General features: G+C 48.6%; 56 protein-coding genes, 1 pseudogene and 3 riboswitches (2 of these 60 cut by a window edge). Of the genes and pseudogenes, 23 read left to right on the top strand and 34 right to left on the bottom strand.

Annotated elements, in window-relative coordinates; genetic code table 11:
* The 3 genes from mtnK to EL268_RS04645 all read right to left on the bottom strand — a co-directional run.
* On the bottom strand, window positions 1-1,018 hold the 5' portion of the coding sequence (gene mtnK, locus EL268_RS04655; protein WP_106656261.1) for an S-methyl-5-thioribose kinase. 212 nt of this gene lie to the left of the window's left edge; the window shows 1,018 of its 1,230 coding nt (coding positions 1-1,018); it begins with the start codon at window positions 1,016-1,018; the stop codon falls past the left edge of the window.
* Between the two features lie 136 nt (window positions 1,019-1,154).
* Window positions 1,155-1,300: riboswitch (SAM riboswitch) on the bottom strand.
* Window positions 1,301-1,396: 96 nt separating this feature from the next.
* The gene (locus EL268_RS04650) at window positions 1,397-2,578 is read right to left on the bottom strand and encodes an anti-sigma factor (RefSeq protein WP_106656260.1); all 1,182 of its coding nucleotides are present in this window, start codon (window positions 2,576-2,578) and stop codon (window positions 1,397-1,399) included.
* Window positions 2,575-3,051 (bottom strand): sigma-70 family RNA polymerase sigma factor, encoded by a 477-nt coding sequence (locus EL268_RS04645; protein ID WP_106656259.1) that lies wholly within the window; start codon window positions 3,049-3,051, stop codon window positions 2,575-2,577. The genes EL268_RS04650 and EL268_RS04645 overlap by 4 nt, the downstream gene beginning before the upstream one ends.
* A gap of 172 nt (window positions 3,052-3,223) precedes the next feature.
* A riboswitch (SAM riboswitch) is annotated at window positions 3,224-3,400 on the top strand.
* A gap of 86 nt (window positions 3,401-3,486) precedes the next feature.
* Here EL268_RS04645 and EL268_RS04640 point away from each other — a divergent pair.
* Genes EL268_RS04640 through EL268_RS04625 form a run of 4 tightly spaced genes read left to right on the top strand, consistent with a single transcriptional unit; the run spans window position 3,487 to window position 6,552 of the window.
* Window positions 3,487-4,701, top strand: a complete 1,215-nt coding sequence (locus EL268_RS04640) for a 2,3-diketo-5-methylthiopentyl-1-phosphate enolase (RefSeq protein ID WP_106656258.1) — start codon at window positions 3,487-3,489, stop codon at window positions 4,699-4,701.
* A complete protein-coding gene (locus EL268_RS04635; protein WP_106656257.1) occupies window positions 4,698-5,366 on the top strand; it encodes a 2-hydroxy-3-keto-5-methylthiopentenyl-1-phosphate phosphatase in 669 nt (222 codons plus the stop codon). Before EL268_RS04640 ends, EL268_RS04635 begins: the two co-directional genes overlap by 4 nt.
* Window positions 5,367-5,369: 3 nt before the next feature.
* Window positions 5,370-6,026 carry a methylthioribulose 1-phosphate dehydratase gene (locus EL268_RS04630; RefSeq protein ID WP_106656256.1) on the top strand — a complete coding sequence of 219 codons (657 nt, stop codon included), beginning with the start codon at window positions 5,370-5,372 and terminating at the stop codon, window positions 6,024-6,026.
* Window positions 6,027-6,039: 13 nt separating this feature from the next.
* On the top strand, window positions 6,040-6,552 hold the full coding sequence (locus tag EL268_RS04625; protein WP_047073142.1) for a 1,2-dihydroxy-3-keto-5-methylthiopentene dioxygenase: 513 nt from the start codon (window positions 6,040-6,042) through the stop codon (window positions 6,550-6,552).
* Window positions 6,553-6,594: 42 nt separating this feature from the next.
* On the opposite strand, the gene EL268_RS04620 is transcribed toward EL268_RS04625, so the two are convergent.
* The 8 genes from EL268_RS04620 to EL268_RS04570 form a co-directional block, all read right to left on the bottom strand.
* The gene (locus EL268_RS04620) at window positions 6,595-7,713 is read right to left on the bottom strand and encodes a Ger(x)C family spore germination protein (protein ID WP_106656255.1); all 1,119 of its coding nucleotides are present in this window, start codon (window positions 7,711-7,713) and stop codon (window positions 6,595-6,597) included.
* On the bottom strand, window positions 7,710-8,810 hold the full coding sequence (locus EL268_RS04615) for a GerAB/ArcD/ProY family transporter (protein WP_106656254.1): 1,101 nt from the start codon (window positions 8,808-8,810) through the stop codon (window positions 7,710-7,712). The genes EL268_RS04620 and EL268_RS04615 overlap by 4 nt, the downstream gene beginning before the upstream one ends.
* On the bottom strand, window positions 8,807-10,354 hold the full coding sequence (locus EL268_RS04610; RefSeq protein WP_106656253.1) for a spore germination protein: 1,548 nt from the start codon (window positions 10,352-10,354) through the stop codon (window positions 8,807-8,809). The genes EL268_RS04615 and EL268_RS04610 overlap by 4 nt, the downstream gene beginning before the upstream one ends.
* A 744-nt stretch (window positions 10,355-11,098) precedes the next feature.
* Window positions 11,099-12,877 (bottom strand): acyl-CoA dehydrogenase family protein, encoded by a 1,779-nt coding sequence (locus EL268_RS04595; protein ID WP_106656252.1) that lies wholly within the window; start codon window positions 12,875-12,877, stop codon window positions 11,099-11,101.
* Between the two features lie 25 nt (window positions 12,878-12,902).
* Window positions 12,903-14,081 carry an acetyl-CoA C-acetyltransferase gene (locus EL268_RS04590; RefSeq protein WP_106656251.1) on the bottom strand — a complete coding sequence of 393 codons (1,179 nt, stop codon included), beginning with the start codon at window positions 14,079-14,081 and terminating at the stop codon, window positions 12,903-12,905.
* Between the two features lie 18 nt (window positions 14,082-14,099).
* Window positions 14,100-16,508 (bottom strand): 3-hydroxyacyl-CoA dehydrogenase/enoyl-CoA hydratase family protein, encoded by a 2,409-nt coding sequence (locus tag EL268_RS04585; protein WP_106656250.1) that lies wholly within the window; start codon window positions 16,506-16,508, stop codon window positions 14,100-14,102.
* A gap of 359 nt (window positions 16,509-16,867) precedes the next feature.
* Complete coding sequence (locus EL268_RS04580) at window positions 16,868-17,989, bottom strand: S-layer homology domain-containing protein (RefSeq protein ID WP_106656249.1); 1,122 nt, start codon at window positions 17,987-17,989, stop codon at window positions 16,868-16,870.
* Window positions 17,990-18,437: 448 nt separating this feature from the next.
* The gene (locus EL268_RS04570; protein WP_106656248.1) at window positions 18,438-18,854 is read right to left on the bottom strand and encodes a hypothetical protein; all 417 of its coding nucleotides are present in this window, start codon (window positions 18,852-18,854) and stop codon (window positions 18,438-18,440) included.
* A gap of 152 nt (window positions 18,855-19,006) precedes the next feature.
* On the opposite strand from EL268_RS04570, the gene EL268_RS04565 reads away from it, so the two are divergent.
* The 7 genes from EL268_RS04565 to EL268_RS04535 all read left to right on the top strand — a co-directional run bounded on the left by EL268_RS04565 (window position 19,007) and on the right by EL268_RS04535 (window position 24,905).
* A complete protein-coding gene (locus EL268_RS04565) occupies window positions 19,007-19,624 on the top strand; it encodes a hypothetical protein (protein WP_106656247.1) in 618 nt (205 codons plus the stop codon).
* A 350-nt stretch (window positions 19,625-19,974) separates the two neighbouring features.
* Complete coding sequence (gene proB, locus EL268_RS04560) at window positions 19,975-21,075, top strand: glutamate 5-kinase (protein WP_106656246.1); 1,101 nt, start codon at window positions 19,975-19,977, stop codon at window positions 21,073-21,075.
* A 37-nt stretch (window positions 21,076-21,112) separates the two neighbouring features.
* A complete protein-coding gene (locus EL268_RS04555) occupies window positions 21,113-22,381 on the top strand; it encodes a glutamate-5-semialdehyde dehydrogenase (protein ID WP_106656245.1) in 1,269 nt (422 codons plus the stop codon).
* A gap of 20 nt (window positions 22,382-22,401) precedes the next feature.
* On the top strand, window positions 22,402-23,244 hold the full coding sequence (gene proC, locus EL268_RS04550) for a pyrroline-5-carboxylate reductase (protein ID WP_106656244.1): 843 nt from the start codon (window positions 22,402-22,404) through the stop codon (window positions 23,242-23,244).
* Between the two features lie 78 nt (window positions 23,245-23,322).
* Window positions 23,323-24,129 carry a hypothetical protein gene (locus EL268_RS04545; protein ID WP_106656243.1) on the top strand — a complete coding sequence of 269 codons (807 nt, stop codon included), beginning with the start codon at window positions 23,323-23,325 and terminating at the stop codon, window positions 24,127-24,129.
* A 103-nt stretch (window positions 24,130-24,232) separates the two neighbouring features.
* Window positions 24,233-24,559, top strand: a complete 327-nt coding sequence (locus EL268_RS04540; protein WP_106656242.1) for a ferritin-like domain-containing protein — start codon at window positions 24,233-24,235, stop codon at window positions 24,557-24,559.
* A 13-nt stretch (window positions 24,560-24,572) separates the two neighbouring features.
* A complete protein-coding gene (locus EL268_RS04535; protein WP_106656241.1) occupies window positions 24,573-24,905 on the top strand; it encodes a spore coat protein in 333 nt (110 codons plus the stop codon).
* A gap of 43 nt (window positions 24,906-24,948) precedes the next feature.
* Here EL268_RS04535 and EL268_RS04530 read toward each other — a convergent pair whose 3' ends face one another.
* On the bottom strand, window positions 24,949-26,397 hold the full coding sequence (locus EL268_RS04530; RefSeq protein ID WP_106656240.1) for an aminotransferase-like domain-containing protein: 1,449 nt from the start codon (window positions 26,395-26,397) through the stop codon (window positions 24,949-24,951).
* A gap of 147 nt (window positions 26,398-26,544) precedes the next feature.
* Between EL268_RS04530 and EL268_RS04525 the strand changes: the two genes are divergently transcribed.
* The 3 genes from EL268_RS04525 to EL268_RS04515 all read left to right on the top strand — a co-directional run bounded on the left by EL268_RS04525 (window position 26,545) and on the right by EL268_RS04515 (window position 28,885).
* Complete coding sequence (locus EL268_RS04525; RefSeq protein ID WP_106656239.1) at window positions 26,545-27,159, top strand: LysE/ArgO family amino acid transporter; 615 nt, start codon at window positions 26,545-26,547, stop codon at window positions 27,157-27,159.
* A gap of 81 nt (window positions 27,160-27,240) precedes the next feature.
* Window positions 27,241-27,858: a DUF47 domain-containing protein gene (locus EL268_RS04520; RefSeq protein ID WP_106656238.1), complete on the top strand. Its 618-nt coding sequence runs from the start codon at window positions 27,241-27,243 to the stop codon at window positions 27,856-27,858.
* Between the two features lie 19 nt (window positions 27,859-27,877).
* The gene (locus tag EL268_RS04515; RefSeq protein ID WP_106656237.1) at window positions 27,878-28,885 is read left to right on the top strand and encodes an inorganic phosphate transporter; all 1,008 of its coding nucleotides are present in this window, start codon (window positions 27,878-27,880) and stop codon (window positions 28,883-28,885) included.
* A 117-nt stretch (window positions 28,886-29,002) separates the two neighbouring features.
* Here EL268_RS04515 and EL268_RS04510 read toward each other — a convergent pair whose 3' ends face one another.
* From EL268_RS04510 to EL268_RS04490, 5 genes and pseudogenes are all read right to left on the bottom strand, one after another.
* Window positions 29,003-29,560: a DUF4825 domain-containing protein gene (locus EL268_RS04510; RefSeq protein WP_106656236.1), complete on the bottom strand. Its 558-nt coding sequence runs from the start codon at window positions 29,558-29,560 to the stop codon at window positions 29,003-29,005.
* Window positions 29,561-29,665: 105 nt separating this feature from the next.
* Window positions 29,666-29,854 (bottom strand): annotated as a pseudogene (locus EL268_RS04505) (PadR family transcriptional regulator); the annotation flags it as partial.
* A gap of 87 nt (window positions 29,855-29,941) precedes the next feature.
* On the bottom strand, window positions 29,942-31,381 hold the full coding sequence (locus tag EL268_RS04500; RefSeq protein WP_106656235.1) for a hypothetical protein: 1,440 nt from the start codon (window positions 31,379-31,381) through the stop codon (window positions 29,942-29,944).
* Window positions 31,362-31,904, bottom strand: coding sequence for an RNA polymerase sigma factor (locus tag EL268_RS04495; protein ID WP_015893149.1), 543 nt, complete (start codon window positions 31,902-31,904; stop codon window positions 31,362-31,364). The genes EL268_RS04500 and EL268_RS04495 overlap by 20 nt, the downstream gene beginning before the upstream one ends.
* A gap of 16 nt (window positions 31,905-31,920) precedes the next feature.
* Window positions 31,921-33,540: a hypothetical protein gene (locus tag EL268_RS04490; protein WP_106656234.1), complete on the bottom strand. Its 1,620-nt coding sequence runs from the start codon at window positions 33,538-33,540 to the stop codon at window positions 31,921-31,923.
* 265 nt (window positions 33,541-33,805) lie between these two features.
* On the opposite strand from EL268_RS04490, the gene EL268_RS04485 reads away from it, so the two are divergent.
* Window positions 33,806-34,195, top strand: a complete 390-nt coding sequence (locus EL268_RS04485; RefSeq protein ID WP_106656233.1) for a cupredoxin domain-containing protein — start codon at window positions 33,806-33,808, stop codon at window positions 34,193-34,195.
* Here EL268_RS04485 and EL268_RS04480 read toward each other — a convergent pair.
* The 3 genes from EL268_RS04480 to EL268_RS04470 form a co-directional block, all read right to left on the bottom strand.
* The gene (locus EL268_RS04480) at window positions 34,192-35,406 is read right to left on the bottom strand and encodes an MFS transporter (RefSeq protein ID WP_106656232.1); all 1,215 of its coding nucleotides are present in this window, start codon (window positions 35,404-35,406) and stop codon (window positions 34,192-34,194) included. The two genes, EL268_RS04485 and EL268_RS04480, sit on opposite strands and share 4 nt — an antisense overlap.
* A 67-nt stretch (window positions 35,407-35,473) precedes the next feature.
* The gene (locus EL268_RS04475) at window positions 35,474-36,409 is read right to left on the bottom strand and encodes a 4-hydroxy-3-methylbut-2-enyl diphosphate reductase (RefSeq protein ID WP_106656231.1); all 936 of its coding nucleotides are present in this window, start codon (window positions 36,407-36,409) and stop codon (window positions 35,474-35,476) included.
* Window positions 36,410-36,469: 60 nt separating this feature from the next.
* Window positions 36,470-37,399: a ketopantoate reductase family protein gene (locus EL268_RS04470; RefSeq protein ID WP_106656230.1), complete on the bottom strand. Its 930-nt coding sequence runs from the start codon at window positions 37,397-37,399 to the stop codon at window positions 36,470-36,472.
* Between the two features lie 225 nt (window positions 37,400-37,624).
* Between EL268_RS04470 and glnA the strand changes: the two genes are divergently transcribed.
* Together glnA and EL268_RS04460 are read left to right on the top strand one after the other, a co-directional pair.
* Entirely contained in the window at window positions 37,625-39,043 is a 1,419-nt protein-coding gene (gene glnA / locus EL268_RS04465) for a type I glutamate--ammonia ligase (protein WP_106656229.1), read from the top strand.
* A gap of 121 nt (window positions 39,044-39,164) precedes the next feature.
* Window positions 39,165-39,872 carry a L,D-transpeptidase family protein gene (locus EL268_RS04460; RefSeq protein WP_106656228.1) on the top strand — a complete coding sequence of 236 codons (708 nt, stop codon included), beginning with the start codon at window positions 39,165-39,167 and terminating at the stop codon, window positions 39,870-39,872.
* Between the two features lie 391 nt (window positions 39,873-40,263).
* On the opposite strand, the gene EL268_RS04450 is transcribed toward EL268_RS04460, so the two are convergent.
* From EL268_RS04450 to EL268_RS04410, 9 genes are all read right to left on the bottom strand, one after another.
* A complete protein-coding gene (locus tag EL268_RS04450) occupies window positions 40,264-40,350 on the bottom strand; it encodes a YjcZ family sporulation protein (protein WP_106656226.1) in 87 nt (28 codons plus the stop codon).
* Between the two features lie 319 nt (window positions 40,351-40,669).
* Window positions 40,670-41,224 carry a delta-aminolevulinic acid dehydratase gene (locus EL268_RS04440; protein ID WP_106656224.1) on the bottom strand — a complete coding sequence of 185 codons (555 nt, stop codon included), beginning with the start codon at window positions 41,222-41,224 and terminating at the stop codon, window positions 40,670-40,672.
* A gap of 217 nt (window positions 41,225-41,441) precedes the next feature.
* A complete protein-coding gene (locus EL268_RS04435) occupies window positions 41,442-41,936 on the bottom strand; it encodes a hypothetical protein (protein ID WP_106656223.1) in 495 nt (164 codons plus the stop codon).
* A 171-nt stretch (window positions 41,937-42,107) separates the two neighbouring features.
* Entirely contained in the window at window positions 42,108-42,272 is a 165-nt protein-coding gene (locus EL268_RS32645; protein WP_164724431.1) for a hypothetical protein, read from the bottom strand.
* 54 nt (window positions 42,273-42,326) lie between these two features.
* Window positions 42,327-43,175, bottom strand: a complete 849-nt coding sequence (locus EL268_RS04430) for an energy-coupling factor ABC transporter ATP-binding protein (RefSeq protein WP_106656222.1) — start codon at window positions 43,173-43,175, stop codon at window positions 42,327-42,329.
* On the bottom strand, window positions 43,172-43,969 hold the full coding sequence (gene cbiQ, locus EL268_RS04425) for a cobalt ECF transporter T component CbiQ (RefSeq protein ID WP_106656221.1): 798 nt from the start codon (window positions 43,967-43,969) through the stop codon (window positions 43,172-43,174). Before cbiQ ends, EL268_RS04430 begins: the two co-directional genes overlap by 4 nt.
* A complete protein-coding gene (locus EL268_RS04420) occupies window positions 43,966-44,250 on the bottom strand; it encodes an energy-coupling factor ABC transporter substrate-binding protein (RefSeq protein WP_106656220.1) in 285 nt (94 codons plus the stop codon). The genes cbiQ and EL268_RS04420 overlap by 4 nt, the downstream gene beginning before the upstream one ends.
* Window positions 44,247-45,011, bottom strand: coding sequence for an energy-coupling factor ABC transporter permease (locus EL268_RS04415; protein ID WP_106656219.1), 765 nt, complete (start codon window positions 45,009-45,011; stop codon window positions 44,247-44,249). Before EL268_RS04415 ends, EL268_RS04420 begins: the two co-directional genes overlap by 4 nt.
* Before the next feature lie 149 nt (window positions 45,012-45,160).
* Window positions 45,161-45,354: riboswitch (cobalamin riboswitch) on the bottom strand.
* A 133-nt stretch (window positions 45,355-45,487) separates the two neighbouring features.
* Window positions 45,488-46,579: a quinone-dependent dihydroorotate dehydrogenase gene (locus EL268_RS04410; RefSeq protein WP_106656218.1), complete on the bottom strand. Its 1,092-nt coding sequence runs from the start codon at window positions 46,577-46,579 to the stop codon at window positions 45,488-45,490.
* 151 nt (window positions 46,580-46,730) lie between these two features.
* Here EL268_RS04410 and EL268_RS04405 point away from each other — a divergent pair, with 151 nt between their 5' ends.
* The 3 genes from EL268_RS04405 to EL268_RS04395 are packed head-to-tail and all read left to right on the top strand — an operon-like array spanning window position 46,731 to window position 50,375.
* Window positions 46,731-47,831: a GerAB/ArcD/ProY family transporter gene (locus EL268_RS04405; protein ID WP_106656217.1), complete on the top strand. Its 1,101-nt coding sequence runs from the start codon at window positions 46,731-46,733 to the stop codon at window positions 47,829-47,831.
* A complete protein-coding gene (locus EL268_RS04400) occupies window positions 47,821-49,203 on the top strand; it encodes a spore germination protein (protein ID WP_106656216.1) in 1,383 nt (460 codons plus the stop codon). Before EL268_RS04405 ends, EL268_RS04400 begins: the two co-directional genes overlap by 11 nt.
* On the top strand, window positions 49,200-50,375 hold the full coding sequence (locus tag EL268_RS04395) for a Ger(x)C family spore germination protein (protein ID WP_106656215.1): 1,176 nt from the start codon (window positions 49,200-49,202) through the stop codon (window positions 50,373-50,375). The genes EL268_RS04400 and EL268_RS04395 overlap by 4 nt, the downstream gene beginning before the upstream one ends.
* A 64-nt stretch (window positions 50,376-50,439) precedes the next feature.
* On the opposite strand, the gene ald is transcribed toward EL268_RS04395, so the two are convergent.
* The 3 genes from ald to EL268_RS04380 all read right to left on the bottom strand — a co-directional run bounded on the left by ald (window position 50,440) and on the right by EL268_RS04380 (window position 53,587).
* Window positions 50,440-51,564 carry an alanine dehydrogenase gene (gene ald / locus EL268_RS04390; protein WP_106656214.1) on the bottom strand — a complete coding sequence of 375 codons (1,125 nt, stop codon included), beginning with the start codon at window positions 51,562-51,564 and terminating at the stop codon, window positions 50,440-50,442.
* Between the two features lie 131 nt (window positions 51,565-51,695).
* Complete coding sequence (locus tag EL268_RS04385; protein WP_106656213.1) at window positions 51,696-52,934, bottom strand: PucR family transcriptional regulator; 1,239 nt, start codon at window positions 52,932-52,934, stop codon at window positions 51,696-51,698.
* A gap of 83 nt (window positions 52,935-53,017) precedes the next feature.
* Window positions 53,018-53,587 (bottom strand): helix-turn-helix domain-containing protein, encoded by a 570-nt coding sequence (locus EL268_RS04380; protein ID WP_106656212.1) that lies wholly within the window; start codon window positions 53,585-53,587, stop codon window positions 53,018-53,020.
* 225 nt (window positions 53,588-53,812) lie between these two features.
* On the opposite strand from EL268_RS04380, the gene EL268_RS04375 reads away from it, so the two are divergent.
* Together EL268_RS04375 and EL268_RS04370 are read left to right on the top strand one after the other, a co-directional pair.
* The gene (locus tag EL268_RS04375; RefSeq protein WP_106656211.1) at window positions 53,813-55,114 is read left to right on the top strand and encodes an MFS transporter; all 1,302 of its coding nucleotides are present in this window, start codon (window positions 53,813-53,815) and stop codon (window positions 55,112-55,114) included.
* A 17-nt stretch (window positions 55,115-55,131) separates the two neighbouring features.
* Window positions 55,132-56,118: an ornithine cyclodeaminase family protein gene (locus tag EL268_RS04370; protein WP_106656210.1), complete on the top strand. Its 987-nt coding sequence runs from the start codon at window positions 55,132-55,134 to the stop codon at window positions 56,116-56,118.
* Between the two features lie 67 nt (window positions 56,119-56,185).
* Here the strand turns inward: EL268_RS04370 and EL268_RS04365 are convergent, their stop codons facing one another.
* Window positions 56,186-56,539, bottom strand: a complete 354-nt coding sequence (locus tag EL268_RS04365; RefSeq protein WP_106656209.1) for a response regulator — start codon at window positions 56,537-56,539, stop codon at window positions 56,186-56,188.
* 119 nt (window positions 56,540-56,658) lie between these two features.
* A complete protein-coding gene (locus EL268_RS04360) occupies window positions 56,659-56,850 on the bottom strand; it encodes a hypothetical protein (RefSeq protein ID WP_106656302.1) in 192 nt (63 codons plus the stop codon).
* Window positions 56,851-57,024: 174 nt separating this feature from the next.
* On the opposite strand from EL268_RS04360, the gene EL268_RS04355 reads away from it, so the two are divergent.
* On the top strand, window positions 57,025-57,671 hold the 5' portion of the coding sequence (locus EL268_RS04355) for a BMP family ABC transporter substrate-binding protein (protein ID WP_106656208.1). It continues 364 nt past the right edge of the window; only the first 647 of its 1,011 coding nucleotides appear in the window; its start codon is at window positions 57,025-57,027; its stop codon lies off the right edge, out of view.

Genomic DNA, 57,671 nt, shown 5'->3' with positions numbered 1-57,671 from the left:
ATCCGGCATAGCCTGCTGTATCCTGAATCAAGCGTTTCACGTAGCTTTGCCACAGTCCTTCGACATGGGCGCTGCGCTCTTTGGCGTGCTTGTGCCAGAGCTGAACGAATTGCGAAACGAATTCATTCCAGACATCCTCGACCGTTTCCAGTAAGTATTCGCGGTACGCTTCCCGTTCTCCTTGATCTTTTTGCAAACCGTGCTGTCCTGCGTAGTTGAGCAGCAGATTGGCAATGACCGCCCCGATGTCAAAACCGATTGGGCCGTAGTAAGCGAACTCTGGGTCGATTGCTTTCAAGCTGTTTTCCGTGATGAAAATACTTCCGGTATGCAAGTCGCCATGCAATAGCGCTTCCGAGCGGGTAAGGAAATCGTATTTCAGCTTGGCGATTTCCAGCTTCAGCGGCCTGTTGTTCCAGATCGCCTCGACTTCCCGGCGAATCAACGGGTTGAAGTCGTTGGTAGGCGCATTTTCATACGGATCGGTAAAAACGAGATCTTCTGTGATTTTGCATAATTCTGGATTTATGAATGTTCGGACTAACGCTTTTTTATCGTACGGATGTGCACCCAGATCGGATGTGAAGAACAAGGTTTGCGCGAGAAAACGACCAATTTGCTTCGCGAATAGCGGGTACCGCTTTCCTTCGATCAGACCTTTGCGCATGATGATGTGGTCCCCGACGTTTTCCATGACAGTCAACGCAAGTTCCCCGTCGAAATGATACACCTGTGGCACCAAGTCTGGAACGTATTTGTACTGAATGCGGAGTGCCTCGCTCTCGATGCGAGCCCGATCAATCGTAAGCGGCCAAGATTCTCCCACGACGCGGGCAAAAGGCAGTGCTTGCTTGACAATGACGCTCTTACCGGTTGCCGGCTCCTGAATATCAAAGACCAGATTGAGGTTGCCATCCCCGATTTCGCGGCTGGTCAGCTCTGCTCCTTCGCTAAAAAGACCCGGTATTCCTTTTACGTACTCCACTGCTTCCTGTTCAGTCAATGCGCGATATGCCATGATTCCAAAACTCCCCTCTACGTATTTTTCCTCTATCTCTACTTGTTTGGTTTGTGTCCCGAGAGTGAAAAAAAAGACCTCTTTTCCCGAAGAAAAGAGGTCGCTGTCGTCACGTGTAAGAACCGTGTTGATGTCCCCCTTATCTTCCAGACCACTTTTGTTTCTGCAGGAATTAGCACCGTGCATGTCGCCTGTCAATCAGTCGCTTCCTCGCGTCTGAATGGCGTCATGTCGGTTGCCGGGTATCATCGGGCCAGTCCCTCCACCTTCTCTGGATAAGGTATCCAAAACGTATTCGGTTTTTGATTTAGTTTGAATCATACAACCAACGCTTCCACGATGTCAACACCCTTTTGTGCAAAAATTCGCACCTTGCAATTAGTAGGTGTAATGAGTTCCCGATACCGTAGGGTTATCCCAATTCCACCAGTCTACTTTGCCTAAAAGCGCTGCTGTTATCGACCTTTCAGCCTTGAGCTTAAGCAGTTCTTTCGTAGGTCCTGTCAGGACAGCGCCGTAGATTCGCACTCCGTTTTGTTGCATGTAGTTGTATCGTTCTGTGATTTGTGGGTCGCTACGAAATAACAAGGATCTGCCGATATCGCTAGTCAAACCTTCTTGCTCGGACAAGTACTTCATTTCGTTCAGATAAGTCGCCATCCGCCTATCTCCTTCCCCGTTTACAAGAATAGGTTCACCATAATTCAGCTCCCTTTCTGCAAAACCCCATACTTTTCCCGGTCCTAACATCAATTGTCCCTCTTGACTCTCTTTGGTCTCGATCCCTGTGTCTACGGCAAACCAAACCGTATCTTGTCCCGAAGAGGTAACATGGCGGGAAACCAATTCATAGTACTCCTCGTACGTCAGGAAGCGATCGAAGGAAATCGCAAGCTGAGAAACCGTTCCCTCTGGCAGCTTCTCCATCGTCGTCCAGGCAGGTGAAGTTCGAGATTCCGTATCCCCCATTTCCCCGTCTGTCGGATAACGGAAATACAGCTTCTGTTCTCTAACCCCATTTGGCCATTTCGGCCCAGCGTTTACGTTCCACAGCACATTTGTGCTTTCAAAGCGGCCAGCGTTCTTTTCTTCCGCTCCAACCCTCTCACGCAGTTCCATGCTGATATTGCCGTACAGCAATCCGACCTGCGAACCACTACCGCCTACACTGACACCTGGCTGCGTAAAATTGACCATCGACTTCGCAACGCGGTACAGATCTTCATGCATCAGTGATCCAACCCAGCCATTCAAAAAAAACAACACAACTCCGGCCAAAAAGGGAAGCCCTATAGTGAATCCAGCGTTGGACAACCGATTTTTCCACTTCCCCCGGCGAACAATGGCGCGCTGTTTTTCAGCTGACAGCGTTTCAGGCTGTTTGGTTTTCGCGTTGACCTCTCCCATTTCTTCCCCCAGCAAAAGCCTCTCCAACCGCTGTGCATATTCCTCGTCAGCAGCTATTTCCTCCTCGAATTGTTTTGAATCTTCTTCCGCCATTTCCCCACGCAAATAAGCAAGCAGTCTTTGCTCGCGATTATTCTCATCCTTGTTCATCATCGGCTTTCCTCCCACCACAACTGCCGCATCTTTTGCCGTCCCCGAAACAAGGAACGTTTGACGTCTGCCAGCTCGATCCCGAGTACCACGGCCATTTCCGCGTAGGAAAACTGCATGGTAGATAACAAAACGACCTGTCTCTGCTTTTCCGGAAGCTTCTCCAAATAATCATGGGCCACTTCCCACAGCTCCTTGTTCACGACATGCTCTGCCGGATCGACCGCAGAATGATCACGCCGCTCTGGCAGGGCTTCCACAAACGCAAATCGTTGTTTCGTCTTCTTGCGATAACCGTCCACGAAAGCGTGATAGGCCACCTTGAACAGCCAGGGCCGTACTTTTTCTCCACGGTAGTCGTCCAAGGAAGAGAAGGCACGACAAAAGGTTTCCTGTGTCAAATCCTCTGCCAGCCTCTCATCTCGTGTCAGCCGGAAAAGATAGCGGTAAATATCGTTTACATGCAGCTGGTACACATCCTCCAGACCTACTTTCCCAAGCCGTTCACACCCCTTCCTCCCTTACCACGAAGAAATTGCCAAAAAGTTTCACCTTCGTCTTATTTTTCTAATAACCTGCTGCACATTCTCTGCAAAAACAAAGATTGACTCCTGACAATGAACGTCATATCATGGGGGAAACGAATAACTCTTATCGCGAGCTGGCTGAGGGACTGGCCCTATGATGCCCGGCAACCGGCGCTATACCATGAAACGTACGATGATAATGCGTACCTTGGATAGCGAAACGGTGCTAATTCCAACGGATAAGAGTCGAGATGGAGCGTCTTTGGCTCGTCTCGGCTACTGACCCGAGAGATGAGAGGAGACGAGACGCTTTCATAGTCGACAACCGCCTCCCTGCTCAAAGGGGAGGCTTTTTTAATTCATACAAGGAGGATTAGACGTACCATGAGTGAACAACGTATCCTCGTTACCTATCTCACACAAGCAAAAGACTTGAACAAGAAAGCGCAAGCCATTGCTGTCGGTATGACAGTCGGCTCCTGGACGGACCTGCCGCTTGCCAAGCAAGCTGAGCTAGCACCGTATCTCGGTGAAGCCGTGAGCGCGACACCACTTGCGACACTGGAAAACGGAGAAACACGCGGTCTGATTACCGTCAGCTATCCGACTCGTAATTTTACAGCGGACATTCCATCCCTGTTGACCGGAATATTCGGCAAACTATCGATGGATGGCAAAATCAAGCTCGTCGACATCGTTTTCCCTGACTCATTCCTCCAGGCTTTTCCGGGACCCAAGTTCGGCATTGATGGTCTGCGCGAACGTTTAGGGGCACATAACCGTCCGCTCTTGATGAGCATTTTCAAATCGTGCCTGGGTCTTCCTTTCGACGATCTGAAGACGCAATTCCGGGCGCAAGCCTTGGGTGGAGTCGATCTCGTGAAAGATGACGAAATCTTCTTTGCAGATGACCGTGCTCCTTTTATCGAACGGATCAAAGCGTTCAAGCAAATCGCACAAGAGACGGAAGCCGAAACAGGCAAGCCCGTCCTCTATGCAGCCAACTTGACTGGACCTGTGCATGAGCTGAACGAAAAAGCGAAACGTGCAGTAGATGCGGGTGCTGACTGCCTCTTGTTCAACGTGCTGGCCTTTGGTTTCGATGCCCTGCATCGTTTGGCAGCCGATCCTGATGTACACGTACCGATCATGGCACATCCAGCATTGGCAGGCGCTTACTATCCATCGCCTGACTACGGTATCGCCACCCCGCTTCTGCTCGGAACGTTGATGCGTGTAGCTGGGGCAGATTTAGTGCTCTTCCCATCTCCATATGGCAATGTCGCCTTGGACAAAACAGAAGCGTTGCAGCTCGCCAAGCATTTGACCGACCCGCTGAACGGTGTCCGCCGTTCCTTCCCGGTTCCGTCTGCCGGCATTCATCCAGGGCTGGTTCCACAGCTGTATCAAGACTTTGGTTTAGATCAAATCGTCAATGCAGGAGGCGGAATCCACGGTCATCCCGGTGGAGCAACCGCAGGAGCGAAAGCGTTCGTTGCTGCGATTGAGGCTGTCACCGCTGGCCGAACATTGGAAGAAGCCGCAGCGGAATCACAAGAGCTGGCGATCGCCCTGGAAAAGTGGGGTGGCGCACGATGAGCAAAAAGCTCGTCCTGTTCTGCGATTTCGACGGAACGATTACCGAAAAAGACAACATTGTAGCGATTGTCCGCAAGTTTGCTCCCCCTGAGTGGGAAGCCTTGACGGAGCAAATCCTTTCACAAAAAATAAGCGTTCAGGAAGGGGTCGGCAAGCTGTTTCAGCTCCTGCCCTCCTCCTTGCGCCAGGACATTATCGATTTTATTGTCCAAGAAGCGACCATCCGCCCAGGATTTGCCGAATTCGTGAGCTATTGCCGCGAAGAAGGCATCGAGCTGTTGATCACGAGTGGCGGCATCGACTTTTTCCTGGAGCCTATCCTGGCACCATTCGATCTCTCCGGTGTGCCGATTTACTGCAATGGCAGTGATTTCAGCGGAGAGCGCATCATCATTACGTGGCCCAACGCTTGCGATGAACATTGCTCGAACGGCTGCGGCATGTGCAAGACAACCATCATCCGCCGTTACGATCCAGCAAGTCATTTTCGTATCGTCATCGGCGACTCCATTACGGATTTGGCTGGAGCCAAAATCGCTGACTATGTGATTGCCCGTTCCTTCCTCGCTGACAAGGCGGAAGAGCTGCAATTGCCGCATAGCAAGTTTGCCACATTCCACGACGTAATTCGCATTTTACAGCAAGTCCAACAGGAGGTTGTCTAAATCATGACCGCAACACTCGAACAACGTCTGGATGCCTTTCGCCGTCTGGATGACGCCAAGCTGACATTTGCCCGCCGGGACTGGTTTCCCGGCACCAGTGGCAATCTCTCCATAAAGATACAAAATGATCCCTTGCAATTTGCCGTAACGGCAAGTGGCAAAGACAAAACCAAGCTGTCCCCTGAAGATTATTTGGTCGTGGATCAAGACTCGCGTCCGGTGGATGAAACTGCACTCAAGCCTTCCGCGGAAACACTCATCCACGCTGTCGTCTACAAAACGTTCCCGAAGGCAGGTGCTTGCTTCCACGTCCATACCGTGTGGAACAACCTCATTTCCGAGCTGTACTTTGGACAACGCGCTTTCTCCATTCAAGGACAAGAGCTAATCAAGGGACTTGGAATCTGGGAAGAAAACGCGCGCATTACTGTTCCGATTGTTGAGAACTTTGCCGATATTCCGACCTTGGCTGCCGAAATTGAAAAAGTGATCACACCAGAAGTTCCTGGCGTACTCATCCGTAACCACGGTATCTACACCTGGGGCGGAAATGACTTCGAAGCCAAGCGCCACCTGGAAGCTTTTGAATTCCTATTCGAGTATCACGCCCGCTGGCTGCAATTGCGCCAAGCAGTCGTGTCCACTACAACCACCAATTAAGGAGGAATAAACGATGGCACAAATTCGTTTTCACGACAACAATGAGTACATCTCAGCACCCGAGGAAGTTGTCTCCTTCCTGGACACTCAAGAGATCATTTACGAAAAATGGGGCGTGGATCGCCTTGATCCAAAGCACCGTGATAACTACAGCCCGACAGACGAAGAAAAACAAGAGATTCTCGACACCTTCAAGCCGGAAATCGATGCGATCAGTAAACGTCGCGGTTACTTGACAGCAGACATTATCGTCCTCTCTGACAAAACGCCTAACCTCGACGAGTTGCTGGTGAAATTCAAGGGCGAGCATCACCACACCGACGATGAGTGCCGCTTCTGCGTCGATGGTCACGGTATTTTCGCTATCAAAGGCAAAGACGGTCGCTACTTCGACGTCGAGCTGGAGCCAGGCGATCTGATCTCCGTACCGCCGAACTACCGCCACTACTTCACCCTGATGGACGACCGCAAAATCAAAGCGATTCGCCTGTTCGTCACTCCTGCAGGCTGGGAAGCGATCTATTAAATAGGCAACACCCTGGTCCCGTTCGGATACCAGGGTGTTTTCTTATTTTATGACTCCATTTCCTTTAATCGTCACTTCTGGTTTCAATTGAACCGTTGCTTTTGAAAAGGCTGTCGGCCAGTCATCTTTAACTTTTTTCCATTCCTCATATTCATAGGCTCGCGCATAAAGGCCAAAACCAAACGGATCCGTCTTGGCTTCCTGGCATTTTTTGATAAGCTGGGCATAGTTCTTGTGGAGTTCTTCGGCAATCATCTGTTCCAGCTTTTTGTACTCTTTTTCCATGTTGAAAGGAAACAGCCTCTCTGATATAGACACACGCAATTTCAACTGAATATCGAAATGGAATGTACCGTCTCGATAGGTCGTCTTCACTTTTTTGTTGACGCCTTTTACAAAAAAGCTGACTCTTTCCTTTACAATGGGATTCTGATCGCTTGGCACCTTAACCGGGAGAGTGACGGATATTTCTCCCTGTTTTCCATGAAGAAGCATCTGCAAGAGAATTGTATCCCGCGGCTCGATCAATCCGGCATAAGCTCCTTTTTTCGTTAACAATGCGGTTCCCATTACTCTCACCGCATGCTTCGTCTTCTTCAACTCCGATATATGGGGCGTCATGCCTTTTTCAAACATTTGCCGATGAAATTCCTGCGCTCTGGTCTTTACCGTCAGATTTCTTTGATTGGCTGTATCAATTAATTTCGTCATATGCAGCGCAAGGCGAGGTTTGTCCTTTGGCTTGTATTCAAACAGCTCGTTCAAAGGGCCATCAAGCATGACCATTCGTGCGTTGACTGTGAACTTCGCATCACGAAAAACGACATCCAATAACCGAAACCAATCCGGGTGCTGCAATAAACGCTTTCCCAGCACAATCAATTGGATTTTGCCTGATACGGTCAGAGCCGTTACGATCTCATCAAAGCCCATTCTCGCTTCTCGCATGCTAGATGCCCGGAGGCCGAATTCCTCTGTTTTTTCTTTGGCTTCCCTGCTGAACACTGGGCTTGTCATATAAATGAGGAGTTCATTTTTTTCATTCAAATCAATTCCGATCATAAGAGAAAGGGTTGCATCCTCGAGATTCAATCGATCGTAACACCCGGTTAGCATCACGATCAAAACGAACGACAAAATGATCCGTATAAACCGCTTCATGCTTCTTTCCCCCCCGCTCCTCGCTTTGACAGCCAAATTGGTCCCCAAGCCAATAGTGGAAGTAAGTAAGCAATTATCAGTCCAACAAAACTCCATGTCTCTGTCATTTTTTTCAGGTCAACAAAAGAAGGCGTATACACCCAAGCCACAACCGATAGTAGCATCAGGAGCACCCATAAATGCTTTCGATGATCCCGGCTATTGAATAACTGGCTTGTGGAGAAAACGGTGAAATACAGGTAGGTCAATCCCGTTGTCGATAAAATGAACAAGTAAAACGCGAGAAAAATAATATCGATGCGCTCCAGAAAGCGATATTCTATCACCTTCCACAAGTTCAGCGTAGGCCATACATATTCAACGATCTCATCCGGGCAGAAAAAAGCAAAGCAAATGATTGTGATGTACAAATAAACGAGCAAGGTCAGCGTGTTTGCCACGACAATGCCGACTGATGCGTATTGCTTTTTCTGCAGAAAGGGGTAAACAAAATACGCCATTTCAAACCCAAGAAAGGACAAAACCGTAGTCTTGCTGGCTGTCAATATCGGCATCCACCCCTCTTTTATCAGAGGCAAAAAGTGCAACCAATGTGCGTCCTTTAAAGCGGTCGCGAGGACAAGCGGCATCCAGAGAGTGAGATAAAACACCAGCTCAGAATACCTCCCAATCACACGCAGTCCCCCCTGTACGACGATATAGGCGGGAATCGCAAGCAGGATAACAATGATGTACGCAGGTGTCTGTGACAATATCCATACATTAATGATCGCAGTGGTATTGGCAATGAGGACGGTCGTTGCAAGTGCAAAATACATGCCCATCAATATCGTCGCCACTTTTCCCAAATACTTGCCCAAAAGGAGGTGGAATATATCGATGATCGTCTTATCCGGGTAACGTTTCATCATATTCGTGGTAACGAGGCTTACGAGCACGGCTGCTGCCCATCCAATAAACAAGGACATCCATCCGTCTGTCCCCGCCTGTTCCGCCAATTCTCGCGGTATTGTCAAAACACCGATCCCGACCTGCGTCCCGTGAATGAGAAGGATGTACTGGAGGACGGACAGCTCGTAATATGCGTACTTTTTCATTTCGCATCCTCCTCTGGCTGATTATCCCCTTGCCGCTTAGCCTGGACCGTTCTGGCTCCCTTGGGGCGATCAAGCATCTTCCACATAGGCAAACGAACAAACAGGTCTTTCCAATCTGAGAAGCGTACAGGAGCCAGAGGACTTCCATAGGGGACACCCAGGGATTGTAACGAAATCAAATGACCAATTAGGGCCATAAGCCCCACCACAATCCCGACGATTCCAAACATCGCCGCCAAGACCATCATGGCAAAACGGATGAGTCTGATTGCCGAAGACATATCGTAATTCGGGATGATAAACGAAGATATCGCGGTAAAAGCCACAACAATCACCATAATGTTACTTACAACTCCGGCTTGGACGACTGCTTGACCGATAACGATACCGCCGACGATACCGACTGTTTGTCCAATTGGAGCAGGCAAGCGAATCCCAGATTCCCGGAGCATTTCCAGTGTGAGCTCCATGAGCAGCGCTTCAAGCAAAGGAGGAAACGGCACTTTTTCGCGAGACTCTCCTATCGACAGGATCAAATCGAGCGGGATGACCTCATAATTGAATGAAATCAAGGCAATATAGATTGCGGGCAAAAAAGTGGCCACGATAAAAGCCAGGTATCGAAGCAAGCGAATAAATGAAGCAACAGGCCAGCGTATGCTGTAATCATCGACATTTTGGAAAAAGGAAACAAAAGAAACGGGAGCAATCATTACGCTTGGTGATCGATCAACGACAACGGCAATCTTCCCTTGCAGCAAATGAGAGCTGGTCGTATCAGGTCTTTCCGTTGTGATGAACTGTGGAAAAGGGGAGTATGGATTATCCTCGATATACTCCTCCAGCTCTCCTGTATTGAGGATCGAATCAACCTTGATTCGTCCAAGCCGATCTTCCAGCTCCTGCAGCACCTGCGGATTGACGACATCGGCCAAATACATGATAGAGAGCTTTGTGCCCCCTCGTTCTCCGATCCAAATCTCTTTAATTTTCAGCTCGCGATTAGGAATATAGCGGCGAATTAGGGCGATGTTTTGGGAGTCGGTTTCGACAAATCCTTGATGAGCTCCCTTCAGTGAGGCCTCCAGCTGCGGGTCTTCAAGAGCCCTCTGCGGCCATCCATTTGTCTCGACCACGAGCGCTTCTTTTCGTCCCTCGATAAATAGAACGCTGCTGCCCTGCAAGATATCGTTCTCTACGGTCTGAAAGTCGTATACAACGGACACCTTGCCAACGGATAACAGGTCAAAAATACTGGGGCTTTCTCCTTCTCTATGAGACAAAAGGGGACGAAGCACGTTATTGTTTATGGAGTTTTTGTCAACCAATCCGGTTAGATAGACAAGTGTGACCTTGCCACCCGCATGTCGGCTGTCAAACGTCCGTATCACCAAATCAGGCGTCATCGTAAAGATCGCATTCAGCTCAGCAATATTAACGTCTAATCGCTCACTGATCTCACGAACATGGATAGGCGCACTCGAGTGGCTAATCCTGTCTTTGACCGATGTCTTTTTTCTTCTTAGCCACCCTCTCATCGCCATTTCGTACACTCCCGCCCTTTGCGAAGTATGTTCTGTTAGCGTTCGTGAGAGCTTCCCAAAATATGCATGCGAATTGGCACATCCTGCCGCCAAATCGAATAAATCCCAACGCCCTGCAAATACTGTTGGGAGTGCGGGATTACTTTGGCGGGAGAATTATGAAATGGTTTGGCGGTGCCTTTATGTGCATTTCTCTCTTACTTTTGCTGATCGCTCGGTCACACCCTCTATCGCAAATATCCAATCCAGCAAAATAGATCGTTACTGCTTCAGCCGTCTTCTTTGGAGGCGGTGAACGTCAACGTGACGATTCACGATGGCGGGATTTCGAAGGTGAAACAAGTGCGTTAAATGCAAAAGGAGCAAAGTCTGAACTTTGCTCCTTCTTTCCTGCGTCCATTTGTCTCTTGTTAGCCAAAATTGGTAAAATAAGTATATTAAAACAGTTTATACGTTATAAAAATCTGGAGGGAGTTAAATGTTATTGGTTTCACTCTTACTACTCGGTATACTTCCTGTACTTGTTTCCGCGATCGTTGCTAGTGTCATGGGAAGGCATAAAACAGGAAAAATCATTTTAGGGTCTATTTTTGGCTACTTGACATTTTATGTGTGTTCCGTTATCTATATCAAATTCCTCTAGCATACTTGCTTCAACAGAACCAAATGAGCATAGCAAACCACAAACATGAAAAAAGGAGCAAAGCGTTGAGCTTTGCTCCTTTTTTCGTCTTCTATTTGGAACTACACCACATATGCTCCCGCTTCGATCACACGATCTGCAATGGAACGCTTGAGTGCCACCGTGTTGATCGGCGTGCGGCGGGTCAGTTTTTTCAGGATTGAGAGGCGCAGACGAAGCTCGTCGCCCTCTTCCATCGCCGCCAATGCTTCTTTTGCCCAGCCTTCGATACGATCGAACGCCTCATGCACATACACAGCGGTCATTTCCAGCTTTTGCTGCTCGGCTTCGATGCCATTTGCCGCCATTGCTTTCTCTGTCCGCTTCACGATGCTGTCCATTGCATACAGCTCGATCAGCATGTCAGCCGCGAATGCCAAGAGTTCCTGTTCTTTGGACATTGCCTGTTGGTATTTCATCAACGCAGAACCAGCCACCATCAAAATGATTTTGCGCGTGATGTTGATCAGATGCTTCTCCATAGCCAAAGGGGCATCTTCAATCTCTTCCGGATAATAGCTCATCAGATCTGCTTGCAGGCTGCTTGCTGCTTGCATAAGCGGCAGCTCGCCTTTCATCGCCTTTTTCACGAGCGTATCCGGGATGAGCATGCGATTGATTTCGTTCGTTCCTTCGAAAATGCGGTTAATCCGCGAGTCACGGTACATGTTCTCGATCTCATACTCGGACATAAAGCCGTATCCGCCGTGGATTTGCACGCCTTCGTCCACGCAGTAATCCAAAACCTCAGTGGCAAATACTTTATTGATCGAGCATTCGATTGCATAATCGGCAATCGCCTTCGCAACCTCCGCGCCATCATCTGCTTTCTCACCCAAGCGAGTCAGCGCTGTATCGAACAGACCCACTGTCCGATAGACGGAGCTTTCAGCCGCATACGTTTTCACTGCCATGTTCGCCAGTTTGTTTTTGATTAAGGTAAAGTTGGCAATTGGCGTTTTGAACTGTTTGCGCTCTTTTGCGTAGTTTGTAGCGAGTTCCACCGCTTTTTTCGAGGAGCCGACTGCGCCCACTGCGAGCTTGTAACGACCAACGTTCAGGATGTTGAACGCGATCACGTGACCTCTTCCAGGCTCACCGAGCAGATTGGCTACCGGCACAGGTACATCTTGCAAAATGACCGTGCGTGTCGAGGAGCATTTGATCCCCATCTTCTTCTCTTCCGGTCCAAACGAAACACCTGGAAATGTGCGCTCGACGATAAAGGCAGTAAATTTCTCGCCATCAATTTTCGCGTATACGATAAACACATCAGCAAAGCCAGCATTTGTGATCCATTGCTTCTCTCCGTTGAGAATGTAGTGCGTGCCATCTGCGGAGAGCGTCGCTGTCGTTTTCGCTCCCAGCGCATCTGATCCCGAGCCTGGCTCTGTCAGGCAGTAGGCCGCGATTCGTTTTCCAGACGCCAGATCAGGCAGGTAACGCTGCTTTTGCTCCTCGTTTCCAAAGTACACGATCGGCAGTGAGCCGATACCGACATGGGCGCCGTAGCTGAGTGCAAAGCCGCGAGCCAGCGAGAACTTCTCTGTGACGAGTGCAGTGCTGACTTTATCCAGCCCCAGTCCCTCGTATTTCTCTGGAACGTCTCCAGCCAAGAGACCGAGCTCCCCTGCTTCCTTCAACAGACGAACCGAAATATCAAATTGGTGGTTTTCAAGCTCTTCCAGATGAGGACGAACTTCATTGTTGACGAAATCCTCTGTCGTCTTGGCAATCATCTTTTGCTCTTCGGTGTATTCTTCTGGCACGAATACATCATCAGCTGAACCTGCATCGATCAAAAAGCTTCCACCGCGGATCAAATCTTTTGTTTCTGCCATTACTATCCCTCTCCTTATTTTAAAATTAGATCATCTCAAAAACGCCAGCGGCTCCCATTCCCCCGCCGATACACATCGTAACGACTCCGTATTTGCCGCCTCTGCGCTTCATTTCATTCAAAAGCTGGACGGTCAGCTTGGCACCACTGCAACCGAGTGGATGCCCTAATGCGATTGCCCCGCCATTTACATTGACCTTTTCAGGATCGAGTCCCAACTCGCGAATCACGGCAATCGATTGAGAAGCGAATGCTTCGTTTAACTCAAACAGATCGACATCCTCCAAGCTGATTCCCGCCAGCTTCAATGCTTTTGGAATCGCGACAACCGGACCAATCCCCATGACGTCAGGGTCTACACCGCCAACCGTAAAGGAACGGAACTTGGCAATCGGCTCGACACCCAGCTCGGCTGCTTTTTCGGCAGACATCACGAGAACTGCTGCCGCGCCGTCGCTCGTTTGCGAAGAGTTTCCTGCCGTTACGCTGCCTTGCACGTGAAAGACCGGTCTGAGCTTGGCGAGTGCCTCCATCGTCGTGTCCGAGCGCGCTCCTTCATCCTTGTCGAAAACACGTTCTTGGACGTGGACCTTGCCAGCTTCATCCACGAAATGCTGCTTGACTGTCAAGGGCACGATTTCATCCTGGAATTTCCCTGAAGCAATCGCAGCCGTCGCACGCTGATGGCTTTGCAGAGCAAAAGCATCCTGATCCTCACGAGAAATGTTGTACCTCTTCGCTACTTCTTCAGCCGTATGCCCCATGCTCATGTACGCTTCCGGCATCGTTTCAACCAGAGTCGGATTGAGTGCAATTTTGTGACCGAGCATTGGCACCAGACTCATGCTCTCCACCCCGCCAGCGACAACCACATCGGAGCTGCCGACCATGATCTGCTGAGCAGCGTAAGCAATCGTCTGCAAACCGGAAGAGCAAAAGCGATTGATCGTGATTCCCGATACATTTGTCGGCAATCCGGCACGCAGTCCGATCAAGCGAGCCATATTCATGCCTTGCTCGGCTTCCGGTACAGCCGTCCCCATGATGATATCCTCGATATCCGCCGGATCGAGCTGTGGCACGCGTCGCAACAGGTCGCTTACAACTGCAGCTCCCATATCGACTGGATGAAAATCCTTGAGACTTCCTTTTTTCGCTTTCCCGATAGCGGTGCGGGCCCCCGCGACAATAACTGCTTCTCTCATCGTTATCCCTCCCTCTTCCTAGTTACGCAAAGGCTTGTTTTTGGTCAGCATATGCTGCATCCGTTGCTGGCTTTTCGGTGTCTTGATCAGTTCGAGGAACGCTTGCTTTTCCAGCTCCAGAATGTAGCTTTCTGTCACTTCTGTACCCGCTGGCACGTTACCACCAGACATGACATAGGCAACTTTGCTTGCGATCAGTTCATCATGCTCGGAAATATATCCACTCTTCTTCATGGCATAAATATTTTGGCGCAGGTTCGCATAACCCGTTTCTCCGATGACGCGAATTTTGCGTGGCGCTTGCGGCGTGTAGCCCTCTTTATCCATCGCGAGCACCAGCTGCTTCGCATCGTATAGCAGATGATCAGCATTCACGCTGATGCGGTCAGTCGGTCGCAGGTACCCCAGATTGATGGCTTCCTGACCACTCGTAGATACCTTTGCCATGGCAATGGCTTCAAACGCCTTCGCAACGAATGGGAACGGATCAACTGGCACGCTGCCTCCCTCTGGAACGTTTTCCATTGCTCGGAACAGCATCTCCTTCGTTCCTCCGCCACCTGGCAGAAGTCCTACTCCCACCTCTACCAGTCCGAGGTACGTCTCTGCCGATACCTGCACGCGATCCGCGAGATAGACCACCTCGACACCGCCGCCCAGTGTCATGCCGAACGGCGCTGCGACGACTGGACGATGCATGTAGCGCAGTGCCCGTGCTGTTTTGTGGAAGTTCGTGACGAGCATATCGAGCTCCAGCCAGTTCTCATCCTGAGCTTCCATCAGCGCCATGGCGAGATTCATCCCGACGCAGAAGTTTTTGCCTTGATTACCGATAACTAGGCCAGCGAAGTTCTTTTGCACTTCCTCTGCGGCCTGGCTTGCCATGTGCAGGACATCCATCCCGAGTGCATTGTGCGGGGAGGTGAATTCCAGACATGCGACTCCATCGCCCAAATCGATCAAGGCGGCACCCGCATTTTTCTTGATCAGCTTGCCTTGTTCCTTAAGGGCGGCCAGGTTGATGTTTTCCTTGCTCTCTTCGATGTCCTTGTAAGTGCCTCCAATGGAAAACACACTGCGCTTTCCTTGCTCTTTTTGATAAAAGGAGGTTTTCCCACTCGCGAGCAGCTCCTCAACGAGTGCTGGAATCTTCTCGTTTTCCTCACGCATTCTTGCCACTGACTTTTCGAGACCGATAGCATCCCATGTTTCGAACGGCCCCATCTCCCAGCCGAAGCCCCACTTCATGGCCTGGTCAACAGAGACGATATCGTCTGCGATCTCATGCGCCTTTTCAGCAGAGTACAGCAGTACCTTTTTGAAGACACTCCAGACGAACTCACTGCCCTTGTCCTTGCCGTATGCGAGCGCTCTCAACTTCTCAGGCAAAGTCTTGGCTGTTTTGGCTGCTTCGAGGGAAGCGAACTTCGGCCTCACACTTGGACGGTATTCCAGCGTGTCAACCGACAGAGCCATAATCTCTTTGCCTTTCTCCGTCTTCACCTGCTTGAAAAAGCCTTGACCAGCCTTTTGCCCGATCCATCTTTTCTCCACCATTTGCAGAACGAATTCCGGCACTTCAAAAACCGAGCGCTCCTGCTCATCCGTGCTTTTGTTCCTGACGTTACCCGCCACATGTACGTACGTATCCAGTCCGACAACATCGAGTGTGCGGAACGTCGCGCTTTTTGGACGGCCGATGACCGGTCCTGTCAACGCATCTACCTCATCTACCCCAAGCCCCAGTCGCACCATTTCGTGGATCGAAACCTGCAATCCATATGTACCGATGCGATTGGCGATAAAGTTAGGCGTATCCTTGCAAACGACCATTCCTTTGCCGAGCACATGCTCACCAAAATGCTTCATGAAAGAGATGACTTGCGGGTCTGTATCCAGACCTGGGATCAGCTCCAACAGTTTCAAGTAGCGCGGTGGGTTAAAAAAGTGCGTGCCGAGGAAATGCTTGCGGAAGTCATCAGAGCGTCCCTCTGCCATTTCGTTGATTGAAACCCCGGACGTATTGGAAGACACGATGGTCCCTGGCTTGCGATGCGCTTCTACCATGGCGAAGACGCTTTTCTTCACCTCGATGTTCTCGACAACTACCTCAATAATCCAATCGACCTCGCTCAAGCAAGCCAGATGGTCTTCGAAGTTACCAACTGTAATCAGGTCGATGTTCTTTTTATCGTAGAGCGGCGCCGGCTTCTCCTTCAAAAGTCGGTCACGGCCCGCTTGTGCGATCCGGTTTTTCACCACGCTATCAGACAAAGAAAGTCCTTTTGCACTCTCATCTGCTGTTAATTCACGCGGCACGATGTCCAGTAAATAAGTGGGAATACCGACGTTGGCTAAATGTGCTGCGATCCCGGCGCCCATGACGCCTGAACCGAGAACTGCCGCCTTGCGAATTTTGCGTTCCATCTCCAAATCCTCCTTTTTAAAAACCTAGTCATGGCTTATTCATGGTCAAAAGAATGGCCTCGCAACAGTGAATACCTAATATTCAGACTAGCAGATCATTTTTAAAACTTCTACTTTCTCCATAGATATTCCTGTGTACATCAGCACATGTCTCATGTTGAATGAATGCTCATTCAGTATGTGGGTTAAAAAATGACATCCCACGTTTTGGCTGTCTTACACGCCCGGAGATGCTACGCTCCCACCAACTGAATCACCGTTCAGTTTTTATTGTAATCGAAAATTCTGTCAGTTGCAATCGTCACTTCACGAATGAAAAGAAAAGGGGCACTCTGTTGTCCAGTCCCCCTTTTTCTGTGCTACTTTTGCGAGTAAATCAGTGTGGTGATCTTGCGTCCGTAAGCATTGGACGCGTCTTCTTCCAATCGGTATTCAATCTGGAAGTCTCCGTTTTTCGGGTCTAGGTAATGAGCTATTACCCAAAGGGCTTTCGAATTGTTTTCGTCTGCCTTGACCGATACTTTTACCGGTCCATTGTAGGAGGGCACTTGCTCCAGCTTTGCCATGCTTTTGAGCGCATCGTCTGTAAAGAGCGCAGATAGCTGCTTCTGATTTTTTGTTTCGTACGCCAAATTCGCTGCTCGTAAATACACCTGCGCGATGTGCTGCTGATTCGCAGGCGAACCCCGGAACTGTGAAGCTACATCTATCCGGTAATAATCGATCAGTCGATCCATGACAACGACGTATTCCGCACGTGTCAGGATCTTGTTCGGAGAAAAGGTCTTGTCCGTGTGAAACAGATTGAATTCCCGGATAGCCAGTGGGTACGGTGAATATGTATCCCGATAGAATCGGTCACGTTTCCATTCGTAATGGCTGTTAAAGAAAGAGACTGCATCCTGTGGTTTAATATTGGCTGTACGGAATTTTTGCGGTGCCAGCATGTGAAATAGTATCAAGCTGGCCTCTTCTCTCGTCAATGGCCACTGCATCCCGGCACTGGACATCCACCAGTCCGGATTTTCCTTCTCTTGCTTTTTCATCAGGTGCCCGGTTTCAGCCAAATATAGATAGTACAGCATCCGGTCTCCGGGATCAAACTTGCCCAGATCGTCCGTTTCGATTTTCATCATGGTCTTCAGATTGCTCAGCAGTTGATCTACTTCCCCCCGGAGTAGATAGCGATGATCCAGGTTTGGCTTACGTTCTGGCTTTTCTATCGGACCATATACCGTTTCAAATACGCGATTCAGCATAGCCAAAGCTTCGCCTCGAGTAATCGGCTTGTTTGGGTAAAAAGGCTGATATCCCTTCCTCTTTACGATGCCCAGATCCGCCATTTCGTCGATGTGCTCACGCGCCCAATGTCCCTGTATGTCCGTATACATGCCAGGTCCAGCCGCATTCGCACTCCCTGAAAAAACGCTTTGCACCACTAGCAGTGCCAAGAGAAAAACGATTGCAAAACGTTTTACCATGACTTACGATAACTCCTTTCTTTCCATGATCATTCCTTACTCCCTTTTTTTGGAATTCGCCCCCAGTAGCATCCATTCCTGCCCTATTGGTCTATTTTCCTGGGTCTGATCTCTCTCTTTCTTGTATCGGGAGGAAAACGGAACTTTGTTATACTTTTTCAAAACAAATGAAAAAGAGCCGCACTTTTTATGAGCGGCCCAATTATATCCTTTTTCTCTATGCGCTGACTATCCTTCAATCTGCTCTAACCAGCTTGGTCCCTTGGTCACGAGCAGTCGATATAAGAAAATGTTGATGAGAGTGAACAGGACGATAATCCCAAGAGAGGTCCCTATCATGGATATCCCTAAAGAAAAACTGGCGAGGACGACTAGGCCTCCTGCCATAAGGCCTATTACCAGTGGGAAAAGAAAAAAAGCCGTCGGTTATCCCTACGGCTCTCATAATTTAGTCTTGTGGTACAAAACTGCCATCACGCAGCATAGTCAATTCACCCATGATGAATGCTAAATCTTCGCTTTCGCCGAACTTGCCACTTTCCTCCAACGCTTCCAAACGACGCAGAAGCATGTTGGCAAAGTCTTGAATCTGTACCGGATGTGCCTCCATGTCAGCCTCATCCAAAATTTCAAAACTAGTCAAGGCTTCCAAGTGGGTCACGATTCGAAAACTGCCGATTTCCCCCAGGAATTCTTGCTTGTTCATTTTTGATTTCTCCAATTTTTGCAGCATGGACAAAATATCATTCGCTACCACGCTCGGAAAAGCAACCTGATAAAAGTTGCGATTTTTCGCTTCCTCGGTTTTGATAATCAGAACATCAATACCGTCCAGCTTCTTCGCTTTTTTGCCAAACCCAAACATATATTCCACCTCAATCGTTCGATCTGTCCAACTCTCTCCATGATAGACATAATCCGAGAGTCAGACAACCCCTATCCATATATTAACTGGGCTATTTGTCTTTTTTGACACACACGCTAACGTTATACGACTGCTCCCAAGTGAGGTGTGCCATGAAAATCAACTGGAAAAACTGGATGTTTATTCTCGCTCTCTCTTTGCTCGTCACAGGATGCATGACGCAAGTAAAGCAGGAGCAGGAAAAAAACAAGGCCAAAACACAGAGCAAGCCTGCCAAGCAGTCTGCCATCCAAAAGCTTGGCGATAACAAAATGGATGTCGTCCTCTTTTTGAAGCAAGCCGAGCATCAACTGGAAAATGTATATTATGCTGCTGCGGACAATGCGAAGGGAAAAACTGTGTTTGAGGATGGTCTTGTCTTTCGCGAATTGCCTGAGCGCTTCGACAGTAAAGACAAGATAACGGATTACTTCGGTCGTTTTTGGAGTCGCCCAATGGCAGAAGCCATGTACGACAACATGACAACCAAGCTGGTAAAGGAAAAACTATACGTAGCAATCCCCCGTGTCGACTATCCGACTTTGATCTCGGTTCGAAACACGACTGTCCAAAAAAGCAATGGAGAACTCAGTGTGACCGTGGAAGATGCAACCGATTCCTCCTTTGCTTCTGACCGCACGCTTCGCTACCGACTCGTGCGCGATCAAAAGAGCAAACGGTTCGAAATCAAATCACGGATGGGTGCTTACGGGAATGAACAATTTCAATAAGCCTCTTGACATTTCTGGCGGACCAAGCGAATAATAGTGAATTAATAAGCACATAGTGAGCGGCAATGACGGGGAATAGTAAAACCGCCCTTCAGGTCCAGAGAGCGAAATCCACCGGCTGAGAGGTTTCGTCCTTGAATCGGTTTGAACCCACCCCAGAGCATCCAGGGAAGACCTGGACAGGTTTCTTTCACCTGTTATCAAAGAAAGAGAGCCGGGCGTTTCTTGGCTGAAGTATGCCTTCAGTCCAAAACGTCAAATAAGGTGGTACCGCGTGAGGTTATCAAGCCCTTTCGTCCTTATCAAAGAGACGAGAGGGCTTTTTTGTATGCAAGAAGGGGGTTTTACGCATGAAAAAGGGGAAATTGCGTTTGGTAGTAAAGGTGGGGAGCAGTTCGATTGCAGCAGGTACAGGCGGTGTTGATCCGGCGAAAATGTCGCTGCTCGTCTCCGCTATCAGCCAATTGCGTGAAGCGGGTCATCAGGTTGTCTTAGTCTCCTCGGGAGCTGTCGCCAGCGGCTATCAAAGTCTCGGCTATCAGCAGCGACCGCGATCCTTGGCAGCCAAGCAGGCAGCCGCGGCCATCGGGCAGAGCTTGTTGATGCAAACCTATACGCAAATGTTCGGCGCCCATAACTTCAGCGTGGCGCAAATCTTGCTGACACGCGGTGACTTTTCTCACAAGGAACGGTATCAGCACGCATTCTCCACGTTGTCACTGCTATTGGATAAAAACATTTTGCCAATCATTAACGAAAACGACACGGTATCCGTAGCGGAATTGACCTTCGGAGACAATGATATGCTTGGCGCTCTCGTCGCTGGTCTCGTCCATGCCGATTTGTACATGATCCTGACTGATACGAATGGCTTATACGACAAAGACCCGCGCTATCATGCGGATGCCAAACACATGGGCTGGCTCGAATGTGTGACGGACGAAATCGAGGCACTTGCAGGCGGAGCTTCCCAACTGGGAACAGGCGGTATGCGCTCCAAGCTGATCGCAGCCAAAACCGCCCAATCATTAGGAATTCCGAGCTTTATCGGAAAATTGACGAATACCATGGATTTGCTGGAGGTCCTCACTGGCAACGGGAATGGCACCTACGTCAACTACCATCCAGAAGCACCTACAACGAACGGCGTTCCTACACGCAAGCAATGGATTGCGCTTCACTCCCCTACCCGCGGAAAAATCACGGTTGATAGCGGGGCAGCGGAAGCGATTTTGGAAAACAGCAAAAGCTTGCTCTTGGCAGGTGTCCGCGATGTATCCGGCATGTTCGAGCAAGGTGAGGTAATCGAGGTTTACTGTGAGGGTACGTTGATCGGTCGCGGTATCAGCAGATTCACTGCAGCACAGTTAAGTGATTTTCTTTCCCCTGATAACGTAACGCGACACAGCGGTACTGTTATACATCGCGATGAATGGACGCCTGTCATCTAAACAATCCATGCAGATAGAAAAAGGAGTTGGAGTAACCATGGAAAGCTTGAAGGAAAAAGTGCATGCACAAATGAGCCTGGCCAAACAGGCTTCACGAAAAATGGCAATACTCTCTCGCAAAGCAAAAGACCAGGTGCTCGTCGCAATCGGCAACCAGCTGCTGGCTGATGAGACCGTCATTCTCTCAGAAAACGCCAAGGACATCGCCCTCGCGGAAGCAGATGGTCAGCCTGCCTCCTATCTGGATCGTCTCCTGTTGACGCCGGAGCGAATTGCACAGCTCGTGGATAGCCTGGCACAACTGGTATCCCTCGATGATCCGGTCGGGGAACGGATCGACTCATGGACACGGCCAAACGGACTTTTCATCGAACAAATCCGCGTCCCTCTCGGTGTCATTGGAATGGTGTACGAAGCCAGACCGAACGTCACCGTAGACGCAGCAGCTATCGCTATCAAAACAGGCAATGCGATCGTCTTGCGCGGCAGCCACAGCGCTGTTCACAGCAATCTCGCATTGGTGACTAGCATTCGTCAAGCGCTCACTGCGACCGGACTTGACGCGGAAGCGGTGCAGTACTTGCCTTTTGCCGAACATGCCTCTGTCGATTACTTGTGCACCGCCAATGGTCTCGTCGATGTCATCATCCCTCGGGGTGGCGCAGGATTGATCCAGCGGGTTCTGCAAATCGCAAGCGTTCCTGTACTCGAAACAGGCGTTGGCAACTGCCACATTTATGTGGATGAAGCCGCTCAATATGACATGGCTGAAAGCATCGTGATCAATGCCAAAACAAGTCGGCCTGCCGTCTGCAATGCTGCCGAAACACTGCTCGTACACCGCAGCTGGCTACAGGAAAACCAACGTGCCTTGCTTCAAAAACTCCTGGCGAAGGGCGTTGAGCTCCGTGCTTGTGAGCGTACGATAGAGCTGCATTCCGACCTAGCCGCTCAATTGCACCATGCTACATCAGAGGACTGGGATACGGAATACTCTGCGCTGATTCTGGCGGTTCGCACTGTCGATAGCTTGGGCGAGGCCATTGACCATATTACAGCGCATACTTCCGGCCATTCCGAGGCAATCGTAACGGAAGATGAAATCACAGCCCGTCAGTTTTTGACTGCGATCGATGCCACAGCGGTGTATCACAACGCCTCTACCCGCTTTACAGATGGTGGAGAATTCGGCTTTGGTGCGGAGATCGGCATCAGCACGCAAAAGCTTCACGCTCGTGGGCCAATGGGCTTGCCAGCACTCACTTCTTACAAGTATGTCGTACGCGGAAACGGCCAAATTCGATAGTCCAAAGGGAGGGAATCACCATGAGTAACCAAACAACAGCGATTACAGAAGGGCGGATCGGCTTTCTCGGTGCAGGCTCGATCGTGGAGGCCATGCTTTCCGGTATCGTAAAGAAAGGCTTACTCCCTTCTGAGCGTATTTCCGTCACCAACCGCAACAACATGGAGCGTTTGGAGCAGTTGGCAAATGACTACGGGGTAACTGCTGCCCAGGACAAATTTGACGTAGTCCGCTCTTCCGATATTTTGATTTTGGCCATCAAGCCGAAGGATGCAGCAGAGGCTTTGCAGGATTTACGTGGGGTCGTTCGTTCTGACCAATTGATCATTTCGGTGGTCGCTGGCGTCTCTACCAGCTTGATCGGACAGTGGGTCGGTGCAGAGTGCCCGATCATCCGCACAATGCCCAATACATCGTCTGCGGTTGGTCTGTCTGCTACAGGAATGTGTGCGAATCCTTTTGTCCAGGAAGAGCACCGCGAACTGGCTACCAAACTTTTCGAAGCAATTGGCACCGTATATGAAGTCGCCGAGGAAGAGCTGGATATCATTACTGGATTGTCTGGAAGCGGTCCTGCTTACATTTACTATTTGGTCGAAGCCATGATGGGGGCGGGTGCCACAGCGGGACTGGATCGGGAAATGGCACGCCAATTAACACTGCAAACCGTGATTGGCGCGGCACATATGCTGCTCGATACACGCGAAGAGCCTTCCATTCTCCGCCAAAAAGTAACGAGTCCGGGTGGAACGACCCAGGCAGGACTGGAAGTATTGGAAGCCTATCAATTCCAGGAAGCCGTCACTGCAGCCATTCTTCGTGCTGCGGAAAGATCGCGGGAGATGGGGGCACAATATCAGTAAAGTCGTTTTGTCCCCCTTCCTTGTCATGTATAATAAAAAAGATCAAGCATAGTCGAGAAAAATGACGAAGGAGGTCCCATGGAAATTTACGCCTTGTACGGCACCAGTGGAACAGGAAAAAGCACCAGTGCATTAGAACTTGCTCACCGAATGAACATCGACGCCATTATTGATGATGGCATCCTGATTTACCAGGGACGCAAGGTGGCCGGAACCTCTGCCAAATATGAGAAGACAAAAATTCAGGCGGTAAAACGAGCTATTTTTCATTATAAGGAGCACGCTGAAGAAGTCCGACAAAGTCTTGGCGAGATTCAACCAAGCCGACTACTCGTATTAGGAACTTCGCAGCGGATGATTGGTCGTATCGTCGAAGCCCTGCATTTGCCTTTTCAGGTGGACTTCATCCCGATTGAATCCATCAAGCCTCCTCAGGAAATCGAGGCTGCCCGCTACGTAAGGGAAACAATGGGCAAGCACACAATACCGATTCCGCGTGTGGAGGTAGAAAAAGATTTCCTCCAGCTCCTCATCTCTTCTGCCCAACAGATTTTCAGCTCGAAAAAAGAAGTCATTGGGGAAACAACCGTGGTTCATCCTCCGTTTTCAGGCGGACGCATCATGATTCATCCTCAGGTGTTACGAAAAATCGTGCAAGCGGCCTGCGACCAGTTTGACGAGGTCCATCATGTAGTCAAAATCGTCTCCAGCTTTGAGGATTTGCCTCGGTTTCAGGCTTCGATTGCTCTTAAACTGCCTTACCTGACAAATATTCCAGCACTTATCTATGCACTTCAATCTACGTTGTACAAAGAAGCTCAATATTGTCTCAATATCGCTCCTGCCAGCATCGACATCGTCGTTTCTTCCTTGGAGCTATCCTGATCCGGTCCTTTGCGACCGGATTTTTTTTGGCTGCAATCCTCAGGGGTTACATCCTCACTTGTTGCTTATCCTATACATGATTCCATCTGAAAGGAGCAACCCGATGCCATCCATCCTGTCTTCCAAGCCCTTTACACAAGCACCGATTCCCGAACCTCCCAAGGTCATCTCGACGAAGGACTTGAGCTACCTCAAGGATGCTTTGTCATGGGAACTGATCGCTTTCAAAAAGCTGCATGCTTTCGCACAGCAGGCTACTGATCCTCAGGTCAAGCAATGTCTGGAGCAGCAAGGACAAATGCACCAGCGACACTACCAAAAACTGCTGAGTCACCTGCAAAACAACAACACCGCAGTAATGGCGACCCTTCCGCAGACACAGTCCCAGCAACAGCAACAGCAATCCCAACCACAACATCAAATGCAATAAGGGAGGAATCGGGATGCCAAACCAAAACCAGATCGCCAATCCGCAATCCGGTCAGCTGCCACAAGTAAAAGGTCCGCAAATGAACGATCGTGACTACCTCAACGACTGTCTGGCTACCTGCAAATACTTGACAGATAACTTTAACGTCGCCGTTCGTGAAGCCAGCCATCAGCAGCTTTATGATGACATGCTGCAAATTTTGAATGAAACCCATCAGTCAGCACGCGATGCTTTCAATCTCATGTTCCAAAAGGGATGGTACAAGCTGGAAGCTGCCCAGCAGCAACAACTGCAACAAGCTTATCAGCAGTATAGCGGGTACTCCACGCAGTTCCCCTACCACTGAAATAACGGAAGACACCTGACATAACACAGGTGTCTTCTTCTCATTATCTCCTGCCACGCAGAAGCTGTGATAATACAAACAGCGCCTTTTCCATGTCGGCTTCCTCTGCGTACACGTAGGACAAGCGAAGATGATGACTATCCGTATGATCATAAACAAAGCCGGGGTTTAACAGGACACCTTTTGCCAGTGCTTCTGTAAAAAGCTTGCGCATCGAAACCGCCTGATGCAGACGCAGCCAAATATAAAAACCGCCATGTGGAATACGCCAATCTGCCAAATCGTCAAACCAGCGGGCAAGCCATTCACACATCCTGTCCCTTCTGTGTCGCAGTGCCGCTCTTAGCTGATCCAGATGCCGGGAATATCTCCCGCTTGTGAGCCATTCTGTCGCCACCCATTGGGAAATAGCACTTGCTCCGTAGTCCGTTTGCATTTTCACATCCGCGAGGCGTTCAATGACAGGCTCTGGCCCTACAATCCAGCCAATCCGCAGCCCCGGACTGAGTGTTTTGGACAAGCTGCCCAAATACAAGACTAACCCGCTCTGATCCCTCGCTTTCAACGGCAAGGCCCCCGGCTCATCTAACCACAATTCTCCATAAACATCGTCTTCCAATACAGGCAGTCTCTCCCGCTCACAGGCAGCCAGGACTTGCTCCCTTCGATTCTCTGATAGGCTAATCCCCGTCGGATTGTGGTAAGCCGAAATCGTATAGAGCAGTGCCGCGTTATGCGCCTGTTTTTGTCTCGCTAGCACTTGGGGAGAGATTCCTTCCGCATCCATCGGCACACCAACCAGACGCATTCCCGAGGATTGAAACAAAGGCAGTGAGAATAAATACGAAGGCTGTTCGAGCAAGATGGCAGATCCACGGTGAAGGATGCCAATCGATATCAACTGCAAAGCTTGAAGGGCCCCCGAAACGATCAAAATAGAAGCCGGAGAAGCTTCGATCCCCCTGCTCCGCAAATGATCGCTGATCGCCTGGCGCAAAGGCAACAGCCCTTTTGGCTCCGAATATCCGAGATGAGTCATTCTGCCCTGCAAGCTAGCCATGACCTCTTCCATCTCCGCAACTGGAATCAAGCTCGGCGAAAGCTCCCCTGTCCCCAAGCGAATGTACCTCGGGTCTGGCTCATAACGATTGATATCCTGAATCGTCGGCGAGTTGGGGAGATGCGCCCCTGCCTGAACGTAGCCTAGCCAATTGGGTGGAGGGGCGGTCGTCAATAAGGACCATGTGTTGTTGCTAACGACGGAGCCACTGCCTACTGTCGCTTCAATGAATCCATCCGCTTTTAGCTCTTCCAACGCCGTCACCACCGTACTGCGGTTTACATCAAAGGCTTGCGCTAACGCTCTTTGTGTTGGCAATTTACTATTGATCGGCCATTCACCGCCTGCGATTTTCCCCTTAATATAAGCCACGATCTGCGCGTAGATCGGGATGTCAGATGATTTGTCAGGCTTCCAGTCTATCGTCAGCACAGGCACATTCCTCCTTGTTTTATCATTGTACAAATTGGTTGGTTTGGATGTAAACCAATTGGCTGGAGACAACGGATTCACAACCGTGAATAATGACAGTAATGCAGATGGCCTTTGTATCGAGAGAGAAACGGGGAGGAAATGATCATGCTGGAAGCGATTTTGCACGGTTTTGTGCTTGCTTTTGGACTTATTTTACCGCTCGGCGCACAAAATGTTTTCGTTTTTAATCAGGGGGCTCTACAACCTACATTACTTCGCGCCATGCCTGTCGTACTGACTGCGGCACTCTGTGATACGCTGCTCATTTTATTGGCGGTATTGGGAGTCTCTTTGGTCGTATTGACAGTCACATGGCTGAAAACGGTTCTGTATATCGTCGGCTTCTTCTTTTTGGTGTACATGGGGTATTTAACTTGGCGCAGCCGTCCAAATACGGAGGATGAAGAAAAAGAGCGCTTTTCGGCCAAAAAACAGATCATGTTTGCTGCCTCTGTCTCCCTGTTGAACCCGCATGCGATTCTCGATACGATCGGCGTGATCGGCACCAGTTCACTCAGTTATACCGGAACAGAAAAATGGGGCTTTACGATTTCCTGTATCCTCGTATCCTGCCTCTGGTTTTTTGGCCTTTCCGTAGCTGGTCGCACGGCAGGACGATTGGACCGTTCTGGAAAATTGCAGCGCGGCCTCAACATGGTTTCAGCTGTGATTATGTGGGGAGTGGCCGCCTATATGGCAGCCCAATTACTCTTAACGTAAAGAGTTAGTGAAAAAGTGCATAATCCCCACCTCCTCCACTCAAAATACTCCTATTCGGGTTTTTGAAGTGGAGGTTTGTTTATGCTTTTTACCAAATCGGACGCACTCTTGGATGATTTGTATGAGATTGCGAAAAATGTACATCAAACAGCGATCTATTTTAATGAATACAAGATTACTTCATTAGAGACTGTCAAAACCTTTTCTACAGAGATGAAGGAGTACGAAACAAAAGGCGACAAGCTTATCCATGAAATCATCGTGCAAATCAACAAAACATTTATTACCGCCATCGAGCGTGAGGACGTCCTGGACCTTGCCGTCAAGCTGGATGATGTGCTGGATGGATTGGAGTTTTGCGCTTCGAGGCTCTATATGTACGACATCATAGAAGCAGATGAAACGATGGTGAGATTCGGTCAACTCATCGAAGACGCTACCAAGCAAATTCTTCTCGCCATCGAACTACTCCAAAAGCAAAAGCTGGCCGATATGAAGGAGTACATCATCCGCATTAACGATTTGGAAAGCGAAGGGGATGAATTGGTGAGGGGGAGCATCAGGCAATTGTTCAAGACCTCAAGCGATCCGATTCACATCATGCAGCTCAAAGAGGTTTACGAAGTGCTGGAAGATGTCATGGATCATTGCGAGGATGTCGCCGATGCGATGGAATCCGTGATCATGGGCAACTCTTAAACCAAGGAGACCTACTTTCATGCATACGAGCCTTCCTCTTGTTATTGCGGTTATTATCCTGGCTGTTTCCTTTGACTTTATCAACGGATTTCATGATACAGCCAATGCCATTGCAACCACCGTATCCACCAAAGCTCTCCCGCCTAAGATTGCCATTGGCCTGGCGGCTATCATGAATTTTATCGGTGCCCTGACATTTACCGGGGTCGCGAAAACAATCGGTGGAGATATCGCCGATCCAGCCAAGTTGGAATTCGGTGTGCTTGTGGTCATGGCTGCTCTCCTGGCTGCGATCCTTTGGAATTTGATTACGTGGTGGTACGGTATCCCCAGCAGTTCGTCTCACGCTCTCATCGGCTCACTCGTAGGTGCTGTCCTCGCTTCCGCCGGGAGCGCGCAGATCAATTGGGCTGGTTTTTTAAAAATATTCCAGGCGCTCATTTTGTCACCGGTTATCGCGCTGGTTGCCGCTTATCTCATGATGAATTTGGTCTATTTCATTTTCAGTCGGGTCATGGTTCCCCCCACCAAGGTCAATCGGGGTTTTCGCCTCTTTCAAATTTTCACGGCGGCCCTGCAATCCTTTACGCATGGAACGAATGACGCACAGAAAGCGATGGGCATTATCGTGTTCGCGCTTGTAGCCGCAGACCTGCATGCAGATACGAGCACGATTCCTTTCTGGGTGCAGTTCATTTGTGCCCTCGCGATGGGATTGGGAACCTCTGTCGGAGGCTGGAAAATCATCAAGACGGTCGGGGGCAAAATCACCAAGATTGAACCGATTAATGGGGCCACTGCCGATCTCACCTCGTCTTCGATCATTTTTACCTTTACGCAGTTAGGCTTGCCTGTTAGCTCAACCCACGTCATCTCTTCCGGGATCATGGGGGTCGGTGCAGCCAAACGGCTAAAAAGCGTCAATTGGGGCGTTGCCAAACGCATCGTGATCACCTGGTTTATTACGCTTCCGATTTCTGCCTTGCTCGCTGCAGCAACGTATTTGTTGCTACACGTATTTATCTAAAAGCAAAAGGGACGAGTATCAGGCTCGCCCCTTTTTTCTTTTATCTTAATGGAAAGCCCAAGTAAGACTCTCCATTTTGTAAAGTAACCTCCAAGGAGTTTGGCTTCAGATGACTGACTATATACGCTCTATTTCCATCATTCCCTCTTCAACAAATTGGTCATCCCGCAACTTGTCCTGCACACCTGTCTTCCACTTTTCTTTTGTCAACAGCGATGCCAAATCCTCACCGAAGAGACCTTGAATAGCAACTCGTGCGGCAACAATCGTAGTATCTGAAAAACGATATTCGATTGTTTGCAAATTGTCTACCAGCGCAAAGGCTGACACGGAGTTATACAGCATCGCTTGCTTGAACAATTTTGCCTCGACATCGGTCGTCTTGTCCTCGTAATGGATCTCAATCGTAAACTTCTCCGGACGAAGCTGAAAGGTTCTCTTGAGCTGATCCAACGGCAGATGATTGAACATGACCAGATTCGAAGTAGCGCCCATGTATTTGTTTTTGTATGGCAAAATAGATTCCAAATCGTGAGTCAGCGGGCTTTGCTGAGCCAATTGATATTGCTCGGATTGAGCTTCGTTCTCCGGGATAATCATGATCTGAATGACCATGAACAGGACAACCCCGATAAGAACCAAGGCAAGTATGATTTTATTTCGCAATGACGTCACCTTCCCCTACATCGTAATTCAAAATAAGTCGCGGTATGGCGTGGAGCCACAGTGGTATAAGGATGGAGAGAAAAGGCAGCGCATATGATACGGCAACGTTAGCCCTTCTACACTTTTCAAACTGGTATACAAAGAGGGCTCTTTCAGTTCGTAGCGACCGTCGCTGTTTTTGAAAATGGCTTTGATGATTTCGTACCCATAGTTATCGCCGTCACACAGGACACGAAGAATAATCGTATCGATATGACCGCGGATAATTTCACTGCTGATACTGCTGTCACTCCTCTCGTTCACCTCGCATCTACAGCATAATACATAACAAAAAAACAAGACCACTCAAAAAGTTGAGATGGTCTGGAACAAATAGGCAGCCCGGTCGTTTTATTGTTTCACCTGGTACACCAGATAGGGTGCTGGCGTCCGTTTTCCGTTAAATTCCGGCCAAACATAAAGCAGTTCCAGTGAGGGACTATTCCCCTTGTTAGGCTCTGTAGATGACTCGCCTATCTCTGAAAAATTCCCTTCCAGGCCTACTACCTGTCTGCTGGTGCTATCCACCCAAACCTTATACTTGTGACTCTCCGCTAATGCTCCTTGTGTAATGGCAATGAAGTCTAGCCTGATTGCTGAGTCTTCCACCGCCGAGCCCTCCATTGCAAGCTGCGTGATTTGTCTTGGCAAATAGTACGCCAGTTTTTTGGCACCGATTTGGGCTGCTTCTGCTTGGGACAGATCCGGGGAAGTATGTGACTCCGTATTTGTTCTCATCCGATACGCCAGCAGTTGACCAGATTTCTTGGCAAACCTCGCAGTGAGATAAGTAGCATCTGTCATTTTCCACGTATATTCCATGTACGAGTCGTGTTCTTCTGTTGATAATGGACGGTTAACCTCTTCGATACCTACACCGAACTCTTTTTGGATCAGAGTGGCTATCTCCTCATCCGAGTTGGCCATGAGCAGCTTACCTTGTGCCTGAATCGGGATGAAGCTATAGCTACCAGTTGCTGCCACGCTCTGAAAGCGACGATCGAGGACTTCCCCGTTCAATGCGTTGATATAGCCTGCAAAAGTCGCTACTTCTTCTTGCTTCAAACTGGCTGTCAGCCTTTGTACTGCTTCCTCTTTGGAAATTGCCTTTTCCGGGTTGGGGAATATCGAGAGATCCGCTTCTGCATCGAGATTCTCCTCAATGACCATACCCGCTGGTGATCCATCTGACTCCAAGTGAACCTTCACGACACTGTCGGCGAACGGTATACCGTTAATCACGCGTTGAAAAACAGCCGTATCTTTTTCCTGATGGTTAGAAGCGAGTTGATATTGCTTACTCTTATCGCCTAATTTCTGCTTCATATATTGCTCCACAGACAGCGTCGGCGTATTGCTTGCCGTGGTTGCCGTTTTTGGGAGCGATTGTGATTGCGTAATGACACTCTGTTCTTTCTGTTTGGGCTGTTCTTTCACCTGGCTTATTTTCCGCTGCTCGGCAACAAGAGGAATATTCCTTTGCTCCGGTATGTCCTTCTCTTTTGCCAGTAAAGGCGCATTCTCTGCACGCTGCTCCGTACGTACACTGCTAGTCCCATCTGGTGCTTCTTTTCCGTCAGGCACAGCTACCAAGAGAGCCAGTACGACAGTTGCAGCTGCACCTCCTGTCATCGACAAGATACGGCCCACTTTTTTCCTCTGCTTCATCTGCCTTGCCTGTTTAACCAACGTCTGATCCAAATAGGTGACAAATTCCTGACGAGGGGGTGGGTCTTGCCTTCTTAACCCTCGCAGTTGGACCGTCAGCTTCTCATCCTCTAGCCCACTCATTTAGAAAGCCCCCTTCCTCCGTATCATCCATCATTTCTTTGACCAGCTTTAATGCCCGATGGGTGTTTACTTTCACCTTGGATTCCGATACACCCAGGATTTCTGCCGTCTCCTTGACGCTGTATTCCTCGATGCAGCGCAAAATCAGAACCAGACGATAATGGGGCGCTAGCTTTTGGATCGCTTGCTTCAGCTCACGAACGTTTTCCCTCTTGGTCAGGACGTTTTCCGGACTCCCTTCCTTGGTCGCCAGCTTCATCAGCCAGTTTTCTGAGAAAAAGGACTTGACCTTCTGCTTGCGATGCTGGTCGATCGCCGCATGCTTGGCAATGGAGAAGAGCCATGTTTTCAGAGTGACTCTGCCATCAAATCCGGCCAGCCCTTTTAACACTCTCGTAAAAACCTCCTGCGTCAAATCCTCGGCATCATTCTGGTTGCCGGTAAAATGGAGCAGAAAGTAGTAAACGTCCTGATAGTGAGCATGATAGATCGCGCTAATCCGCTGCTCGATATCCTCCTGCACGGGTTAGCCTCCTGTCTTAGTACGGATTGTAATGAATTTCACCTGTAGTAGTAAATTTGCCGGTTAGGGCATCAATTTCTCGGTGCTCTAGGGATATGGCTGTTCTGTACACCAGAATGGGTTGATAACTTGGGTTATCTGACAAAATATTGGCATCCGGTGTGAGATATTGCAGCTCCAGTGGACGCACTTTCAAGTATTCCTTTAGCGCCTGCTCATGTGATACAGCTTTTTTGGGGTCAGGCAGAATGAGTGGTTCCCAAGATACATCCTCCATATGCAGACCTTTCACCTCTCCCGTGATACGGTCTATTCTGATAAAAATCTCATCATCCAGAACGGGAATCCCTTCGTGCACATTTGCAAACTTGAAGCCCAGCACAGCACCTCTCTGTTGAAACTCTGCTGTCCCAATTGGCATCACTTCTTTTAAATGCTTTGGTCCGTACTTTTCCAGCGCAGCAATAGCTAGTTTCATCGATTCTTCTGGCGTTAGCCATTTCTTTCCGTTTGGATCTTCTTTAGGGAATTTTATTCCTCCCTTTCTCTTGTCAACCACACGGTAGCTCACGAATCGTCCTGTTTCTTCCTCCGTTTCAATTTCAGCATCAAAGTCTTTATTGATTTCATGTGTATATTTCTTACCTTTCGTATCTTCAGAAACTCCTTCTTTTATTTTTTCAGCTTTGCTCTCGATCCCAAAAGCAGCGAACATAGCTACTGCTTCCTCTGTCGTCTTTACGGTTACTTCCTTACCGACAGGATTCACTCTGACAATGGGGTTATATGCACTCCCCGAACCTTCATAATCAGGAACTTCCTTGCCTGTTTTGGCATCGATAAATTCCGAGAATTCCGATTTGTAGCGTAAGGTAGGAGAGCCATACAAGTATTTCTTCGTTTTCTCGTCCCATCTCTCTACTGGCTGTTTCAAATAAAAGAGCTTCAGGTGTTTGGCGAAGGCTTTTTCAGCCTGATCCTTGGATATGGCTTCCTTAGGATCAGAAAACTTCATATTTTCCAAGGCGGGTGCATCGTCTCCAAGATTATGTAAACCTGATCCTTTCGAAATAAATTCTCCTTTGCTGTTTACAGTTAGACGAACATTGATATTCAGATACGGAAGTCCGTTTACCAGTTTTGTAAAATGGGCCTCGTCGTTGTCCTGTGAATAGTTAGGGTTATAGGCAAAGCCGCCCATATCTGGACCATACCATTGTTTCATAAAATCTGTTGCCTTACTCTTTACTTTGTCATGTTCAATCTTGGGTCTTTCTTCTTCAGGAAACTCCTCATCGTACTTAAACGTATCTGGATTCCCTTGTTCATCCAAATACAGTCTGAATGACGGCTTCTTCTTCTCTTTGGATGTTTGTAAGGTGATTTTGATGCGATTCCTTCCATCATCTTTTTCTAAAATCTCTAGCGTACTGTAAGAAAAATCGGCTAAATACGGCAGCCTTTCCTTTACCTTTTGGATTGCAAGCTCTACCTTCACTTTCCATTCAGGTGTAAGCTCCTTTGCCTTGCTCTCCTCCGCAAGCACTTGACCATTATTCGTCAGATGGATTGGCGTAGTAGCAAGTAGAGTTGCAGTTGTTACTGAAAAAATCACTTTATTCAGCTTTTTCATCATGTACATCCTCCCGTATTTTTTTCAACGTTAATTAATCGTAAGAAATAGCAAAAGGTTACAAAAAATACAAAATAAAAAAAGGCTGTTGAATCAATCATCAACAGTTGCGGCCATACAAAAGCTGATCATACCCGAAACGATTTTTTTCATACGTTTTTCCACCCCTTCTTCAATCGAATAGGGAAAAAGTGTTTATCCCCCTCACTCCGGGGACAGGATAATAGTAACTTCCCATGCTATGGTCCTCAAAGGAGTTGAAAGCACAATGTCTCGTCACTGGTATCGGCAGCTTCGTTATCCACTCATCGCTCTGGCTGTGACATTAACGCTACTTTGGACACATCATCACCACCGCCTGCCCGCTTCGTACGCTGTCGCGACGCGGACACATACCGTTACGATTTCTAGCGCTGGCTTTGTGCCCAATCAATTGACTGCACACGAAGGAGAGCGCGTCTCGTTGATGATCGTCAACACCGATACGCGCCCTCACAATCTATCCATTCGTGATCTGAATCTTACATCCACAGAATTGAAGCCAACCCAATCGACTCTCTTACAGTTTTCAGCCGCCAAACGCGGTCGGTATCATTTCGTATCAGACGCACCTGGCTATCCGGAAACAGGCTTCCAAGGCATGCTCGTCATTGACTAGGCTTGCACTTCTTCGTCTGGTGAGATTTGCTTCCACCGTCCGAATTTTATCATGAGCAGAGGAATGATCCCGATCGTAGTGATGATTCCAAAAAACAAATAAATGGCTAGCACCGAAAACGAATCTTTCATCCACCCTGCTACTAAATTGCAAAACATCGAACCAAGCCCGCCTCCCACTGAAAAGAAGATGGCCAGCGCCGTCACCTGAAGGGATGCGGGCGTATTTTCGCGCACAAATTGGGCCGCTGTTGCCAAATAAAAACCTACTGAAATCCCCTGGACAAAGAACATGGCAATCACGGCAGTGGTACTTGGAGCTGAGCTATACCAGAACCAGCGCATTGCGCAAAAAATCGCAGATAGCAAGAGCGTCAGCTCCAATCCCCACCTGCGGACAATATAACCCGCCAGCTTCATAAAAGGAGCCTCACTGCCTGCAAACAACAAGAAGGCAAGACCGATTCCGGCAACGGTCCCTCCGATATCCTGATAAAACAGGGAAAACCAAATATTATTGGCGTTTACTGAGCCCATCATGCAAAAGGATGAAATCAAAAACAACGCAAATCGCGGAATTCGGGCCAAATCCCTTATCCCCGCAAGCATACTGACACGAAACCGCGAAGCCTCTGTCACTTCTTCCGGAACCTTCTGAAGAAACAGAATGGCAATCAGAAACGCCAAGCAAAACGAGTAAAAAAGAACATGTGGCCCCCACTGCTCAACGAGAAGACCGGTGATGAACGCCGCTAACGCAAAGCCGATTGCTCCCCACAAGCGAATGTCGCCAAACTGAATGCCATGTCCCTTGGCATAACCGAGAGCCAAGCTATCTGAGATGGGAACGACGGCACTTTGAAAAAACGACAACAGGATGTAGAGCAAGAAGACGTAGACAAAGGTAGAGACACCCGTAAAGAGAAGTCCCACCAACCCGGTGATGGTCAATGTCAGAATCAGCACAGTTTTGCGAATTTGAAAGCGATCACAGATCATACCCCACATCGGCTGTGCCACAATGGAAACGATCGGCGCAACTGCACTGATGAGACCAATTTGGGTCCCGGTTAGATGGATGGATTCGTAGTATTGCGTAATGAGCGGAGCAAAAGCGCCAAGCCCGTAGTAAATAAAAAGATAAAGGGCGCAAAGACTTACGTATCTGCCTTTTGCGCCCCCCAGCCCGAAAGCGGAAAGTGATTCTGGCATATAACTCTCCTATTTTGAGGTTAGTTAACCGTGTAAGAAAACATAACACAGAGCATGCCTACATGATTTATTTTACCGTTGGCAATATTTTCGCCATGTTGACCGTCCGCTTCTTTTCCCATGTAGCCGGGTTGAACTCATCGAACTGCTCCAAGAAGGTGATGACTTCCTTCGTCAATGGAGTCGGCGTCGAAGCGCCAGAAGTAACCGCAACATTTTTCTTTCCACGCAGCCATTCAATATCCAGCTCAGACAAATCAGCGATTCGATAAGACGGGACATTCGCGATTTCTTCCGAGACCTGTGCCAAACGATTGGAGTTGTTGCTGCGCGGATCGCCTACGACGATGCACAAATCTGCTTCTCCTACTTGCTCCGCTACAGCTTCCTGACGAACCTGCGTAGCGAGACAAATTTCATTATGAACTTCCACGCCAGGAAAACGCTGAAGAATGGCGTCCATCAGATGTTTGACGTCCCATTGGCTCATTGTCGTCTGATTCGTGACGATCAGCTTGTTTGTTGGTAGATCGAGCGCGTCCAGCTCTTCCAGCTTTTGAACAAGATGCACGTGATCCGGCGCGATCCCCATAGCCCCCTCTGGCTCTGGATGTCCTTTTTTCCCGATGTAGAGCACATGATAGCCATCTGCTACTTTTTCACGGATCAAATCATGTGTCTTCGTTACATCCGGGCAAGTCGCGTCGACGACGGTCAGGCCTTTATCGCGTGCTTTCTTGCGTACCTCAGGAGATACGCCATGGGCAGTGAAGATTACCGTTCCCTCATGAATCTGATCCAAGAGAGCGAGTCGATCCTCCCCATCCAATGTTTTTATCCCTTGTTTTTCAAACGCCTCGACGACGTGAGCATTGTGTACGATCATGCCCAAGATATGAATCGGGCGGGGCAAGTCAAAGTTTTGCGCTGTTCGCAGTGCCAAGACCATGGCATCTACTACACCGTAACAATATCCACGGGGTGAAATCTTGATGACTTCCATCTTTACCCCTCCTACTTTTAATAATGCGTGAGTGAAAGAGATTTCACCCAGTATTATACCTTATTTGTCTCCTGCACGCTTCTGTTCATAAACCTTCAGATTATTGTAGACAACTTTTAAAAGCGGTGTGGACAAGCCTTTTTGTTTTGCTCTCTCCAAGAGATAGCCTTGAAGATGATCCGCTTCCACCGGAAGACCTTTTTCCATATCACGCAGCATCGACGATTTCGTTTGAGGACGCTGATTTTGGAAAGTCTCCATCTGCTTGTCGACGATATCCGGCTTGATTGGTGCCTCCAAAGCGTTCATGACAGAAGCAATTTCCTCAGCGAGCTGACGTGTCAGCTCTACGCCCCAAGCCGAATCCCGGATTGGTCCAACCGCGGAATTCATCAGTGTGGTAATACCGGAAAACGTCGCAATAAACAAGTATTTGTGCCAAGCTTCCCGTTGAATATTTGCACTTGCACGCATCGTTCCGTTGATCTTGGAAAAGGCTTGCTCGATTCGCTCTACACGCTCGCTTTTGCCGCCTTCCCACTCACCGAAAACCGCATCATGAATAGGACTTGTCTGCACGACATCTCCGTCAGCATTCAGCGTCGTCTCAATGAAACAAAGACCTCCGAGCACGCGCTCCCGGCCAAAACGACCCCACAGCAGCTCCATATGCGCGATTCCGTTCAACAGCGGAATGACGACTGTGTCCTCGCCTACGTAAGGAGCAATGGCATCGACGCTATCTTCCAGCGTGTAAGCTTTGTTGGACAATAGCACAACATCAAATGGACCTGCTTCCTCACCCGCTTGGATCAGTTGCGGCTGCTCCAGAAGCAAATCCCCATGAATGCTCTGAATGCGCAAGCCTCGCTCTTGCAGCTGTTTGTATCTACGTTCGCGCACAAGAAATGTTACATCTATCCCCGATTCAACCAGCCTGCCACCAAAATAACCGCCAATGCCCCCCGCTCCCAGTACGAGAACCTTCATCTATATCGCCTCCGCGTTTATAAGTCTTGGTTTGTCTACATTTTATTAGAAAGTAACCATTTTCTAAACCCCAGAATATGATGTTAGAAAATCTAACAATAAACGTCAGAAAACCTCTTGACGAACAATGAGAATTGTCGATATAATTCGGAATATAGAAATCAAGGAAAACCCGAACGTTGATAATGAATTCATAACTTTAATTCGTGAATGGAGTGAATCATATTGGATATGAAAACAGTCTTGTCCACAATTGACGCAGAAAAAGTGGAATATGTAGATTTTCGCATCGTTGACCTCCTCGGCCGCCAACACCATGTCACCGTTCCTGCCTACGCGGTAGATGAAGGAACATTCCGAAATGGCGTCGCATTTGACGGCTCTAGTCTTACCGGCTATAAGTCCATCGAGGAAAGCGACATGGTAGCGATGCCCGATCCGGCAACCGCCTTCATCGATCCATTTGTAGAAGCCAAAACCATGAATATCATCTGCAACATCGTCAATCCAGACAACACCGTCTACACACGCGATCCACGCGGTATTGCACTCAAGGCTGAAGCCTATCTGCAACAAACCGGCCTCGCTACCGCCGCTTACTTTGGTCCAGAATCCGAGTTCTTCCTTTTTGACAACGTACGCTATGCCTCTGGTCCATCTGGCTCCTTCTTCCACATCGATTCAGAAGAAGCTTTCTGGAACACAGGTAAAGAAGGACAAAACCTCGGCTACAAAGTACGCAACAAGGGCGGATACTTCCCTGTTCAACCAACCGACTCCCAAATGGATATCCGCAATGAAATGTGCACGTTGATGACGAAATGCGGTATGCATGTAGAGCGCCATCACCATGAGGTGGCAACAGCCGGTCAAGGTGAGATTAATTTCCGCTTCGATACACTGACTCGTACAGCAGACAATCTATTGCTGTTCAAATACATCGTGCGCAACGTAGCTGCGAAGCACGGCAAAACAGCTACCTTCATGCCAAAACCAATCGTTGGTGATAACGGTTCAGGGATGCATGTTCACCAAAGCTTGTTTAACGGCGATACCCCGTTGTTCTATGAGCAAGGCGGTTACGCAAACCTCAGTGAGACGGCGCTGCACTACATTGGCGGTATTTTACACCACGCCCCTGCACTCATTGCCTTGACGAACCCAAGCACCAACTCGTTCAAGCGTCTGGTTCCGGGATACGAAGCACCAGTGAATCTGGTCTTCTCCAAAGGAAATCGCTCTGCTGCCGTTCGGATTCCGATTGCTGCCGTTACGCCAAAAGCTTCCCGCATTGAGTTCCGCACCCCGGACTCTACTGCTAACCCGTACTTGGCTTTTGCTGCCATGCTAATGGCCGGCCTCGATGGCATCAAGCGCAAGCTCGACCCGCGTGCACTGGGCTTTGGGCCATTGGATAAAAACATCTATGACTTGTCCGATGCGGAAAAACACGAAATCAAGAGCGCTCCCGGCTCTCTCGCAGAAGCACTTGTCGCACTTGAACAAGACCATGACTTCTTGCTCGAAGGGGATGTTTTCACAAAAGAAGTAATTGAAGGCTGGATTGCACAAAAACGCGGTGAGATTGAGCAAGTTGAGCGGACGGTGAATCCGAAAGAGTATGAACTGTATTACGACCTATAAGTTGCAGGAAAAAGCCCTTCTCTGATGAGGAGGGCTTTCATATGCGTTCGAATAAAAGACGATTCCCAATCACAAATTAAAAGCGGATTGTCAAAAACAGATGATGGGATGCGCATTGATCATGTTGATTCAAAAGATAACTCGCTTTGTCATAAAAGGTGCTGCGATTATCCTTCTGACCGTAAGTATTTCAGCCGCTATCGGCCAGAAAATCGCTTACGCCAACCCTTCGTTACCAATCATAAGCGATCAAGGTATTTATACAATTGAGGTCTATCCGAGAAAACATCAACTGATCATCCGGAAGCATGGGAAAGTATTGAAAACCTATGCGGTTGCAGTTGGTAATCCTTCAACACCTACACCTGTTGGCGAATATAAAGTCGTAGCAAAAGGAAAAGATTGGGGACCCTCATTCGGTCCGAGATGGCTGGGGTTAAACGTCCCATGGGGAATTTATGGCATCCACGGCACAAACAAGCCTCATTCAATCGGCCAGCATTTGAGCCACGGTTGTATTCGTATGAGAAACAATGACGTAATCGAATTATTCAAGATAACTCCACTCGGAACAAAAGTAACGATCTATGGGCATTTATTGGGGGACCCAGGCCATGATCCTAGGAATTTAGCGGAAGGCGACGTTGGTGGAGATGTACAGCTCATCCAGTCTCGATTGAAGAGCGCTGGTTATTTTCACGGGGTCTGTGATGGCAAGTTTCGTTCCTCTACAACTGCTGCTCTTAAGAAATTTCAGCGCGATCGAAAATTAAGGCCAAACGGTGTCGTGTCCAGCAAGGTTTACGAAGAGCTGGGATTGCTGGAATAACTCCCGACAAGCTTCGTAATTCCTATATGAACCTTCTAAACATATTTCCAATCCCATTCGATCCTTGGAAAGTTCTGAATACCTCGTTTGCTATGCGTACACCATTTAAAAGGGTATCTATATCAAGGTTTAGATTAGAAACCCTTGGCGAACGAGACTCTCTTCTCGCCCGACGGCTCGTCTTGGTCCACTCTTGATAATACCGCCCAAGGGAATCGGGATTTTTATGCAGCTTTCTGATCGAGACCTTATTCGACTTGAGCCAATCTGCAAATTCAGGGCTAAAGCCATTCATTTGTCTAGCCACCTTTTACTCTCACCTCGTTTCATAAATGAATAATGCAAAGGGATTGTATGTCCCTTTGCATTACTCTTTTGCTACACATATTTCCTAATCCCAAGAACATCCAACAATGACAAGCAAAACGAACAAGACCAGGATCAGAGCAAAGTCATCAAAGCCATTAAAGATACTCATTATGCCTCCCCCTTTCCTTAGACAACACTACTGTATGCGTTTCGCAGATGTTTTGCCTGTACGATGACCTATTAAGCAAAAAGGACGCAAGCATTTGCCCCAATCGTCCCTTCTCCCTCGTACATGTAGACGATCGTGTATCCTTCCTCTCCCTCTTTCCCAACCTCAGCAAGCATTTCTCCTTCCCCGCCTACTATTTTTTTACTTCCATGGCGAAAACCACTATGACAATTCTCGACAAAGACGAATCGTACGCCTACGACTTCTCGTGCATAAAAACGCAAAAAGAGCCTAGTACAAGGCTCCCTTTGCGTTGCATTTACTCTTTTACATAAAGCTGATACATCTCGGTTTCTTCATCAGTTGCTTTTGCGATTCGAAAAGCTTCTTCCACGCTTTTCTTGTTTTGAATTACCTCGTAGAAAAAGCGCAGTGCGAACATCAGCGCAGAATTTCCGTCCGGGTAATCATCTGGCCCGATATACGTATGGCAACCTCTGTCGAGAAAGGCCTTCGCTAATTCGGGATAACCAAGCGAGCATCCGTTACCTACCACGATTTTTCCATCCAGCTTGGCAAAACGTCTAACCTCGTCAGGACCAAAATCACCCTTTGGTTCTCCTTCCTCGTAAACGTCCTCACCCAGCTCTGGCATAATGAGGCTTCCCTCATCGCCATGGAAATTCAGAATAATCATGTCGGTATTTGGGTATAGGTCGCTGCCATTCAATACATCGATCAAATCGCTTGGTCGACCAATCCAGTACGTAAAGACTCGAGCTCCAAAATACTCGAGTGTATTTCGGATTGCGTGGCTATCCAGATCCGTATCCGGACCGATTACTAAGGCTACATTCATTTCAGGTTTACTCATCGTGATATTCCTCCATTTTGTTGTAAGTGGTTTTTATTTGTGGGTAAACAAAACCATTTACTTGGAGGGGGTCGGGCCAACTGGTGAATGGCAAGACGTTACTTCTTGGTCATCATGAATAGGTAAACTCCTCTTCCATTGGAAATTTTTAAAATTTCAAGCAGTATATCACTCAAAATCTGGAAAGTAAAGCTTTTCCCCTCTCGTTTTGCAGCGATTACACAAACCCTTTTTTGATTTTGGTCTTCATGTCACGATACAGCTCTCCGTATGTAATGGCATGCTCGATATGCGAATAGGAAAGCACGGAATCGCCATCCTTGCTCTCGCAGCACGCAAAGAACAAGCTTTCCATCAGATTGTGATTTTCGATGGAGTTGGTAATATGGACGCAATCCTCAATGGAATCATGAGCGTCATGCTTGTAGAAAAGAAACGTCCCTTCTTTGAACGCCCCTTTTTTGTTGGCGTCTTTCCAGATGAGCATGCCCAAGGTAATAAAATACCCTTCCTGGAAGCGGATGACGCCTGTAATGACAGAATTTATCGTAGTCGGAATGATCGCAATTGAATCATTGAGCTGATTGACGTATTCATACAACGCTTTATTGGATTCTCGAAGATCAGCGATCGGTATATGAAGGAGCTGCTTGTCTCTTAATTTTTCTACGAGTTGCTGAACGCATAGCGTCTTATTCAAAGTTGAAATCACAACCTCATCACTTCTCCCATTGTAAGTAAGTGCCTTCTTTACGTTATTCGTGATGAATGGACATATCCCTACAAAATCCGCGCAAATCTTCTTAACTTTTCAGCGAGAATCATTCCATGAAAAAAGCCCTTCACGCCTTTTATGTGGCGAGAAGGGCTCTTTGGCGCAAATTTACGCCTTTCCTTTTAGGTAATCATCCTTTATCTTCTTTTCCTGTTCGGCGGTGGTCATCTCTTTCTCCAATATTTGATACATCAGTTCATCCTTTACATCACGAGAGATTCCTTTTTCCTGATGATTCGGGACAGATGAACTCGAGACAGAGTCATGTTGCATACGCGTACCTCCATGGCTTTTTGGGGTTAGCTTACCCGAAAGCGGCCACCCCATTCACCATACCTGCTGAACACTGAGCCTTTTGCGCAGTTCGTCGACCGAACGCGGAATAGTTCCGCCCAGTTCCCGCTTCCACTGCTCAGGCAGTGCCTCCCACACATCGACAAGCAACGGCATGCCCAGATGAAGACTCTCGAGCATCACTCTGTTTTCCAATGCCTCCTGCGGATCTCCCGCGAAAACAAGCCTGCCTTCATCCATGATGCAAATCCACTCCGCCCATTCAAACGCAATATCCATATCGTGTGTTGCCATCAAAACAGTCGTTCCTTGCTGGTGAATGGCATCGAGCTCACGCAGCAAATTTTTTGTCTGATACCGATCCAGATATGCAGTAGGTTCGTCCAACAGCAAAAGCTCAAGCTCCATGACCATAACCCCCGCGAGTGCCAGACGCCGTTTTTGTCCCAGGCTCAAATGATGTATCGGAGCTTCTGCCAGCTCTCTCAACCCGAATGCATCCAGCGCCTTTTCTACCTTTGCCCGGATTACGTCCGCAGGCAGCTTCTGATTGCATAAACCGTAGGAGATATCTTCCGCGACCGTGCTTGCGATCAGCTGATGCTCGGGATCTTGAAAGACCAAGCCTACCTTTTGTGTCATTTCTTGCAGTGCGGCGCGTTTGTAGACAAGCGGTTTCCCCTTCCACAGCACCTGTCCCTGCTGTGGCTCGATGATCCCGTTTCCATGCAAGAACAAGGTCGACTTCCCACAGCCATTTCGTCCCAAAAGGACACATTTTTTCCCTTCTGGAATCCATAAGGACAGCCCAGACAGAACGGGTCCCCGCCCCCCCGGATACGTGTACTGCAAATCAATAAACTCCAACAACCTTGATGTCATAACCGCCAACCTCCTGTCCACCACTCAAGCAGCACCAGCAGCATACAGCCTGCGATTGACTCCCACTCATAACGGCGCGAGCGAGCATGGGTATGAAACGAGAGCACCTGCATGCTCTCCCCGAAGCCTCTAGCCGCCATTCCTTTGTGCAGGGCTTCGTATTTGCGCATTGCTCTGACAAACAATTGCGCAACGAGAATCCCCGCATCCCGAAGCGTCGCGCGGAAGCCGCGATGACCTCCGCGCGAACGTTGGGCAATCCAGAGCTGGTGAGAAATCGTTACTAACACAAAAATAAACCGATACATGATCATTAATAAGTCAGTCACAAGGACAGGCATACGAAGTCGGCGAAGCACCTGCAGGATTTCGGCAAACGGCACGGTAAACAAAAGGAAGGCAAAGCAGGATAAGCTTGCCATGGTACGCCAAAATAAGATCCAAACTTTACTGAAGGAGGACATCGGCACATAGAGCACATACGATCCCACTTCCCATGCTGTTGCGACCTGGACCTGCACTTCACCTGCTCTCGCCCCTTCTACCATTAGGGCAGGGAGCCCCGCCGCAAAAAACGAGAGCGACACCATCATAAAGGCACAATAGATACGGACAGGAATCCGGGCATACACCACTACCCATACCGTCATCCAGACAACAACGGCCATCTGCATCCATACATGTCCCACCAAGACGAGCAGTAACAATGCACTCGCCAGCAATAGCTTATGAGCTGGCGGCAGACATTTCAGCCTGTTTTGATAAGAGAGAGAATCAAGCTGCAGCCCGTTCATTTTTTCCGCTTATCCAACCGACCTTTGTACAAGCCCACGGCGTAGCCGATCACTCCCGCTCCCAACGCCGCCTGCACCGCAAACAACAAGCTCTCCGTCTCTCCCCCTGGCGGTTCTATCAGCGGCTGGAACCACGGTTCGTAGCTCGGAGCGATCTCCTTGATCGCTTCCTCTGCCACGCCGTCTGCGCCGCCAAATTCCGAATCCTGCACCAGCAACAGCGGGACAATCGCCAGTACGATTACCCCCAAGAGTAAAAGCCAGTTCCATCCTTTTTTCACAGCGATTCCTCCCGTTTGAGCAAACGAAGCTGTGTAAGCTCTTTTGCGTTGTAAGATAACAACCAGTTCCAAACAAGAACGGTCAACAAACCTTCACTGATTGCGAGCGGTACTTGCGTGAATGCAAAAATTCCTGCGAATTTGGCAAACGAGGCCAACACTCCACCAGATTCAGCTGGAAATGCGAGTGCCAGTTGAATCGAAGTCACCACATAGGTAGCGAGATCAGCCAAGGCAGCCGCTGCAAAAACAGCCAGACGCTGGCTTCCGCCCACTTTCATGATCATCTGATAGATTCCGTATGCCACAAGTGGTCCTACTACTGCCATGGATACAGCATTTGCCCCTAGCGTAGTCAAACCTCCATGTGCTAAAAGTAAGGCTTGAAACAAGAGCACCATGCTCCCTAACACAGACATCGCAAAAGGTCCAAACATAATGGCGCCAAGGCCCGTTCCAGTCGGGTGAGAGCTGCTGCCTGTAACCGAAGGGATTTTCAGTGCAGATAAAACAAAGGCAAACGCTCCTGCAACACCAATAAGGAGCTTCATTTCGGGATGTTCTTTTACAATCTTGTTAATCGAACGAATCCCAAGAATAAAAAATGGCAAGAAGACAGCCCACCAAAACAAGGCCCAGGATAATGGCAAATACCCTTCCATGATGTGCATCGCGTGTCCTGTCTTTGGTTCATTGAGCAGAAAATACAGGACAAAGCCCGCGATCATCAGACAAGTAGTTACGAGACGAGATCGATTCATGTTCATTCCTCCTTAACTGGCTTTCGTTCGTTCTTTTCCTAACAAACAAAAAAATCCCATCCATCAATGGACGAGATGTGCACACAAAACAACAGACTGATTATACAGCCTCATTGCCTCGTATTCACCGCTCCTTTCCGCGAAGGTTTTGTGGGTGTGGCTACTAGGTAGGTCTCCTGGCTTCCAGATCCATGCGCTCTTTGTCCTTCCCCATACGAAAATGAGTGGTATCCTTATCAAAGAGAGCTCCCTGGTTACAGTGGCGGGACCGCTCGGGACTTTCACCCGATTCCCTGTTACCCTTTATGCGTCACATAAAGGCACCTAACGCCGACAATATGCAATTGACAGACAATTCATGTTTGTCCCACATCATTATACCGAATCACTACATAAATCGGAAGAATATAAGCAAAAACGCATAAACCGATGCCCCACTACAAACGGAGCCATCGATCTATGCGTACTTGTTCTATCTATTCTTTTGCGTCTACGCCAATCACTTCACTAATATGTTTAAAACCATCGCGTTGCATGAGCTTGAGCAGTTTTTTGTTGATTTGCTTGGCGATACCTGGGCCCTGATAAATCATCCCCGTATACACCTGAACGAGACTGGCTCCTGCTCGGATTTTCGCGTAGGCGTCTTCACCGCTATAAATGCCGCCAACACCAATAATTGGCACCTTGTCTCCTACTTCTTGATAAATCTCCTTCACCCAAGCAGTGGAACGCTCCGTAAGAGGTCTTCCGCTCAAGCCTCCTGCTTCCTCGGCAAATCGATGTCCGGAAACCGCCTCGCGTGACAGTGTCGTATTGGTAGCGATAATTCCGGCAATTCCTTCTTCTACAGCAGCGTGAACAACATCGCGCATGTGCTCATCCGACATGTCTGGCGCTACCTTCAGCAGAATCGGTTTTTTCTTGATGGAACGCGCTTCCATTTCAGTTGCCTTTTCCCTTACTGCACGCACCAAATGACGCAAGCTCTCTGTTTCCTGCAAGTCACGCAGATTCGGGGTATTCGGAGAACTGATGTTAATGACGAAATAGTGACCGTATGCATAGAGCATGTCCATACATTTGCTATAGTCGATGGCCGCTTCTTCATTCGGCGTTACTTTGTTTTTCCCAATGTTAATCCCAATCGGAACATCTGAGTATGCGTAATCGACCAAATGCTGGGAAGCCAGATACGCACCGTGATTGTTGAAGCCCATCCGGTTAATGACAGCCTGATGTTCCGGCAATCGGAACAAACGCGGCTTCGGATTGCCTGGCTGTCCCTGCGGCGTCAACGTCCCAATTTCCACAAACCCAAAACCAAGGGCACCCAATGCATGATAGACTTCTGCATTTTTATCAAAACCGGCTGCAAGTCCGACTGGATTCGGAAACGTCATTCCCCACAGCTTATTCTCCAACCGCTGGTCTTTTACCTGATAGATCATCTTCAGGATGCTTTTGCCTGGAGCAGAATCCTCCACCAGCCTTAAGGCACCAATTGTCTTTTCATGAATCTCTTCCGCATCTTGCTGGAACAGATATTTTCTTATGAGCTGATACATCGGCTGCACTCCTTACTCCGTTTCTACCTTTTTACCTCATAGTAGAATACCATACTTTCTCGGGAGGATGTAACCTTTATACCTGATACATATTTCCAAGCAAGCAGGCAAATCCTAACAGCACCACCACGCACAGGGGGACAAGTCTTTCATGAAAGTGGACGGAAAAATCGGGATTGGTCAAGCCATTATGGTGATGATGCTGACGATCGGCATTACGAACCACGTAACCGTCATCCCCCTCTTATTGAGCAAAGCAGGCAGAGATGCTTGGTTAAGCGTGTTGCTTGCAGGTATTCCTTTTTCCTTGTGGGTGTATCTTTTGTTTGTGATCAATCGAAGAATAAAGCAACAAGCATTGTCTGAATGGCTTCAGCAGCGAACAGGAAATATTGTCAGCCATCTCTTGCTCGCTCCGATCATGATCTGCCTGTACCTGATGGCGTTAACCAATCTAATCGATACCCAGACATGGACTACGGTCAACTACCTGCCTCGAACACCCGAGTGGGTGACCGCATTCGCCTTGATGGGATTATGTGTGCTCGCAGCTATCGGGGGAATGACTTCTATAGGAATCACAGCAGGAATCCTTCTGCCTATCGTCGTGCTGCTCGGATTTTTCGTCGCTTTTGGCAATATTCCCAAAAAGGATTATAGTCTTTTACTGCCGCTTTTCCAGAACGGTATTCGTCCTCTGCTGCTTGGGATGCTCTACGTTGGCGGCGGTATTACCGAGCTGTTTCTGCTGCTATTGCTACAGCATCACGTACGCAAGCCACTCCGCCTCGTACACTATTTCGTTATGCTCGGCATTACGCTTCTGTTGACACTCAGTCCGTTGACGGGGGCGATTGCAGAATTCGGACCTGTCGAGTCTGCGCGTCAACGTTTTCCTGCATTTGAACAATGGCGGCTCCTTACCATCGGAAAAGACATCGAAAATATGGAGTTCTTCTCGATTTTCCAGTGGCTCTCTGGCGCTTTTATTCGAATTACCATCTGCTTGCTGCTCCTGGGAGAATTACTCACGATCCGTACCAGAAAACAACGCAAATACACGATCCTGTTTCTCGGGGGGAGCATGATCGCCTTTACCAGCCTCCCGTATAGTGACATGCAGTTCGTTTCCTTCCTGACGCACGTATACTATCCGCTTTACTTCGTCATTATGATCATTGTCTCACTCGCACTCATCCTGATTTCCCTGCGCAAACCATCCAAACAGGAGGGAATTGGCCATGACCCTTGAAGAGGAACTGCGAGCAAAATTCGCGCATTGTGCGGACGTCGTTTTTATGCGTACGGTCACATCTGAAGACCAGCCTGTGTTGATGCTTTATTGCGAAGGACTTGCAGACGTTCGTCACTTACAAGATACGGCATTGCCACAGCTTGAGCGTTTCCTGGCTGAGGGTGATTTGCGCTCCCTGCCCCTCACCCCTCTCTTCACGAATCCAGAGCTGTGGATTGAGCGACTTTTTGCTGGAGATTTGCTGATTTTCATTGGTGACACTCCTCCGTTTGCCTGGGACATCGCCAATCGGCCAGAACGCAGCACGGAAGAAGCCAATACAGAGATTTCGATCAAAGGTCCCCGGGACGGCTTCGTCGAGGATCTTTCCACGAACGTAGCTCTCATTCGCAAGCGTATGCGAACGATTACCCTGGCCTATGAGCCTTTTATTCTCGGAACGCGCTCGCGAACAAGAGTCGGAATGCTGTATATAACAGACGGGGTATCTGTAGATCTGGTAGAGATGATGCGCGAGAGGCTACACAAATGTGCATCAAAAAAAATTGTGAACAGCGCCATTCTGGAAAAAATGCTGAGCGACAACACTCGTTCGCTGTTTCCATTGGTTGATTATACGGGACGTCCTGATTTTGCGATTTACATGCTGCTGCAAGGCAAGGTCATCGTGTTGGTAGACGGTTCGCCCTTGGGCATCGTGGCACCTGTAACCTTGCTGGAACTGATCAAATCTCCTGAAGACGATCAATATCCTGTTACCTATGTATGGCTGGAACGCATGCTGCGCCTGGGGGGATTTTGGATCGCGATCTTTCTGCCTGGCTTCTGGATTGCGCTGACCGCCTATAATGTAGAGCAATTTCCTTTTCAATTACTCGCTACCGTTACACAAGGCAGAAAAGGGCTGCCGTTTTCCGCGCCGATGGAGCTATTTATCATCCTGTTTATTTTTGAGTTTCTTCGCGAGGCAGGTGCCCGTCTGCCCAAAAACGTCGGGCAAACACTGGCACTGGTCGGCGCACTGATTATCGGCGATGCTTCCATTCGTGCTGGGCTGACATCGCCCTCGATGCTGTTTATCGGCTCCCTTACCGTCGTCGCCTCCTTCACACTGGTCAATCAGGCATTAAGCGGAGCCGTTACCGTGGCTCGTTTTGCCGTTTTTTTCCTTTCTGCGACCATCGGCATGTACGGCTTTGTCCTCGCAATGATTGCCATTGTGTACTATTTGTCCACCCTGACCTCATTTGGCAGATCATATATTTTAATGGGTTCTTCCAACTCTGTGTCCACACTGTTCATTGTCATGTTCAAGTCTATGACCAGTTTTCTTCGGACGAGATTGGCTAAGGGTGGCGATAACAAATGAAGGGTATGCGCATTTCTATTGCTTTGCTGCTGTTGGCATCAACTCTTCTTGGCGGCTGCTGGGACCAGAAATCGATTCAGGACCTTCGCTATTTATCTGCGATAGGCATTGATTTCGTCAACAATCAGTATGTTTTATACGCACAGTCCACTGATCTGTCTACGGTCGCAAAGCAGGAGTCATCCACTACGATTCAGTCGCCACCTGCGACCATTTCGATCGGAAAAGGGGAAACACTTCAGTCTGCATTCGACAACCTGCAAAAAAATTCACAGATACCTATATTTCTCGGCTTTGTATCGTCACTCATCTTTCATGAACGCCTCTTGGAAAAGGGCGTTATCACCACCCACGATATTATGAACCGATACGGTCTGATTCGTTATACAAAATGGGTGTTTGCGACACGGGAGCCGATTGACAAAGTGTTAAGTACCCACTCTTTAGTCGGGTTTTCACCGTTGACCTCTCTCCTGCATCAGCCATGGGATGTTTACCAGCAGCGTTCTTTTATTGAGCCGCTGCAATTTTATCGATTTATCTCGATTTTTTGGGAGCCGTCGAACACCTTATTATTGCCAAATCTCACGCTTAACCAGCGTTCCTGGAAAGAACATAACCAATTTATTTCTCGTCTCTCCATTGATGGAGTCCACGCCATCCATCGGGGGCATTGGAAGGGTTACTTCCCAAGTAGGGATTTAATGGGGCTTCGGTGGATGAATCCAGACACGAGATTTGCTGGACTCATTATCAGACAGAACAAAACCCCCAAAGCGACGATGCGCATCGAGCACGTTCAATTGGATATCGTTCCGATTACCACAGAAGAGCATCCTCGTTTTCAGGTAAATGTCCATCTCAAGGGATTTATTCGTGAACTGATGAGTACGGTTACGCCTGCTTTCATTCGAAAAAACTCCGAAGAGCAGGTAGCCGAGCAAATTCGCGGGACGTTTCTAAAAGGAGTCAAAGCAGGAGCTGATCTGTATAGCTTGGAGGAAAGTCTGTTTAAAAAAGACTACCAGGCATGGCGAAAATACGAAATGCGCAAGCGCAATAAGCTCACACCGGATTCGCTTATCCAAATCCAAGTAAATATGTACTTGAGTGATTCCGGAAAAATGAAGATGGATGCACTCAAATACCCTGACCCGCTTAAGCCCGAATAAAATGAAAAAACTGCTTGCCTCAAGCTCGGGCAAGCAGTTTCTTCTCTATGCTTATAAGATCAACCTAGTTTTTCACCAGCAAAACTCCTTCGATAGAAGCATACGGCAAGTTATGAGCATCAGCTACAGCCTTGTAAGCTACTTTGCCGTCGATGACGTTTACGCCTTTTGCCAATGCTTTGTTGTCACGAATCGCTTGTGCGTAGCCTTTGTTCGCCAATTGTACCGCGTAAGGAACGGTTACGTTGGTCAGGGCCAATGTAGATGTACGAGCGACTGCACCAGGCATGTTGGCTACAGCGTAGTGAATCACACCGTGCTTCTCATAGGTTGGCTTGTCATGCGTCGTGATGCGGTCAACGGTTTCAATCGATCCGCCTTGGTCAATCGCTACGTCTACGATCACAGAACCAGGTGACATCTCTTTTACCATGTCTTCTGTTACCAGACGTGGAGCACGAGCACCTGGAATGAGTACAGCGCCTACCAGCAAATCTGCTTTTTTCACAGCGTTTGCGATGTTGAAGGAATTGGACATCAGCGTTTGAACGCGGCCTTGGAACAAGTCATCCAGTTGGCGCAGACGGTCTGCGTTTACATCGATAATCGCTACATTTGCACCCAGTCCAAGCGCCATTTTCGCTGCGTTTGTTCCTACGATCCCGCCGCCGATTACGACTACCTCGCCTTTTGGTACGCCTGGTACGCCACCGAGTAGAACGCCTTTTCCACCGTATTGCTTTTCCAAGAATTGTGCGCCGATTTGAACGGACATGCGGCCTGCTACTTCAGACATCGGCATCAGCAGAGGCAGAGCTCCATTGTCGAGCTGGATGGTTTCGTAAGCGATTGCAATCACTTTTTTATCGATCAATTCACGAGTCAATTCAGGCTCTGGTGCGAGATGCAAATAAGTGAACAGAATCAGACCCTCGCGGAAATATCCGTATTCAGCAGGGAGTGGTTCTTTTACTTTCATTACCATGTCAGATGCCCATGCCTCTGCTGCTGTTTCTACGATCTCAGCGCCTACTGCCTTGTAATCTTCATTCGTAAAACCACTGCCTTGCCCTGCACTTGTTTCTACACGAACCGAATGTCCGTTTTGTACCAAAGCAGCTACACCTGCTGGGGTAATGGCAACGCGGTTCTCATTATTTTTAATTTCTTTTGGAATTCCAACGATCATGATAAGTATGTCCTCCTTGGAAACGCCAATTTCTTTGCGGTTACTATTATTGTACAGCGTATCTTCGGGCATACTCCTTGGAGATTCCTTTAATTTTAGCGTCTTTTCATTTGTGAAAATTCACAAACAAACTACTGTTCCCCATCTAATTTGGCTATTTTCAACTCTAAATATAAGGCAGCCCGCTGATTCATATTGTCGAGGTCGACACGCATGATCTCCTCAATTCGTCTCAGTCGGTAGCTCAGCGTATTGATGTGGATATGCAGGCGTTCTGCTGTCTTGTTGACCTTGCCAGCGGCATCCAAAAAAGTCTCCAATGTCGTCAAGAGCGTAGTCTGGTTGTCGCGATCGTACTGTCTGAGCTTTTCCAGCCGTTCATTCTGATAGCCCTGCTCCTCTTCCCACTGCTTCAGTTGTAGTAAATAGCGATAAATCCCAAGCTCGTGGTACCCGTGAATCCCCTCATTTTCCTGCGGGAACAGCTTCTTGATCTTGAGCGCATGCAGCGCTTCCCTGTAGCTTTTCACAATATCCGTATAAGACTTGTAATCTCTCCCGTACCCGGCACTCACCTGGCGTCCTTCCGTGACATGTGCTTCGAGCTTGCCGAGCGAGTCGGAGAGGAACTGTTCCACCTTGCGAATGAGTACGTCACTCTTGTCCTTTTTCGCATCGGACAGACCAATCAATAAGACAATTTGCGAACCGTCGACAACCCAGTGCAGCTTGTCACGCATTAATAACGGATACAAGTACTGATCCAGACGCGCTCCTGCCGCTTCAATAATACAGATTAAATAAGAGGTCGGAAGCTGCATCTGCAAGGTGTCCGCTTTTTGGCGAATGGTAGCCTCACTGCTGTGATTCCCCAGCAACAGCTCCCACAGAAATTCCTTGCGTCGCTGCTCCTCCGCCTTGCGTTTTCCCTGCCGCTGGATGAGACGCGAGACGGCTACGCGTGCTGCCTGACGAAGAATTTCATCATCTTCCTGGGTAATCGGTCGATTCACCTCTTGTGCCCAAATGTAACCGAGCACGTCGCTCCCTCTGCGAATGGCAATCGCCACACGCTTCCCCAAGCCGATTTCGTCCTTGGCCGGGATGTGTACAGGGTCGTCCTGTGTTAACAGCTCCTGGAATACGCCGTCCTTCCAGAGGCGCGTCAGCACTTTTTCCGGTACCCGTCGCCCCATGATGGTAGACCAGCGCGCCTCATCTGTGCTTTCTCCGTGTGAGCTGTAAGCAATCAGTTTGTGATCGGCATCTTCAACCGTGATCGGATTTTGCAAAAGTTCTCCAATGACATCAGCTAATTCATCGATATCAGCATGCTGATACTGTTGAAAATAGTTAGGCTCTACGGGCACACTTTCACCTCTTTACCGCTCTTTTCTACGCGTTCCTTTATTATATAGTAGAAAACATGACTTCGCTAAACGCTCTGTCTCAATTAATAAGAAGCGGTCGGAATCATGTCGCTGTCATGCGAATTGACACAAAGGAATCTGGTGACCTCGCCTGTACGGTTCACCCAGTTGTGCGGGACGGATGAATCCATGTGAATGCTGTCTCCTGGGAACAAATCATGCTCCTCTTCCCCCAGCAAAAGAGTCAGCACACCCTCGAGGACGTAAACAAATTCTTGACCCTTGTGCACAAAAGGCGTGCCTTTTTCTCCATGCGGTGAAAGCGTAACGAGAATCGGTACCAGCGACGGATTCGCCAAATGACCGGACAGGTCCTCATACACAAAAGGCGTACGCTGAAGCTGGGATCGCTCTTTCCTTGCCCTGCGTACCTGCCCATTCCCTCCACTCGACTCACCCGAAAAGAAATAGCCCGGGCTTACTCCCAAGGCTTCCGAAATTTTTTTCAATGACTCCAACGTAATTGAAGACTTCCCACGCTCTACTTGGGACAAAAAGCTGATCGACAGCTGTGTTTTTTCCGCGATTTGTTTAAGTGTCTTCTTTTTGCCGACACGAAGCGATTTGATTAATACACCAATGGTAGGTTCCATTTGCATACCTCGCCGTAAAAAGGATAGGTCTATCATACTCTTTCCTGAAAAAAGTTGTAAAGTTAGCATAAGTATCAGTTTTTACTATTGCTACAAATTATATTGCATTTTATAATCTTTATTATTATCAGATATGTAATCGCTTTATCCCTGAAAATTGAAGTGCTACTTCATTCATAAATTGAAGTGACACTTCAATATTTACCGACAAAGGAGGATTACCCGATGGCATTACAAACACAGGCGGTCGTTTCCAAAAAGGTTCAAAACAAAGCATTGGTCGCGAGCCTGATTGGCAGCTCTATTGAGTGGTTTGACTTTTTTCTGTATGGAACCATGGCATCGCTCGTCTTCAACAAGCTATTCTTTCCTTCTTCTGACCCAACTGTAGGCTTACTGCTCTCTTATCTCTCATTTGGTCTTCCCTTTTTCATCCGGCCATTGGGTGGCGTGATCTTCAGTCATATCGGGGACAAAATCGGTCGTAAAAAGACGCTGGTCTTGACGTTGTCGCTGATGGGAGGCGCTACCGTCTTGATCGGTTTGCTGCCTGATTACAATGCCATTGGCATCTGGGCTCCGATTCTTCTCGTGCTGATGCGCTTGATTCAAGGCTTGGGGATCGGCGGTGAATGGGGAGGTGCATTGCTTCTCGCCGTAGAGTACTCCGGCAAAGGCAGACGCGGCTTTTTTGGAAGTATCCCGCAAATGGGTGTAACGATCGGCATGCTGCTCGGTACGTTGGCCATTTCTTTGATGAGTGCGCTTCCCGATGAGCAATTCATGTCTTGGGGCTGGCGAATTCCGTTTCTGTTGAGTGCAGCACTTGTCTTTTTAGGACTCTGGATTCGCAATGGCATCGATGAAACGCCAGCTTTTCAGGAAGCAAAAAAGACGGGGAACATTGCAAAAGTTCCCATCGTAGATACATTTCGCTATCACTGGAAAGCTGTTCTGATTGCCGTAGGAGCCAAAGTGGTAGAAACGGCGCCGTTCTATATTTTCTCGACGTTTATTATTGCCTACGCGACGAACTACTTGGGCTACGACCGAATAACGGTACTCAATGCCGTGACGATCGCCACATTAGTGACAACCATCGCCATTCCGTACATGGGCATGCTGTCAGATAAAGTAGGCAGAAAGCCATTGTATATCGCGGGAACTGTAGCCATGATGCTGTTTGCATTCCCGTACTTTTATATGCTGTCATTAAAATCTGCTCTGTGGCTTACCGTCGCTACTGTCATCGGGCTCGGGATTCTCTGGGCTCCAGTCACAGCTGTATTGGGTACGATGTTCTCCGAGATTTTCAGTACGAATGTACGCTATACTGGGGTAACGGTTGGCTACCAGCTCGGTGCTGCTTTGGCGGGCGGTACTGCTCCGCTGATCGCTACTGCCTTGTTAAGCTCTTTTAACTCCTGGATGCCAATTGCTTTGTACATCGTAGTTTCCGGGGTTATTTCTCTCATTGCGGTTTCTGCTACGAAGGAAACAAAGGATTTGGATTTGGACGAATCCTGATGGAAAGGAAGAATGAGATGCTCGCATTAAGCCGTGAAAACATTGCACAAATCTACACGATGAAAGATTGCTTGGAGGATGTGGAGCACGTATTCCGTGAGCATATGCTGGGAAACGTCACCACCCCTGTTCGCACTGCTATTGACCATCCGAAATACGGAGCAACCAGTCTATACATGCCGTCCTATTTGGAAACGGACGATTACGTAGCGGTAAAAATCATCAGCATTTTCCCGGAGAATCACAAGCACGATATCAAAGCACTCCAAAGCGTGATCGTATTGACCGAAGCAAAAACGGGACAGCATGTGGCGATGATGGACGCGAGCCTGTTGACGATTATGCGCACAGGTGCAAGCAGTGGCGTTGCAACCAAATACTTGGCAAAAGAAAATGCGCAAAGCTGCGCTGTATTAGGATGCGGGGCACAATCGATCGGACAGATTCAAGCCGTCATGGAAGTCCGTCCGCTGACAAACATTTATCTCTATAACCGTACGCGTGAGAAAGCAGACGAAATGAAACAAACACTGCTCTCCCTCTACCCGGAGTGGCAAGGCGAAATCACGGTTATGGATGATGCCAATGAAGCGGTTGCGAACGCCGAAATCGTAATTTGCAGCACCAAGGCTACCAGCCCATTGTTTGATGGAACACGCTTGCGTCCCGGCACGCATATCAATGCCATCGGCGCTTTTCTTCCCCATATGCAGGAGGTTGACTTGACTACTGTACAAAACAGCAAAGTCGTGGTCGATACGCTGGAGGGAGCCCGGCACGAAGCAGGCGATCTGCTCATTCCGATTGAACGCGGCGAATGGAGCTTTGATCAGATGCACGCTGAGCTGGGAGACATTCTGATTGGGAAAAAGCCCGGCCGAGAAAACGATGAAGAAATCACGCTGTACAAATCGGTGGGTGTTGCCTATTTGGACACAGCCGTTGCCAAAACGGTCTATGAACGTGCGAAAGCAAACGGCATTGGGACAGAAATCAGCTTGTAAATCTTGTCTTATAGAAAAAATAGCCGCCTTCCCACCTGGGATTTGGCGGCTGTTTGCTTTTTCCTGTTTACAAAAGTCGTGCGATTGCATCGAGAATCTGCTCTTTTTGAAAAGGCTTCACGACGAAATCACTCGCTCCTGTTTTCATCGCTTCCAGCACCTTCTGCCGGTGCCCGATTGCCGAGCAGATCAAAATTTTGGCATCACGGTCAAAGTCCAAGATGTGACGCATGGCTTCAATCCCGTGCATGTGCGGCATGGTAATATCCATGGTGACAATATCTGGCTTGAGCTCCTTGTACTTTTCAATCGCCTCCAAACCATTGCTCGCTTCTCCACAAACTTCATGTTGTTCGCCTAACATATCCGTCAGCACTCTTCTCGTGAAGGCTGCGTCATCTACAATCAGCAATCGGGCCATGCAGTCTTATCCCCTCGCATCTCGCTTGCTATTCTACTTCCTACTTTTGCAGAAATCGCAAGCCTTGTCCACGAGAGAAAATGACTTCTTTTGTCGAATAGCGCGAAATCCGATCGGCATTATGAAATAAATCCGATTCGCTCGCTGCTCTCTTTCGAATCGCTGTCGCTGGCGGGTTCGGCTGTCCCGCTAGACGCCAGAGGGCTGTTTGGTTTCGGGTGTGGAGTGGTCTCTCCAATCTCCGGTCGGTCGACCTGTGTTACCTCATCAGGAATATGAATCTGGGGGATTTCCACTATATCGTTTTCCATCGCGTGTACGCCTCCCTTCTGTTCCCTCTTGGCAGGGGGATATGTTCTCCATATGATTAGCCTGTCCGTATCCCTTTTTTCCATGCACAACCTTCAGAGAACCGATATAATAGGCATGACGTGTATCTATATTTTCAAATGGATTATGCTTTTTTTTCTATGGAGGAATCCCGCATGCCAAAGCTGCTGCCATTTCCCGTCTTATTTACCGGTTTGGTAGTCGGGCTGCTTCTGCTCATTACCAGTCAATTCGTTACAAGCATGAAGCATCTCGATAAAGTCATAAATAAAAGCAGCCATTCTTCTGACAAAGTACGTGTCGCCCTATTGCTGGAGGGCCCCACTTATGATCAGGGCTGGAACAGCAGTGCACTGGAGAGTATGACAGAACTGCAAAAAAGATTTAACTTTTCACTCGAAATCGCTAATAATATAAAACCGGAGCAGATCACGAAGGTGGCTGAGAAATATGCAGCCAACGACTATGATCTCATACTTGGTCATGGCCTCATCTTCTCTGATCCTTTTACAGACGTGGCGCTTCGCTATCCGAAATCACACTTTGTTTCCTTTAACGGAGAGGCTCCGCATCCGAATCAGACGACGATTCGTTACGATATGAAGCCTGCTGGCAAGCTCGTCGGTATCCTAGCCGCTAAAATGACGAAATCGGATAAAGTCGGATACATCATGGTAGACAAGCCCACAGAGCTCCTTCAAGTAGAAGGTTTTATTGAAGGAGTGAAAAAGGAATCGCCCAAAACCTCTATCGTTGTGGGAAAGGTTCCTGATTTCAATGATATTGAGGGGGCCATTCACAC

This window comes from Brevibacillus brevis (assembly GCF_900637055.1).
Lineage (GTDB): Bacteria > Bacillota > Bacilli > Brevibacillales > Brevibacillaceae > Brevibacillus > Brevibacillus brevis.
The sequence above is the reverse complement of the archived record's forward strand: the minus strand, read 5'-3'. Positions and strand labels throughout refer to the sequence as shown.

Coding starts and splice junctions, on each gene's coding strand:
- EL268_RS04460 (WP_106656228.1), top strand. CDS start 39,165: ATGTTGATTCAAAAGATAACTCGCTTTGTCATAAAAGGTGCTGCGATT.
- EL268_RS04440 (WP_106656224.1), bottom strand. CDS start 41,224: ATGAGTAAACCTGAAATGAATGTAGCCTTAGTAATCGGTCCGGATACG.
- EL268_RS04380 (WP_106656212.1), bottom strand. CDS start 53,587: ATGGAACCTACCATTGGTGTATTAATCAAATCGCTTCGTGTCGGCAAA.
- cbiQ (WP_106656221.1), bottom strand. CDS start 43,969: ATGAACGGGCTGCAGCTTGATTCTCTCTCTTATCAAAACAGGCTGAAA.
- EL268_RS04595 (WP_106656252.1), bottom strand. CDS start 12,877: ATGGCAGAAACAAAAGATTTGATCCGCGGTGGAAGCTTTTTGATCGAT.
- EL268_RS04410 (WP_106656218.1), bottom strand. CDS start 46,579: ATGTATCAGCTCATAAGAAAATATCTGTTCCAGCAAGATGCGGAAGAG.
- EL268_RS04590 (WP_106656251.1), bottom strand. CDS start 14,081: ATGAGAGAAGCAGTTATTGTCGCGGGGGCCCGCACCGCTATCGGGAAA.
- EL268_RS04625 (WP_047073142.1), top strand. CDS start 6,040: ATGGCACAAATTCGTTTTCACGACAACAATGAGTACATCTCAGCACCC.
- ald (WP_106656214.1), bottom strand. CDS start 51,564: ATGATCGTTGGAATTCCAAAAGAAATTAAAAATAATGAGAACCGCGTT.
- EL268_RS04525 (WP_106656239.1), top strand. CDS start 26,545: ATGCTGGAAGCGATTTTGCACGGTTTTGTGCTTGCTTTTGGACTTATT.
- EL268_RS04515 (WP_106656237.1), top strand. CDS start 27,878: ATGCATACGAGCCTTCCTCTTGTTATTGCGGTTATTATCCTGGCTGTT.
- EL268_RS04395 (WP_106656215.1), top strand. CDS start 49,200: ATGAAGGGTATGCGCATTTCTATTGCTTTGCTGCTGTTGGCATCAACT.
- EL268_RS04500 (WP_106656235.1), bottom strand. CDS start 31,381: ATGAGTGGGCTAGAGGATGAGAAGCTGACGGTCCAACTGCGAGGGTTA.
- EL268_RS04360 (WP_106656302.1), bottom strand. CDS start 56,850: ATGGAAAACGATATAGTGGAAATCCCCCAGATTCATATTCCTGATGAG.
- EL268_RS04570 (WP_106656248.1), bottom strand. CDS start 18,854: ATGTTTGGGTTTGGCAAAAAAGCGAAGAAGCTGGACGGTATTGATGTT.
- EL268_RS04650 (WP_106656260.1), bottom strand. CDS start 2,578: ATGATGAACAAGGATGAGAATAATCGCGAGCAAAGACTGCTTGCTTAT.
- EL268_RS04640 (WP_106656258.1), top strand. CDS start 3,487: ATGAGTGAACAACGTATCCTCGTTACCTATCTCACACAAGCAAAAGAC.
- EL268_RS04475 (WP_106656231.1), bottom strand. CDS start 36,409: ATGGAAGTCATCAAGATTTCACCCCGTGGATATTGTTACGGTGTAGTA.
- EL268_RS04430 (WP_106656222.1), bottom strand. CDS start 43,175: ATGACATCAAGGTTGTTGGAGTTTATTGATTTGCAGTACACGTATCCG.
- EL268_RS04535 (WP_106656241.1), top strand. CDS start 24,573: ATGCCAAACCAAAACCAGATCGCCAATCCGCAATCCGGTCAGCTGCCA.
- proB (WP_106656246.1), top strand. CDS start 19,975: ATGAAAAAGGGGAAATTGCGTTTGGTAGTAAAGGTGGGGAGCAGTTCG.
- EL268_RS04580 (WP_106656249.1), bottom strand. CDS start 17,989: ATGGTAAAACGTTTTGCAATCGTTTTTCTCTTGGCACTGCTAGTGGTG.
- EL268_RS04415 (WP_106656219.1), bottom strand. CDS start 45,011: ATGAATCGATCTCGTCTCGTAACTACTTGTCTGATGATCGCGGGCTTT.
- EL268_RS04610 (WP_106656253.1), bottom strand. CDS start 10,354: ATGGCGATGAGAGGGTGGCTAAGAAGAAAAAAGACATCGGTCAAAGAC.
- EL268_RS04630 (WP_106656256.1), top strand. CDS start 5,370: ATGACCGCAACACTCGAACAACGTCTGGATGCCTTTCGCCGTCTGGAT.
- EL268_RS04490 (WP_106656234.1), bottom strand. CDS start 33,540: ATGATGAAAAAGCTGAATAAAGTGATTTTTTCAGTAACAACTGCAACT.
- EL268_RS04520 (WP_106656238.1), top strand. CDS start 27,241: ATGCTTTTTACCAAATCGGACGCACTCTTGGATGATTTGTATGAGATT.
- EL268_RS04400 (WP_106656216.1), top strand. CDS start 47,821: ATGACCCTTGAAGAGGAACTGCGAGCAAAATTCGCGCATTGTGCGGAC.
- EL268_RS04485 (WP_106656233.1), top strand. CDS start 33,806: ATGTCTCGTCACTGGTATCGGCAGCTTCGTTATCCACTCATCGCTCTG.
- EL268_RS04555 (WP_106656245.1), top strand. CDS start 21,113: ATGGAAAGCTTGAAGGAAAAAGTGCATGCACAAATGAGCCTGGCCAAA.
- EL268_RS04615 (WP_106656254.1), bottom strand. CDS start 8,810: ATGAAAAAGTACGCATATTACGAGCTGTCCGTCCTCCAGTACATCCTT.
- EL268_RS04545 (WP_106656243.1), top strand. CDS start 23,323: ATGGAAATTTACGCCTTGTACGGCACCAGTGGAACAGGAAAAAGCACC.
- EL268_RS04450 (WP_106656226.1), bottom strand. CDS start 40,350: ATGAGTATCTTTAATGGCTTTGATGACTTTGCTCTGATCCTGGTCTTG.
- EL268_RS04565 (WP_106656247.1), top strand. CDS start 19,007: ATGAAAATCAACTGGAAAAACTGGATGTTTATTCTCGCTCTCTCTTTG.
- EL268_RS04365 (WP_106656209.1), bottom strand. CDS start 56,539: ATGGCCCGATTGCTGATTGTAGATGACGCAGCCTTCACGAGAAGAGTG.
- EL268_RS04585 (WP_106656250.1), bottom strand. CDS start 16,508: ATGGAACGCAAAATTCGCAAGGCGGCAGTTCTCGGTTCAGGCGTCATG.
- EL268_RS32645 (WP_164724431.1), bottom strand. CDS start 42,272: ATGCAACATGACTCTGTCTCGAGTTCATCTGTCCCGAATCATCAGGAA.
- EL268_RS04620 (WP_106656255.1), bottom strand. CDS start 7,713: ATGAAGCGGTTTATACGGATCATTTTGTCGTTCGTTTTGATCGTGATG.
- EL268_RS04405 (WP_106656217.1), top strand. CDS start 46,731: ATGAAAGTGGACGGAAAAATCGGGATTGGTCAAGCCATTATGGTGATG.
- EL268_RS04635 (WP_106656257.1), top strand. CDS start 4,698: ATGAGCAAAAAGCTCGTCCTGTTCTGCGATTTCGACGGAACGATTACC.
- EL268_RS04375 (WP_106656211.1), top strand. CDS start 53,813: ATGGCATTACAAACACAGGCGGTCGTTTCCAAAAAGGTTCAAAACAAA.
- EL268_RS04540 (WP_106656242.1), top strand. CDS start 24,233: ATGCCATCCATCCTGTCTTCCAAGCCCTTTACACAAGCACCGATTCCC.
- EL268_RS04480 (WP_106656232.1), bottom strand. CDS start 35,406: ATGCCAGAATCACTTTCCGCTTTCGGGCTGGGGGGCGCAAAAGGCAGA.
- proC (WP_106656244.1), top strand. CDS start 22,402: ATGAGTAACCAAACAACAGCGATTACAGAAGGGCGGATCGGCTTTCTC.
- EL268_RS04470 (WP_106656230.1), bottom strand. CDS start 37,399: ATGAAGGTTCTCGTACTGGGAGCGGGGGGCATTGGCGGTTATTTTGGT.
- EL268_RS04370 (WP_106656210.1), top strand. CDS start 55,132: ATGCTCGCATTAAGCCGTGAAAACATTGCACAAATCTACACGATGAAA.